General features: G+C 66.1%; 47 protein-coding genes and 1 pseudogene (2 of these 48 cut by a window edge). 23 read left to right on the forward strand and 25 right to left on the reverse strand.

Annotated elements, in window-relative coordinates:
• Both EDF74_RS11105 and EDF74_RS11110 read right to left on the reverse strand, forming a co-directional pair.
• Positions 1-506 carry the start of a TonB-dependent receptor gene (locus EDF74_RS11105; RefSeq protein ID WP_123730181.1) on the reverse strand. The gene continues 2,125 nt to the left of window position 1, outside the view, so the window shows 506 of its 2,631 coding nt (coding positions 1-506); it begins with the start codon at positions 504-506; the stop codon falls past the left edge of the window.
• Between the two features lie 134 nt (positions 507-640).
• Positions 641-1,669 carry a glucokinase family protein gene (locus EDF74_RS11110; RefSeq protein ID WP_260232245.1) on the reverse strand — a complete coding sequence of 343 codons (1,029 nt, stop codon included), beginning with the start codon at positions 1,667-1,669 and terminating at the stop codon, positions 641-643.
• Positions 1,670-2,036: 367 nt separating this feature from the next.
• On the opposite strand from EDF74_RS11110, the gene EDF74_RS11115 reads away from it, so the two are divergent.
• The 6 genes from EDF74_RS11115 to EDF74_RS11140 all read left to right on the forward strand — a co-directional run bounded on the left by EDF74_RS11115 (position 2,037) and on the right by EDF74_RS11140 (position 10,793).
• Positions 2,037-3,329: a sugar MFS transporter gene (locus EDF74_RS11115; protein WP_123730182.1), complete on the forward strand. Its 1,293-nt coding sequence runs from the start codon at positions 2,037-2,039 to the stop codon at positions 3,327-3,329.
• A gap of 42 nt (positions 3,330-3,371) precedes the next feature.
• Positions 3,372-4,439, forward strand: coding sequence for a LacI family DNA-binding transcriptional regulator (locus EDF74_RS11120; protein ID WP_123730183.1), 1,068 nt, complete (start codon positions 3,372-3,374; stop codon positions 4,437-4,439).
• Between the two features lie 6 nt (positions 4,440-4,445).
• On the forward strand, positions 4,446-5,474 hold the full coding sequence (locus EDF74_RS11125) for an SIS domain-containing protein (protein WP_123730184.1): 1,029 nt from the start codon (positions 4,446-4,448) through the stop codon (positions 5,472-5,474).
• Positions 5,474-6,622 (forward strand): N-acetylglucosamine-6-phosphate deacetylase, encoded by a 1,149-nt coding sequence (nagA, locus tag EDF74_RS11130; RefSeq protein ID WP_123730185.1) that lies wholly within the window; start codon positions 5,474-5,476, stop codon positions 6,620-6,622. The genes EDF74_RS11125 and nagA overlap by 1 nt, the downstream gene beginning before the upstream one ends.
• Positions 6,619-7,686, forward strand: a complete 1,068-nt coding sequence (locus tag EDF74_RS11135) for an acyltransferase family protein (protein WP_123730186.1) — start codon at positions 6,619-6,621, stop codon at positions 7,684-7,686. Before nagA ends, EDF74_RS11135 begins: the two co-directional genes overlap by 4 nt.
• Before the next feature lie 113 nt (positions 7,687-7,799).
• Positions 7,800-10,793 carry an autotransporter domain-containing protein gene (locus EDF74_RS11140; RefSeq protein ID WP_123730187.1) on the forward strand — a complete coding sequence of 998 codons (2,994 nt, stop codon included), beginning with the start codon at positions 7,800-7,802 and terminating at the stop codon, positions 10,791-10,793.
• 22 nt (positions 10,794-10,815) lie between these two features.
• Here the strand turns inward: EDF74_RS11140 and EDF74_RS11145 are convergent, their stop codons facing one another.
• Together EDF74_RS11145 and EDF74_RS11150 are read right to left on the reverse strand one after the other, a co-directional pair.
• Positions 10,816-12,042 (reverse strand): multifunctional CCA addition/repair protein, encoded by a 1,227-nt coding sequence (locus EDF74_RS11145; RefSeq protein ID WP_123730188.1) that lies wholly within the window; start codon positions 12,040-12,042, stop codon positions 10,816-10,818.
• Between the two features lie 82 nt (positions 12,043-12,124).
• Entirely contained in the window at positions 12,125-14,113 is a 1,989-nt protein-coding gene (locus EDF74_RS11150) for a transglycosylase SLT domain-containing protein (RefSeq protein WP_428999153.1), read from the reverse strand.
• A gap of 565 nt (positions 14,114-14,678) precedes the next feature.
• On the opposite strand from EDF74_RS11150, the gene EDF74_RS11155 reads away from it, so the two are divergent.
• Both EDF74_RS11155 and EDF74_RS11160 read left to right on the forward strand, forming a co-directional pair.
• The gene (locus EDF74_RS11155) at positions 14,679-17,552 is read left to right on the forward strand and encodes a TonB-dependent receptor (protein ID WP_123730189.1); all 2,874 of its coding nucleotides are present in this window, start codon (positions 14,679-14,681) and stop codon (positions 17,550-17,552) included.
• 184 nt (positions 17,553-17,736) lie between these two features.
• Positions 17,737-18,363 carry a LysE family translocator gene (locus tag EDF74_RS11160; RefSeq protein ID WP_123730190.1) on the forward strand — a complete coding sequence of 209 codons (627 nt, stop codon included), beginning with the start codon at positions 17,737-17,739 and terminating at the stop codon, positions 18,361-18,363.
• A gap of 219 nt (positions 18,364-18,582) precedes the next feature.
• On the opposite strand, the gene fhuE is transcribed toward EDF74_RS11160, so the two are convergent.
• Positions 18,583-20,781 carry a ferric-rhodotorulic acid/ferric-coprogen receptor FhuE gene (gene fhuE, locus EDF74_RS11165; RefSeq protein WP_123730859.1) on the reverse strand — a complete coding sequence of 733 codons (2,199 nt, stop codon included), beginning with the start codon at positions 20,779-20,781 and terminating at the stop codon, positions 18,583-18,585.
• Between the two features lie 331 nt (positions 20,782-21,112).
• Between fhuE and EDF74_RS11170 the strand changes: the two genes are divergently transcribed.
• The 4 genes from EDF74_RS11170 to EDF74_RS11185 all read left to right on the forward strand — a co-directional run bounded on the left by EDF74_RS11170 (position 21,113) and on the right by EDF74_RS11185 (position 24,622).
• Positions 21,113-21,592 carry a VOC family protein gene (locus EDF74_RS11170; protein ID WP_123730191.1) on the forward strand — a complete coding sequence of 160 codons (480 nt, stop codon included), beginning with the start codon at positions 21,113-21,115 and terminating at the stop codon, positions 21,590-21,592.
• A gap of 106 nt (positions 21,593-21,698) precedes the next feature.
• Positions 21,699-22,550 carry an AraC family transcriptional regulator gene (locus EDF74_RS11175; RefSeq protein WP_123730192.1) on the forward strand — a complete coding sequence of 284 codons (852 nt, stop codon included), beginning with the start codon at positions 21,699-21,701 and terminating at the stop codon, positions 22,548-22,550.
• Complete coding sequence (locus EDF74_RS11180; protein ID WP_260232247.1) at positions 22,541-23,629, forward strand: alpha/beta hydrolase family protein; 1,089 nt, start codon at positions 22,541-22,543, stop codon at positions 23,627-23,629. Before EDF74_RS11175 ends, EDF74_RS11180 begins: the two co-directional genes overlap by 10 nt.
• A gap of 114 nt (positions 23,630-23,743) precedes the next feature.
• Positions 23,744-24,622 (forward strand): EamA family transporter, encoded by an 879-nt coding sequence (locus tag EDF74_RS11185; RefSeq protein ID WP_123730193.1) that lies wholly within the window; start codon positions 23,744-23,746, stop codon positions 24,620-24,622.
• 210 nt (positions 24,623-24,832) lie between these two features.
• Here the strand turns inward: EDF74_RS11185 and betA are convergent, their stop codons facing one another.
• The 7 genes from betA to EDF74_RS11220 all read right to left on the reverse strand — a co-directional run bounded on the left by betA (position 24,833) and on the right by EDF74_RS11220 (position 33,443).
• A complete protein-coding gene (betA, locus tag EDF74_RS11190) occupies positions 24,833-26,503 on the reverse strand; it encodes a choline dehydrogenase (protein ID WP_123730194.1) in 1,671 nt (556 codons plus the stop codon).
• Positions 26,504-26,527: 24 nt separating this feature from the next.
• Positions 26,528-28,000, reverse strand: a complete 1,473-nt coding sequence (betB, locus tag EDF74_RS11195) for a betaine-aldehyde dehydrogenase (RefSeq protein WP_123730195.1) — start codon at positions 27,998-28,000, stop codon at positions 26,528-26,530.
• A 34-nt stretch (positions 28,001-28,034) separates the two neighbouring features.
• Positions 28,035-30,014, reverse strand: a complete 1,980-nt coding sequence (betT, locus tag EDF74_RS11200; protein ID WP_123730196.1) for a choline BCCT transporter BetT — start codon at positions 30,012-30,014, stop codon at positions 28,035-28,037.
• A 119-nt stretch (positions 30,015-30,133) separates the two neighbouring features.
• A complete protein-coding gene (locus tag EDF74_RS11205) occupies positions 30,134-30,871 on the reverse strand; it encodes an endonuclease/exonuclease/phosphatase family protein (protein ID WP_172407473.1) in 738 nt (245 codons plus the stop codon).
• A 50-nt stretch (positions 30,872-30,921) separates the two neighbouring features.
• The gene (locus tag EDF74_RS11210; RefSeq protein ID WP_123730198.1) at positions 30,922-31,749 is read right to left on the reverse strand and encodes a thiol:disulfide interchange protein DsbA/DsbL; all 828 of its coding nucleotides are present in this window, start codon (positions 31,747-31,749) and stop codon (positions 30,922-30,924) included.
• A gap of 122 nt (positions 31,750-31,871) precedes the next feature.
• Positions 31,872-32,516, reverse strand: coding sequence for a thiol:disulfide interchange protein DsbA/DsbL (locus tag EDF74_RS11215; RefSeq protein WP_123730199.1), 645 nt, complete (start codon positions 32,514-32,516; stop codon positions 31,872-31,874).
• A gap of 129 nt (positions 32,517-32,645) precedes the next feature.
• Positions 32,646-33,443, reverse strand: a complete 798-nt coding sequence (locus EDF74_RS11220; protein WP_123730200.1) for a c-type cytochrome — start codon at positions 33,441-33,443, stop codon at positions 32,646-32,648.
• 155 nt (positions 33,444-33,598) lie between these two features.
• Between EDF74_RS11220 and yihA the strand changes: the two genes are divergently transcribed.
• Positions 33,599-34,222, forward strand: coding sequence for a ribosome biogenesis GTP-binding protein YihA/YsxC (yihA, locus tag EDF74_RS11225; RefSeq protein WP_123730201.1), 624 nt, complete (start codon positions 33,599-33,601; stop codon positions 34,220-34,222).
• A 67-nt stretch (positions 34,223-34,289) separates the two neighbouring features.
• Here the strand turns inward: yihA and EDF74_RS11230 are convergent, their stop codons facing one another.
• From EDF74_RS11230 to EDF74_RS11240, 3 genes are all read right to left on the reverse strand, one after another.
• The gene (locus EDF74_RS11230) at positions 34,290-35,267 is read right to left on the reverse strand and encodes an MBL fold metallo-hydrolase (protein ID WP_123730202.1); all 978 of its coding nucleotides are present in this window, start codon (positions 35,265-35,267) and stop codon (positions 34,290-34,292) included.
• 96 nt (positions 35,268-35,363) lie between these two features.
• Complete coding sequence (locus tag EDF74_RS11235; RefSeq protein WP_123730203.1) at positions 35,364-36,197, reverse strand: helix-turn-helix transcriptional regulator; 834 nt, start codon at positions 36,195-36,197, stop codon at positions 35,364-35,366.
• 3 nt (positions 36,198-36,200) lie between these two features.
• On the reverse strand, positions 36,201-36,899 hold the full coding sequence (locus tag EDF74_RS11240) for a VIT1/CCC1 transporter family protein (RefSeq protein WP_123730204.1): 699 nt from the start codon (positions 36,897-36,899) through the stop codon (positions 36,201-36,203).
• A gap of 163 nt (positions 36,900-37,062) precedes the next feature.
• Here EDF74_RS11240 and EDF74_RS11245 point away from each other — a divergent pair, with 163 nt between their 5' ends.
• On the forward strand, positions 37,063-38,427 hold the full coding sequence (locus EDF74_RS11245; protein ID WP_123730205.1) for a glutamate--cysteine ligase: 1,365 nt from the start codon (positions 37,063-37,065) through the stop codon (positions 38,425-38,427).
• Positions 38,428-38,490: 63 nt separating this feature from the next.
• Here EDF74_RS11245 and EDF74_RS11250 read toward each other — a convergent pair whose 3' ends face one another.
• Positions 38,491-39,549 (reverse strand): NAD(P)-dependent alcohol dehydrogenase, encoded by a 1,059-nt coding sequence (locus EDF74_RS11250; protein ID WP_123730206.1) that lies wholly within the window; start codon positions 39,547-39,549, stop codon positions 38,491-38,493.
• Positions 39,550-39,656: 107 nt separating this feature from the next.
• On the opposite strand from EDF74_RS11250, the gene EDF74_RS11255 reads away from it, so the two are divergent.
• Both EDF74_RS11255 and EDF74_RS11260 read left to right on the forward strand, forming a co-directional pair.
• Positions 39,657-40,541 (forward strand): LysR family transcriptional regulator, encoded by an 885-nt coding sequence (locus tag EDF74_RS11255; protein ID WP_123730207.1) that lies wholly within the window; start codon positions 39,657-39,659, stop codon positions 40,539-40,541.
• 123 nt (positions 40,542-40,664) lie between these two features.
• A complete protein-coding gene (locus tag EDF74_RS11260; protein ID WP_123730208.1) occupies positions 40,665-41,051 on the forward strand; it encodes a hypothetical protein in 387 nt (128 codons plus the stop codon).
• A gap of 259 nt (positions 41,052-41,310) precedes the next feature.
• Here EDF74_RS11260 and EDF74_RS11265 read toward each other — a convergent pair whose 3' ends face one another.
• Positions 41,311-42,129 carry a DUF6216 family protein gene (locus EDF74_RS11265; RefSeq protein WP_148045946.1) on the reverse strand — a complete coding sequence of 273 codons (819 nt, stop codon included), beginning with the start codon at positions 42,127-42,129 and terminating at the stop codon, positions 41,311-41,313.
• Between the two features lie 221 nt (positions 42,130-42,350).
• On the opposite strand from EDF74_RS11265, the gene EDF74_RS11270 reads away from it, so the two are divergent.
• Genes EDF74_RS11270 through fghA form a run of 3 tightly spaced genes read left to right on the forward strand, consistent with a single transcriptional unit; the run spans position 42,351 to position 44,670 of the window.
• The gene (locus tag EDF74_RS11270; protein ID WP_019183747.1) at positions 42,351-42,626 is read left to right on the forward strand and encodes a metal/formaldehyde-sensitive transcriptional repressor; all 276 of its coding nucleotides are present in this window, start codon (positions 42,351-42,353) and stop codon (positions 42,624-42,626) included.
• A 55-nt stretch (positions 42,627-42,681) separates the two neighbouring features.
• The gene (locus EDF74_RS11275) at positions 42,682-43,791 is read left to right on the forward strand and encodes an S-(hydroxymethyl)glutathione dehydrogenase/class III alcohol dehydrogenase (protein WP_123730210.1); all 1,110 of its coding nucleotides are present in this window, start codon (positions 42,682-42,684) and stop codon (positions 43,789-43,791) included.
• A gap of 48 nt (positions 43,792-43,839) precedes the next feature.
• Positions 43,840-44,670, forward strand: coding sequence for an S-formylglutathione hydrolase (gene fghA, locus EDF74_RS11280; RefSeq protein ID WP_123730211.1), 831 nt, complete (start codon positions 43,840-43,842; stop codon positions 44,668-44,670).
• Positions 44,671-44,724: 54 nt separating this feature from the next.
• Here the strand turns inward: fghA and EDF74_RS11285 are convergent, their stop codons facing one another.
• From EDF74_RS11285 to EDF74_RS11310, 6 genes are all read right to left on the reverse strand, one after another.
• Positions 44,725-45,123, reverse strand: a complete 399-nt coding sequence (locus EDF74_RS11285) for a hypothetical protein (protein WP_123730212.1) — start codon at positions 45,121-45,123, stop codon at positions 44,725-44,727.
• Between the two features lie 104 nt (positions 45,124-45,227).
• Positions 45,228-45,563: a hypothetical protein gene (locus EDF74_RS11290; protein WP_123730213.1), complete on the reverse strand. Its 336-nt coding sequence runs from the start codon at positions 45,561-45,563 to the stop codon at positions 45,228-45,230.
• 65 nt (positions 45,564-45,628) lie between these two features.
• Positions 45,629-46,573, reverse strand: coding sequence for a DegV family protein (locus EDF74_RS11295; RefSeq protein WP_123730214.1), 945 nt, complete (start codon positions 46,571-46,573; stop codon positions 45,629-45,631).
• 89 nt (positions 46,574-46,662) lie between these two features.
• Positions 46,663-47,295: a 2-hydroxychromene-2-carboxylate isomerase gene (locus EDF74_RS11300; protein WP_123730861.1), complete on the reverse strand. Its 633-nt coding sequence runs from the start codon at positions 47,293-47,295 to the stop codon at positions 46,663-46,665.
• A 73-nt stretch (positions 47,296-47,368) separates the two neighbouring features.
• A complete protein-coding gene (locus tag EDF74_RS11305) occupies positions 47,369-48,649 on the reverse strand; it encodes an amidohydrolase family protein (RefSeq protein WP_123730215.1) in 1,281 nt (426 codons plus the stop codon).
• Positions 48,646-50,052, reverse strand: coding sequence for an amidohydrolase (locus tag EDF74_RS11310; protein WP_123730216.1), 1,407 nt, complete (start codon positions 50,050-50,052; stop codon positions 48,646-48,648). The genes EDF74_RS11305 and EDF74_RS11310 overlap by 4 nt, the downstream gene beginning before the upstream one ends.
• A gap of 254 nt (positions 50,053-50,306) precedes the next feature.
• Here EDF74_RS11310 and EDF74_RS11315 point away from each other — a divergent pair, with 254 nt between their 5' ends.
• The 3 genes and pseudogenes from EDF74_RS11315 to EDF74_RS11325 all read left to right on the forward strand — a co-directional run bounded on the left by EDF74_RS11315 (position 50,307) and on the right by EDF74_RS11325 (position 54,802).
• Positions 50,307-53,903 (forward strand): autotransporter domain-containing protein, encoded by a 3,597-nt coding sequence (locus EDF74_RS11315; protein WP_123730217.1) that lies wholly within the window; start codon positions 50,307-50,309, stop codon positions 53,901-53,903.
• Between the two features lie 81 nt (positions 53,904-53,984).
• A pseudogene (locus EDF74_RS11320) lies at positions 53,985-54,212 on the forward strand (AMP nucleosidase); the annotation flags it as partial.
• A 50-nt stretch (positions 54,213-54,262) separates the two neighbouring features.
• Positions 54,263-54,802, forward strand: coding sequence for a DUF924 family protein (locus tag EDF74_RS11325; RefSeq protein WP_123730218.1), 540 nt, complete (start codon positions 54,263-54,265; stop codon positions 54,800-54,802).
• A gap of 393 nt (positions 54,803-55,195) precedes the next feature.
• Here EDF74_RS11325 and EDF74_RS18125 read toward each other — a convergent pair whose 3' ends face one another.
• Positions 55,196-56,161, reverse strand: coding sequence for a hypothetical protein (locus EDF74_RS18125; RefSeq protein ID WP_148045947.1), 966 nt, complete (start codon positions 56,159-56,161; stop codon positions 55,196-55,198).
• Between the two features lie 282 nt (positions 56,162-56,443).
• Entirely contained in the window at positions 56,444-57,370 is a 927-nt protein-coding gene (gene grxD / locus EDF74_RS11330) for a Grx4 family monothiol glutaredoxin (RefSeq protein ID WP_121039705.1), read from the reverse strand.
• A gap of 58 nt (positions 57,371-57,428) precedes the next feature.
• Between grxD and EDF74_RS11335 the strand changes: the two genes are divergently transcribed.
• Positions 57,429-57,453, forward strand: the 5' end (the start) of a protein-coding gene (locus EDF74_RS11335; protein WP_123730219.1) for a polysaccharide deacetylase family protein. 752 nt of this gene lie beyond the right edge of the window; only the first 25 of its 777 coding nucleotides appear in the window; the start codon lies at positions 57,429-57,431; the stop codon falls past the right edge of the window.

Below are 57,453 nucleotides of genomic sequence, written 5' to 3' on the forward strand. Positions count from 1 at the left end.
GGCTGGCGGGTGTGCATCAGGATGGTGCCGCCCAGGCTGCCTTCGGTCAGGCGCGCTTCGGAGGACTTGATCACTTCCATGCGGCCCAGGATCAGCGGCGAGAGCAGGGTGTAGTCGAAGCCGCGGTTGGGCTGTTCGCCATACAGCCAGATCGCCTGCGCGACCGGGTGGCCGTCCAGGAAGGACAGGTTGAGGCTGGGGTCGGTGCCATCGATGCTGACCCGCTCACCCTGGCCGAAGCGACGGTCCAGCGAGATGCCGGGCAGCTGCGAGAGCGCTTCGGCCACATTGGTGCTGGGGAACTTGCCGATGTCCTCGGCGGTGATCGCCTCGGAGATGGTGACATTGTTGCGCTTGGTATCCAGCGACTTTTCCAGGCTGGCGCGGATGCCGACGACGCTGACCGTATCCAGGTCGGTGGGGGTGGTCGAGGTTTCCTGCGCCTGCGCGCCGAACACCAGACAGCTGAAAATGGCTGCCGAAAGCAGACTCTTGCGGTGGTTCATGATGTCTCTCCTCATCAATCCGATGGTTCGCCGGCGACGGCGTGTCTTCTTGCGTCTGGTACGACTTTGCCGCGCGCCCTGAACGGGTGCGCCATGGGTGCCACGTACTGCGTATTGCCTTGCCCTGCGCGCCGTCAGGCGTTCGGGTGGTCCCTATGTCCCAGGTACCAGCTGGCGGCGCCGATGACGCCCAGCTGCCCGTGCTCGACCACCTTCACGGGAATGCGTTCCAGCGCCTCGCGCATCGGCCCCTTGTTGAGGTACCGCTCGACGAAGGTGCTGTTCAAGAGGAAATCGCGGATCTGCGGCAGGATGCCGCCGGCCAGATAGACCCCACCGGTGACGCCGTACTGCAGCGCCATGTCGCCGATCGTGCTGCCGAGCAGGCCGCAGAACACATCCAGGCTCTGCCGCGCGAGCGGGTCCTGGTCGGACATGGCGGCGGCGGTGATCGCATCGGGGGTGGTCAGCGTCGGCGATTGGCCGCTCAACGCGCACAGGGCGCGATACAGATTCATCAGGCCGGGGCCGGACAGCGCCTGCTCGACCGAGACATGCGAGCGCTCGCGCAGCATGTGCCGCACGATCGCCATCTCCAGTTCGGTGGTGGTGGCCAGGGTCGGCTGGCCGGCTTCGGTCGCCAGCACGACGGCGCCGTGCGGGGTCGGGATCCACACCGCCGCGCCCAGCCCGGTGCCGGGGCCGACTACCAGGGTCGGGCCGCGCGGGGCGGTGGCCGGGCCGGTCAGCTGCAGCACGCCACTGGCATCGACCTGGGCGGCGGCATAGGCCACCGCCTCGAAGTCATTGACGATGTAGACCTGGTCCAGACCGACCTCGCGCTCAATCTGCCGCGCCGACAGCGGCCAGGGCAGGTTGGCGGTGATCACGGTGCCGTCTTCACGTGCATACCCCGCGGTGGCGACCACGCAGTGTGCCGGGCGCGGGCCATCGGCCAGGAATTCGGACAGGATCGCGCTGAGGCCGGCGTAATCGGCATTGCGGAACTTGCGGTAGTCCAGCAGCTGCACCGGATGGTCCGGATCCGCGCTGGCCTGGACCCGGCCCACCCGGACATGCGTGCCACCCACGTCGGCGGCCAGGAACGGCGGCATCGCAGCGGACGGGGCATGGGCCGGTACAGCGTGGGCGGCGTTGGTCACACGGACTCCATCGGTTGGGCACGGCCAGGGCTGGCCCGGCGATTGAGGCGGAGTCTGTAATCGTTCTGACAACGATGTCAACGATAACCTCACACTTTCGATGCTGCGCCGCAACGGGCCCTGTCGCAGGAAAACGTTTTCATCCAACGGCCGTCATGTTTTTGCAAACTGCTTGGAAACAGGGGTCCAGCTCCCGTCCGGCGAGCCATACCGGGTTTTTGCGCAGATGCAGCACGCCGTTTTCACGGGACGGCCGGTAATCCAGTTGTTGACAAACCCGGCAGCGGCGACGAATAAATGTGACAACGTTGTTCCCAGTCACTCTTCCGACGCCGCATCGCGCGCCGTCGATGCAGGAGCCTTCTTGATGTCTGCCGTGCCTGCTGCCTCCGCGCGTTCGAGCGTGCTCACCTCGATCCTGATCATCGGCGTACTGTTCTTCCTGATCGGCTTCTTCACCTGGCTCAACGGCCCGTTGATCACCTTCGTCAAGCTCGCCTTCGAGCTGGACGAGGTCGGCGCCTTCCTGGTGCTGATGGTCTTCTACCTGTCGTATTTCTTCCTCGCCCTGCCGGCCTCATGGATTCTCAAGCGCACCGGCATGAAGAAAGGCTTGAGCCTGAGCCTGCTGGTGATGGCGGCCGGCGCGGTGGTCTTCGCGCACTTTGCCCAGCAGCGCTGGTACCCGGGGGCGCTCAGTGGCCTGTTCGTGATCGGCAGCGGTTTGGCCCTGCTGCAGACAGCGGTCAACCCGTACATCAGCATCCTCGGCCCGATCGAGACCGCTGCCCGGCGCATCGCGCTGATGGGCATCTGCAACAAGATCGCCGGCATGCTGGCCCCGGTGCTGATCGGCACGCTGGTGCTGCATGGCATCGGCGATCTGGACGCCCAGGTGAAGGTCGCCGATGCGGCTGCCAAGACGGTGCTGCTCAATGACTTCGCTGCCAAGATCCAGCTGCCGTACATGGCCATGGCCGGGCTGCTGGTGGTGCTCGCGGTTGCGGTGCTGTTCTCGCCGCTGCCCGAGCTGAAGACCGCTGAAGCCAATGCCACGCCGGCCCGCGCGCCAGGGGTGGCCGAGCGCACCAGCATCTTCCAGTTCCCGCATCTGTGGCTGGGCGTGCTGTGCCTGTTCGTGTACGTCGGCGTGGAAGTGATGGCCGGCGATGCGATCGGCACTTACGGCCACAGCTTCGACCTGCCGCTGGACCAGACCAAGATGTTCACCTCGATCACCCTGGCATTCATGCTGTCGGGTTACGTGGCGGGCCTGGCGCTGATTCCGCACCTTGTGACGCAATCGCGCTACCTGAGCATTTCGGCCGTGCTGGGCGTGCTGTTCAGCATCGGCGCGCTGCTGACCCAGGGCTATGTCTCGGTGGGCTTCGTGGCCGCGCTGGGCTTTGCCAATGCGATGATGTGGCCGGCGATCTTTCCGCTGGCGATCCGCGGCCTGGGCCGCTTCACCGAGACCGGCTCGGCCCTGCTGGTGATGGCCATCGCCGGTGGCGCGATCATTCCCCAGCTGTTCGCGGTGCTCAAGCAGCACTTTGATTTCCAGTGGGTCTTCGCCGGCCTGATGGTGCCCTGCTACCTGTACATCCTGTTCTATTCGATGCGCGGCCACCGGGTCGGGCTGTCCCGCGACGGGCAGTGATCGGCGATCATGGAGGTTCAACCGGTCAGCCAGGGAAAAACGATGCGTAGAGCGACCATCAAGGATGTCGCCGAACGGGCCAAGGTATCGCTGAAGACGGTCTCGCGGGTGATCAACAACGAACCCTCGGTGATGCAGGCCACGCGCGCGCGCGTGCTGCGTGCGATCGCCGAGCTGGACTACGAGCCTGATCCGGCCGCGCGCAACCTGCGCACCGGCACCACGCTGGTGGTCGGGCTGGTCTACGACAACCCCAACCCGTACCACATCATCGGCGTGCAGAACGGCGTGCTTGCGGCGTGCCGCGAAACCGGGTTCGGGCTGCAGATCCACCCCTGCGACTCCAGTTCGCCGATGCTCGCCGAGGAGCTGGCCGACTGGGTGCAGCGTTCGCGCCTGGCCGGGCTGGTGCTGACCGCGCCGATGTCCGAGCGCAAGGATCTGGTGGCCGCGCTCACCGCCCGGGGTATCAAGCTGGTGCGCATCATCGCCGCCACCGCCGATCCCGAAGATGGTGCCTGCGTGTTCGTCGACGACCGCGAGGCCGCCTATGAAATCACCGAACACCTGATCCAGCTCGGGCACCAGCGCATCGGGTTCCTGTGGGGCGGTAGCTCGCACCGTTCCAGTGGCGAGCGCTACGCCGGCTATGAAGCGGCACTTCGCGATTACGGCATGTCCATCGACAAGCACCTGGTGGTGCAGGGCGACTACACCTTCGATGACGGCTTCCGCGGCGCGCGCCGCCTGCTGGCGCTGCGCGAACCGCCCACCGCGATCTTCGGTTCCAACGATGAAATCGCTGCCGGCGTGCTGGCGGCGGCCAAATCCACCGGCATGAACGTGCCCTACGACCTGTCCATCGCGGGTTTCGAGGACAGCCCGTTCTCGCGCCAGTCCTGGCCGCCGTTGACCACCGCCAAGCAGGCCACCGAAGACATCGCCCGGCATGCGGCGCGCCTGCTGATCGCGCAGCTGCGCAGCGATGCCTACGACGATGCGCCGCTGCAGCTGCAGAACCAGGGTTTCGTGCCGCAGCTGGTGGTGCGTGGCTCCACCGCGCCGATGCGCCCGCAGGGTGCACGGCTTCCTTCTCCTGAAACGACCTGAGTCCCCATGTCCCTGCCTGCTCCCCACGACACCCTGATGTACCGCGAAGCCGCCGAGGCTGCCGATGTGATCGCCGCGCAGTTCGCGCGCAACCAGGTGGCCGTGGAGACGCTGGCCGCCAGCCTGCGCGCGGCACCGCCGCCGTTCGTGGTGACCTGCGCGCGTGGCAGTTCCGACCACGCCGCCACCTATGCCAAGTACCTGCTGGAAACGCGCCTCGGGCTGGTCACCGCCTCGGCGTCGCCCTCGGTGGGCTCGGTCTACGAAGCACCCCTGAAGCTGCGCGGCGCGCTGTACATCGTGATCTCGCAGTCGGGCAAGAGCCCGGACCTGCTGCGCAACGCCGAGGCCGCGCGTGCGGCCGGCGCACGCGTGGTGGCGCTGGTGAATGTCGAGGATTCGCCGCTGGCGCAGCTGGCCGAGACGGTGATTCCACTGGGCGCTGGTGCCGAGCGCAGCGTGGCGGCGACCAAGAGCTACCTGGCCTCGCTGTCGGCGATCCTGCAGCTGGTGGCGTACTGGACCCAGGACGTGGGGCTGATCGCCTCGCTGCGCGCGCTGCCCGATGCGCTGCGCGAGGCCTGGAACAGCGACTGGTCGTCGCTGACCGACGGCCTGGTGCCGGCCCACAATCTGTTCGTGCTTGGCCGCGGTCTTGGCCTGGCCGCGGCGCAGGAAGCGGCGCTGAAGTTCAAGGAAACCTGTGGCCTGCACGCCGAGGCCTACAGCTCGGCCGAGGTCAAGCACGGCCCGATGGCGCTGGTCGGCCCGGGCTTCCCGGTGCTGGCCTTTGCCCAGCCGGATGAAACCGGCGCCGGTACCCGCGCGGTGCTGGGGGAGTTCGCCGCGCGCGATGCGCAGGTGTGGCTGGCCGATGTCGGCGGGGACCTGCCGCTGCCGGTCGCGCCGCACCCGGCCTGCGCCCCGCTGCTGACCATCCAGAGTTTCTACCGCGCGATCAATGCGCTGGCGCTGCGCCGTGGTCACAACCCGGACCTGCCGCCGCATCTGAACAAGGTGACGGAAACCGTCTGATGAAAACTGTCCTGCGCAATGCCCGCATCCTGGCCGGCGACGACTTCCGCGACGACCTGGCGATCGTGATCGAAAGTGGGCGGATCACCGCGCTCATTTCCGATGCCGCGCCGATGCTGGGTCAGGCCGATGAGCAGGTGGACCTGGGGGGTGGCTGGCTGCTGCCCGGCTTCATCGATGCGCAGGTCAATGGCGGTGGCGGCGTGCTGTTCAACAACAGCCCGGATGTGGCCACGCTGCGCACGCTGGCGCAGGCGCACCGCCGCTTCGGCACCACCGGTCTGCTGCCGACCCTGATCAGCGACGACGTGCAGGTGATGCGCGCGGCCATCGCCGCGACCCGCCAGGCGATCAGCGAGGGCGTGCCGGGCGTGCTCGGCATCCATCTGGAAGGCCCTTACATCGCCCCGGCGCGCAAGGGCACGCATGATGCGAACAAGTTCCGTGTGCCGGACGCCGCCGAGATCGCCTTGGCCGCCTCGCTGGACAACGGCGTCACGCTGCTCACGCTGGCGCCCGAGCGGGTGCCGCTGGAAAGCATCCGCGCGCTGGTGGAACGCGGCGTGGTGGTGGCTGCAGGTCATACCGCCGCCAGCTACGAAGAGGCGCGTGCAGGCCTGGAGGCCGGTATCCGCGGCTTCACCCATCTGTACAACGCGATGTCGCCGCTGACCGGGCGCGAACCGGGCGCGGTCGGCGCGGCGCTGGAAGATCGCGACAGCTGGGTCGGCATCATTGCCGACGGTGTGCATGTGCACCCGGCCAGCCTGCGTGTGGCGCTGGCGACCAAGCCGCGCGGCAAGGTCATGCTGGTCACCGATGCGATGCCGCCGGTGGGTGCGGAAGACCCCAGCTACGAACTGTATGGCGAGGTCATCACCGCCGTGGACGGGGTGGTGCGCAATGCCGCCGGCTCGCTGGCCGGCTCGGCATTGGACATGGCCACGGCGGTGCGCAACAGCGTGCAGCTGCTGGGCGTCTCGCTGGCCGAAGCGGCGCGGATGGCGTCGACCTATCCTGCGCAGTTCCTGAATCTGGATGACCGCTACGGGCACATCGCCGAGGGCCATCATGCCGATCTGGTGCTGCTCGATGACGCGCTGCAGGTACGCAGCACCTGGATCGCCGGGCAGCGCGAAGACGTATGAGTGACGCGCCGTCGGGGCGGATGGGATCGATCGACGCACTGCGCGGCCTGACCGTCGCGGCGATGCTGCTGGTCAACAATCCCGGCGACTGGAGCCATGTCTACGCGCCGCTGCTGCACGCGGATTGGCATGGCTTCACCCCGACCGACCTGATCTTCCCGCTGTTCCTGTTCATCGCAGGCGTCTCGATGGCCTTCAGCCTGGCCCCGCGCGCCACCGACCCTGCCATGCGTCCGGCGCTGGTGCGTGGGGTACTGCAACGCGCGCTGCGCATCCTGATCGCCGGCGCGCTGCTGCACCTGATGGCGTGGTGGCTGTTCGAGCTGCCCGCGTATCGCCTGTGGGGCGTGCTGCAGCGGATCGCCCTGTGCGTGGCGGCGGTTGGCGTGACGGCGGTCTACACGCGGGCGCGGACGCAGTGGGTGGCGATCGTGGGATTGCTGGTGGCCTATGCGGCCATCCTTCTTTCTGCCGACTCGCTGGCGCCTTGGGTGAACCCGGCCAGCCGCCTGGATACCGCACTGTTCGCCCCGTTCCTCTACACGTATTCCGCGCTCACCGGCCTGGGTCATGACCCGGAAGGCCTGCTGAGCAGCCTCGGGGCGATTGCCACCACGCTGTTGGGCCTGCGTACCGGTGCGTGGCTGCGTGCGGGCCAGTCGGCCCGCCTGGTCACCCTGGCGCTGGCCTGTCTGGCCGTCGGTGGTCTGGCCACGCTGTGGCTGCCGCTCAACAAGCAACTGTGGACGCCCAGCTTCGTGCTCTGGGCCGGTGGCCTGTCGGTGGCCGCGCTGCTGCTGGCGCACCTGTTGATCGACCGCTGTGGCCTGCCTGCGCTGGGTCGCCGCTTCGGGGTGAATGCGATCGCTGCTTACCTTGGGTCGTCGGCAATGGCGCTGGTGCTGGGCGCGACAGGTGTGTGGGCGTGGGCGTTCCATGCCGTGGCGCGTGTTATGCCGCAGGCGCCGATGCTGGCCTCGCTCGCCTGCGCCGCGGGATTCGTGGCGATCTGGTGGGGCGTGGTGTGGGCGCTGGACCACCGGCGGGTCTACCTGAAGATATGAAGGCACCGGTTTTTTACCTCCGCATCACGGTTGCACAGTAAAAGTACCTACGCCGGTCATCCGTAAAAGCACTGGGCCGTTGCCGTCTCCCTTCTGCTGAACAGGAAAGGTACATGCGCCAGACGCTCGTTTGGCCGGCACGACCGTTGCTGGCTGTCCAGATCTCGCACCTTCTGCAGGCCGGCCGCCGTGGCGCGCTCGGCACCGTATTGATCGCCGGCGCCTTCCCGGTCTGGGCGGGATGCGATAACGCTGCGCCGACCAGCGGGCAGACCGTGACCTGCTCCAGCCAGCCGCCCAATCCAGACAACGTGCCGGTTATCGGCGTGGCCGGCAGCAGCAACATCACGCTCAACGTCCTTGGCACCGCGCAGCTCGCGCCGGCGACCGGCAATGCGGTCACGCTGCAGGCCGGTGGCGGTGGTCATCTGATCACCAACGACGGCAGCATCATCGCCGTGGCCGGGCGTGGTCTGCAGCTGGATGCCGCCACCACCGTGATCAATCGTGGAGCGATCAGCGGCAGCACCGGCGGCATTGTGTTCGGTGCCGGCAATGACCGCCTGGAGATGTTGGCCGGCAGCATCCGCCGTGGCGTGGTGCAGGGAGCCGGCAACGACACCCTGGTGGTGCGTGGCGGGGTCATCGACAGCGTCGACCAGGGCGATGGACTGGATGCGCTGGAAATCAGCGGCGGCACCATCACCGGTGCAGTACAGCAAGGCAGTGGCGTGGATACGTTCTTGATGACCGGCGGCACCATCGGCGCCCTGCTGCAGGGCGACGGCACCGACCGTTTCCGCATGACCGGCGGCCAGATCATCGGTGGCTTCGACGACGGCGACTATGCCGAGATGACCGGCGGGCGCATCGGACGGGTCAACATGAAGCTGGAGAACAACACCTTCGACATGTCCGGCGGGACCATCGACGGCAACCTCGTCACCGGCTTCGGCAACGACACCATCATCCTCTCCGAAGGCTACATCGGCGGGAACATCAGCGTCAGCGGTGGCGATGATTCCATCACCATCACCGGTGGCACCGTACGCGGCGAGATCCGCGCCAGCACCGGCAACGATCGTCTGGACTGGTCCGGTGGCGGGGTGGTGTACGGCACGGTGGACATGGGGGAGGGCAACGACGTCACCACGTTGTCCAATCTCAACAACAGCCACCTCGGTGCGATTCCGCTGTTCACCGGTGGGCTTGGCACTGATCTGCTCACGATGAACAACGTCAAGACCAGCGGTGTCTCGCGCTTCACCGGCTGGGAGCAGATCAACCTCCGCCAGGACAGCCAACTGACCTTCGATGGCGATCTGGTGCTGTCCGATTTCACCACCAGCGGCGGTACGCTGGACATCGACAGCACCAGCACGGTGTTCGCCGGTGGCCTCAATGCGAACGTGCGCACCTTCACCGCCGGGCAGCAGGCCAATGTGATCAACGCCGGGCGCATTGACTTGAGCAACGGCAGCAACGGTCCAGGCGATGCGTTTACCATTGCAGGCAACTATGTCGGCAATAACGGCGGCGTGTATCTGCAGTCGGTGCTGGCCGGTGACGGTGCGCCTTCCGACCGCCTGGTGATCTTCAACGGCGTAGCCAGTGGCAGCACCGGACTGGGAATTCTCAACGCCGGAGGAGCCGGCGCGGCGACGGTTGCTGACGGCATCCTGGTGGTGCAGTCGATCAACGGCGCCAGTACGGCACCGAACGCCTTCGCGCTCTACAACCCGATCGCGGCGGGCGCGTTCGAGTATTTCCTGTTCAAGGGCGGCGTCAGTGCTGACAGCAGCGAGAACTGGTACCTGCGCTCGACGCTGGTGGCCAGCGCGACGCCGGCGCCCGCACCGGCGCCACCGGGCGTATCCACGGTGACCCCGCTGCCGCCTCCGCCGGAGAACGCCGGTACGCCACCGCCCCCGCTGACGCCGCCACCGTCACCGGATCTGCCGGAGAACCCGGATCCGCTGGCACCGGAACCGGCCCCGCCGCCGCCGCCGCCCGAGCCGGCGCCGGTTGCGCCCCCTGAAACGGATACGCCACCGCCGGTACCGACCACGCCGGCCGCCGTGCCCGGACCGCTGGCCGTTCCGCCGACGCCCGGTGCAATGCCGGCCGAAGGCGACATCGTTCCGTTGTACCGCGTGGAGGCGGCCACCTACGCGGTGGTGCCGCCGCTGCTGCGTGAGACCAGTCTGCTCAGTCTCGGTACCTTCCACGAACGCCAGGGCGAACAGCGCCTGTTGGCCGGACAGGGTGGTGTTCGTTCGGCATGGGCGCGGATGATCGGGCAGAGCCATGAGCAGCATTGGGAAGGCGATGCCAAGCCCAGCTTCGACGGTGACATCCAGGGCATCCAGGCCGGTGTGGATCTGTACGCAACGGCCGATGATCAGGCGCGCAATCAGTTCGGTGTGTTCGTCGGGCGTACCCGCGCGCAGGGCAACGTCAACGGCTTCGCGATCGGCTGGGATAACGTGGCAGTGGGCCGCACGCGCCTGGACGACAAACATGTCGGTCTGTACTGGACCCGCGTGGGCAGTGCGGGCGGTTACCTCGACGCGGTGGTCATGCAGAGTCGTTACGACGGCAATGCATGGTCGGCGCGCGGCCTTGGGATCGATCTGCGTGGCGATGGCACCACGGCGTCACTGGAGGTCGGCAAGCCGTTGCTGCAGCTCGGGCAATCGGCCTGGTGGCTGGAGCCGCAGGCGCAGGTGATCTGGCAGCGCAGCGCGTTGGATGACAGTGCCGACCGCATCTCCACGATCGGATACGACAACGAAGATGCCTGGACCGGCCGCGTCGGCCTGCGTCTGGCAGCCGACTACAACCTGGCCGGCAATGGCTGGCAGCCGTACCTCAAAGTGAACTACTGGCAGACCTTCGACGGCGAGGATCGCATCACGTTCGGCACCAATGAGCTGATCAATCAGCAGGGGGCCCGCGCGCTGGAAGTCGGTGTCGGTGTGGTCGCGCGCTTCAACGGTAATGTCAGCGCGTTTGCGGTGGCCGATTACACGCGCGATCTGGAAAGCAGTGCGCAGAAGGAGCGCAAGAGCATCGAGGGGAATATCGGCGTGCGCTTCGATTGGTGATGTTGCGACGGGCTGGCATCGATCAGCGCGTACGCACCGCGCTGATCGCCTTCACCCGCGCCTTGGCCAGCGCCTCACCCACCGCCGGCCCCTTCAGCCCAGTCAGATCCAGGTCGCGCGCCTGCACCGCCAGCGCCGCCTGGTGCAGGCGTTTGAGCGTTTCACCCTGCGGATAGTCGCTGTCCTCAAAGCCGAGCCGGCCGCGCTTGTCGGCTTCGCAGCACAGCGCGATCTGCGCGATGCGCTCGGGACGGCGGAACCCGTCGCAGCGGCCGAGCAGTTCCAGCACGGTGGCATCGCGCAGTTCGTCGATGCGGTGCACGTTGAGATGATCTCGGCAGACCGCTTCGGCCAGTTGGCGGTGATCGACCGGCACCTTCAGGCGTTCGGCCAACCCACGCAGCGGGGCGACGCCGCGCTGCTCATGCATGATGTGGCGCGGCCATTCGGCCGGCGGGGTCAGGCCCTTGCCGAGGTCGTGGGTCAGCGCGGCGAAGCCGATCAGGTCATCGCCCGGGGCCAGCTGCGCGGCCATGTCGCTCACCATTTCCTGGTGCACGCCGGTATCGACTTCCGGATGGAACTCCGCGCGCTGGGGTACACCGTACAGGGCCTCCAGCTCGGGCAGTATCGCGCCCAGTGCATGTGCGTCATGCAGCGTGCGCAGGAAGGCAGACGGCCGCGCCGAGGCGAGCGCACGGCGCAGCTCCTGCCACACACGCTCGGGCACCAAAGCACTGAGCTCGCCGCTGGCGGCAACCTCCCGCATCAGGGCCATCGTCTCGTCGGCGACGGTGAAGCCGAGCGGCGCAAAGCGCGCCATGAAGCGGGCCGCGCGCAGCACGCGCAGCGGATCTTCGACGAAGGCCGGGCCGACGTGGCGCAGCACGCGCTGCTCGATATCGCGCACGCCGCCATATGGGTCCACCAGGGCGCCGGTGGCTTCATCACAGGCGATCGCGTTGATGGTGAAATCGCGACGCTGCAGGTCCTCCTCCAGCGTCACGGCCGGATCGGCATCGACCACGAAGCCCCGGTAGCCGCGACCGGACTTGCGCTCGGTGCGGGCCAGCGCATATTCCTCACCGGTGTCGGGATGCAGGAACACCGGGAAATCACGGCCCACGGCCTTGTACCCCTGCGCTTCCATCTGCGCCTGGGTGGCCCCGACCACGACCCAGTCGCGGTCGCCCGGGGCGCGCTGCAAGAGGCGGTCGCGCACGGCGCCGCCAACCAGATAGATTTTCATATGCCCATGATGCCGCAGTGGACCAAGGCCACGCCAACCGGGAGTGCCGGATTTGCGGAGCCGCCCGGCAGCCCGGAGCCGCTCAGTCCCCGCCCTTGTCGGCGTTGGCGGCGCAGGCAAAGGTCTTGCGCTTGACCTGCAGGCGGCCGTTCATGCGGTCGGTCACCGGCAGCGCGTCACCGTTCAAGCGCCAGTCGTAGATCACGCTGAAGGCCAGGATGCGCGCGACGTACTCGCGGGTTTCCTTGTAGCTGATCGTCTCGATCCAGATGTCCGGATCGAAGCCCGGGCGCTGCGACTGCCAGCGGGCGGTCGGGGTCGGGCCGGCGTTGTAGGCGGCGATGGTGACGTAGGGCAGGCCGTCGTACTTGTTCATCAGCTGGCGCAGGTAGGCCGTGCCGATGGCGATGTTGGTGTCCGCATCGTAGAGGCTGGCGGCGCCGCCGTAGTTGGTCAGCCCGATCGATTTGGCCACCGCCGCGCCGGTGGCGGGCAGCACCTGCATCAGGCCCATCGCGTTGGCCGGCGAGCGGGCCTTCGGGTTGAAGATGCTCTCGGCGCGGATCTCCGCGGCCACCCAGGCCGGGTCGATGGCATTGCGGGCGGACTCGCGGCGGATGCTGTCGTCGTGGTGCAGCGGGAAGCGCAACGAGTACAGGCGCTGCTCGTCCGGGGTCTTGCCGAGCGAGAACACCGCACGGTCGAACCAGCCGTTGTCGCGGGCGACTTCCACGGCGAGACGACGCTGTGTGTTGTCGTAACGGCTCAGCGCATCGTTCCACTCGGCCACGGCCCAGCCCGCACGTTCGATCTTGAACAGTTCCATCGCGCGCACGATCGCCGGGTCGCGCGCGACCGCCGCCTGCGCCTGGGCGCTGTCGTTGGGTTCCCACGGGCACAGCGTGTAGTTCTGGCCGAGCTGGTCGGCGGCCAGGAAGCCATGGAAGGTGGCCGCACGGGCCGCCTCACGGAAGGCCGCCTGCGCTTCGCTGCGTTTGCCGGTCTTGTCCAGCATGCGCGCTTCGAAATAGCGCCAGCGCGAATCGGCGCGCTGGGTCGGGCCCATCTTGCGGATCGCGGTCAGTGCGGCCGGCCAGTCGCCGCGCGACAGCGCTTCGCGCGCACGCCATTCGTGCAGGCGCTCGTCGTACGCCGATTCGGGCACCGCATTGAGGCGACGGGCCGACTCGGGACCGTACGAGGCCACCGTCCACAGCGCGATCTGGTACAGCACCTGCGCGCGCTGCGCGGCGCTCAGCTGCAGGGCATCGGCGTACTGCGGCAACTGCTGTTCGGTGGCCCCGGGATCGGCCTTGGCCAGCTTGGCCAGGCCATCGGTGGCGATGCGCCGGCTGCGCTCATTGCGCGGCCAGTTCAGCGCGCTGGCGTTGGGCTTGTCGACGAAGGCGGCATACGTGTTGGCCAGGGCCAGATCGGCCGCGGGTAGCCCGCGCGCCGCACTGCGCATCACCGCAGGCTGCTGCTCATCGGCCGCCGCGTCGATACGTGCCCAGCGCAGCTCCGCGCTCAGGCCGCCCTTGGCATCCAGTACAGCGAACACCGGGTCGCAGGCATCGGGCAGCGACTTGCCGGTGCTGCGCCAGATCGCCTGCGCCTCGCTGACCCACTGCGCATCGGCTTTGCCGGTGGCCTGGCGCGCGTTGAGCTGTGCACACCGCAGGCCGGCGTTGGAGGTGTCGGTCCAGTTGGCCAGCAGCGTCGGCCAATCCTGGCGCCGCGCCACCGCCGGCAGCCATACGTTGCGGAAGCTGGTGGCCACGGCCTGGCCGTTGTAACGCTTCAGGAAGTCCTGGGCCTGCGCATTGCTGACGGTGTCGATGTTGCGCCGCAGGTTCGCGAATTCGACCCAGCCATACAGCGGGTGCCGGCTCAATGCGGCCGCCTGGGCAGGATCGAACTGGCCGCGCTCGGCGTTGTCGATGACGGCTTTGAGCTGCGCGCGCTGCGCATCCAGGTTCTGGGCATCGGCGACCGGGCTGACGCCGGTGCAGGCCAGCAGGACGGTTGCGCTGAAGAAATACAGGGGAAGTCGAGTCATGCGGGAAAGCATAACGGCGCGGGGTGAAAGGGAGTGAGGGCAAGCCGACTCGAGGATGAACAGCGCCCGCGCCCAGCAGCGTCCGGAAATGCAGACCAGATGACAAACCACTCGCCGCGCGGCGGGCGGGTTGGCGATGCGGATTATTTCGCTCGATCGAATCCGCGTTCCTGCGGAACATGGCCGCCGTGATGGATGCCGAGCGGGCAGAGCGGGAGGCTATCGGGTCGTCGCGATAACGCATTTCAGCCGATCGCGACGCGCAGGGAGCCATGGAGACGGTGGTTTCTTCGACATCTCAGGGATAAACGTCGCGCGGCATTCCTTCTGCCCAGTCATGCCTCGTTGGCGATGCTGTGGACCATAAGCGCCTTTGAAAACAAGGCTTCTGGCCGAGCTCCCTGCAGATCCTGCGAGCACATCTGTCTTCGATTCCCACAGTCGGCTTTGTCGATTCCGCGTGAAAAGGTGTCGGCCGTCACGTCGGCCTGTTTACCGTTTGTTTACAAAGGAGACGCTGCCGCCATGCAGGGGGGGCGCGGCAGCCCAGCCCGACATTCCTTTGGAGAGAGAGCGAATGAACAACCTGCATCACCGCCCGCTGGCGGTTGCCGTATCCGTGTGCCTGCTGCTGGCTGCGCCGGTCTTGGCCAGCGCGCAGGACGCGCCCCGCAGTACGACCGATCTGGACCGGGTGGAAGTGACCGGCAGCCGCATCAAGCGGGCCGAGGTGGAAGGGCAGGTGCCGATCCAGACCCTGACCCGTACCGAGATCGAACGTACCGGCCTGACCTCCATCGGCGATGTGCTGCAACAGCTGACCGGCTCCGGTTCGGCGCTCAATGCGAAGTTCAATTCCTCCGGCAACTTTGGCTTCCCGCCAGATGGCAGCGGTGTGGGCGCGGGCTCGGCCCAGGTCGATCTGCGGCACCTGGGCGCCAAGCGCGTGCTGGTGCTGGTCGATGGCATCCGCTGGGTCAACGAATCCTCCGCCTCCGGCGTGGGCGCGGCGACAGACTTGAACACCATCCCGCTGGCCATCGTCGAGCGCATCGAAGTGCTCGAAGACGGCGCTTCATCGCTGTACGGCTCCGACGCCATCGCCGGCGTGGTCAACATCATCACCCGCCGCGAATTCGATGGCGCGCAGGTGACGATGAATTATGGCGAGTACACCAAGGGCGACGGCACCCAGAAGGGCGTCGACCTGGCCTGGGGCACCAGTGGCGACCGCTACAGCCTGTTCCTGGGTGCGAGCTGGACCAAGCAGGACCCGGTATATGCACGGGACCGCGAACAGTCGCGCTTCCCGATTCCGGGTACCGGGCTGGCCTTCGGCAGTGGTGGCATTCCGCAGGGCCGGTTCGCCTTCGTGGACCCCAACACCGGCGCCAGCCAGAACATCGTGCCCAACACCGGCGTGAGCAATCCACGCTATGACGGCACTGCCGGTTGCAACCGCAGCGACGATTACCACTGCTTCACCTCGGCCGACCGTTTCAACTTCGCCGAGTACAACCTGGTGCTCACCCCGTCCGAGCGGAAGGGTATCTTCGGTCAGTTCCGTTTCGACCTCACCGATGACATCCAGTGGTACATCAAGGCACTGGGCAACCGCCGCGAGTCCACCAACCAGGCTGGCCCCGAGCCGCTGTTCTTCGGCCCGGACGGCGCCACCGGCAACCCCCTGGCGGACAACATCGTTGTTTCCGCCCTCAACCCGTACAACCCGTTCGGCTTCGATCTGGATGCGTCGAGCAACATGAGCCTGATCGGTCGCCGCCCGGTGGAAGGCGGCCCGCGCGTGTTCGAGCAGGAGGTCAACACCCAGTACTTCGCCACCGGGCTGGTGGGCCAGTTCCAGGCCGCGGACCGCAGCTGGTTCTGGGACCTCAACGGCATGTACAGCAAGAACAAGGCCGAACAGACCAACTACGGCAGCTACGACATCTACAAGGTCAACATGGCGCTGGGCGATCCGGCGGTGTGTGCGGCCACCCCCGGCTGCGTACCGCTGAACATCTTCGGTGGGGTCGGCTCGATCACCCCGGACATGCTGCGCTGGATCCAGCCGGTGGTCCGTGACCGCAGCCAGAACGAGCTGAGCCTGTTCACCGCCAACCTCAGCAGCGAACTGTTCACCCTGCCGGCCGGCCCGGTCTCGTTCGCCACCGGCTATGAGTACCGCAAGTACGAGGGCCGCTACGATCCGGATCCGCTGACCGTGATCGGTCACTACAACGGCGTGCCGTCGCTGCCCACCTCCGGGTCCTACGATGTCAACGAGGCCTACCTGGAGCTGAGCGTACCGATCTTCGCCAAGAGCGCGCTCGGCGAAAAGCTCGACCTGAGCCTGGCGGGGCGCTACTCGGATTACTCCACCTTCGGCGGCGAGTTCACCCCGAAGTACGGCCTGCGCTGGCAGGTGACCAATGACTTCGTGCTGCGCACCAGCTATGCCGAAGGCTTCCGCGCGCCGTCGATCGGCGAGCTGTACGGCTCGGCCGCGCGTGCCGATCTGCAGTTGTTCGATCCCTGCTCGGTCGGGCTGGGTGGCACCCCGCCGCGCGGCAGTGCCGCCAACTGTACCGCGCTCGGCGTGCCGGGCGGCTTCCAGCAGGCCAACTCGCAGATCTCGGTCACCACCGGCGGCAACGCGGAACTGGATCCGGAGCGTTCGCGCAGCTTCAGTGCCGGCTTCGTGTGGAGTCCGTGGTTTGGCAGCAATGCATCGTGGTCGGAGCGCTTCGATGTCGAGGTGACGTTCTACCGCCACCACATCGAAGGCGCGATCCAGGCGATCAACGCGCAGACCCAGCTCGACCTGTGCGTGGACACGCTGGACCCGCTGTACTGCAGTGGCATCACGCGCGCCTCGACCGGTGCGGTCAGCAGCTTCAACAACCGGTTGACCAACCTGGGTTCGATCAAGACCGATGGCTGGGATGTGGATCTGTTCTGGACCCTGCCGCAGACGGAGATCGGGCAGTTCAAGCTGGGCTGGCAGAACACCTTCGTCGGCCGCTATGAGGCACTGGGCGCGGCCGGCCAGCGGCAGCCACAGGAGCCGGGGGTGGAAGTGGCCGACAGCTCGATCCCGGAATGGACCAGCAATGCCACGTTGAGCTGGAATCTGGCCAACTGGAACGCGTCCTGGACGGTGCGCCACATCTCCAAGCTCACCGAGGAGTGTGGCGACGTGGCGGCGTTCCCGATCTGCGGCAACCAGGCCGAGGGGACGAACGAACTGGCCGCAACCACCTTCCACGACATGCAGGTGGGCTACAAGGTCGACTGGATGAAGGGCCTGCAGCTCAGCGCCGGCCTGAACAACGTGTTCGACAAGGATCCGCCGATCTGCCTGTCGTGCTCGCTCAATGGCTATGACGCCTCCACCTACGACATCCCGCGCGGGCGCTACTGGTACGTGCGCGCGGACCTGCGGTTCTGATCGCGGGCTGATGCGGGCGTGACATACCGGGGCGCCATGAGGGCGCCCCGGTGCGTTTCGGGCGGACAACGCTGTTGCGAGGACCGGCCATCTCGCGAGTCCGGCCTGCCGATGCTGTTTCCGTCAGGCATCATTGCGCTGCCGGCCAGCGGCCGGCACTACCTCTCTCTAGAACGGCATTGCCATGAACCTGCATACCTGGTGGATCTTCGCCGTCACCGTGTTCGTCCTGTGCGGCACGCCCGGCCCGAACATGCTGCACGTGATGACCCGCAGCGTGCGCGTCGGCTTCCGCCGCAGTATCGCCGCCATGGCCGGCTGCCTGACCGCGCTGGTACTGGCCCTGGCGATCTCCGCCGCCGGGCTGGGCGCGGTGCTCAAGGCCTCGCCGATGGTGTTCGACTTGCTGCGCTACGCGGGCGTGGCGTACCTGGTGTACCTGGGGATCAAGGCCTGGCGCGGCGGTGATGCGCCGATCGACGTCGGCAGCACCTCGGCGCTGGTGCCCAGTTCACGCACCGTGCTGTTCCGCGATGGATTCATCATCGGCATCAGCAACCCGAAGCTGCTGCTGTTCGCCTCGGCGTTCCTGCCGCAGTTCGTCGATCTCACCCAGCCGCAGCTGCCGCAGTTCGTGATCCTGGTGGGCACCTTCGCGGTGATGGAAATGTTCTGGTACGGGGTGTACGCAGCCGGCGGCCGCGGGCTGGCCGGTTATCTGGCCAAGCCGGGGCTGCGCAAGGTGTTCGACCGCGTGGTCGGCACGATCTTCATCGGGTTCGGGTTGGCGCTGCTGCGCGCACGGCCGTGATGGTCTGGCGCTGGTGCTGCGCGCACGACGTTGATGGTAGTGCCGGCCGCTGGCCGGCAACCAGGCAGGACTTTCATCGTTCATGAGGCTGCCGGCCAGCGGCCGGCACTACCGAGGTCTGGCCGTGCGGCGCCGCGCGTCCGTTGCGCATCGTGCAAAACGCAGAGAGCCGGGCAATGCCCGGCTCTCCTTTGTTGAAGCGTTACGGTCAATGACCGATCAGAACGACCAGGTAAACGTCAGGCCGCCATTGCGACCATCACCGTACGCACCGTACCCGTTGATCTGCGAGAAGTACGTCTTGTCCAGCAGATTGTTGAGGTTGGCCTGCACGCTGAACTCCGGGGAGATGCGGTAGCGCACGAAGGCACTGACCAGCGCGTAGCCGCCCTGCTCGATGCGGCCGTAGGCCGGCACCGGATAGTAGATCCCGTTCTGCCAGTTGGCACCGCCGCCGACCGTCAGCGCGCTCAGCGACTGCGGGGTGTAGCTGGTGAACAGCTTGATGGTGGTCTGCGGCAGGTTGGTGTTGATGTCCGCGTCGTTGATGTCCTTGGCCACATAGCGCGAGGCACCGAAGGTCGCGTTCCAGCCGGGGGCCAGTTCACCGTTGAGCTCGAACTCGAAACCGCGGCTCACCGTGCCGCGCGCGGCGATGTAGGCGAACTCATTGGGGCTGCCCTGGACGGGCTCGGTGGTGGCCTGGCCGACGTTGTCCTGCTCCATGCGGAACACTGCCAGCGACGCGTTCAGGCGGTTGTCGAACCACGCGCCCTTGACGCCCACCTCGTAGCTCTTGCCGTCCACCGGATCCAGGTAGCTGCCTGCGCGGTTCTTCAGCGTCTGAGGCTGGAAGATCTCGGTGTAGCTGGCGTAGGTGGAATAGGTGTCGTTGAGGTCGAACACCAGGCCTGCGTACGGCGTGGTGACCTTGTGGCTAAAGCGACTGACGACTGTGCCCTCCAGACCGTCCAAGCTCCAGTCGGTATAGCGCGCACCAATGATCAGCTTCAGCGGGTCGGCCAATGATAGGCGGGTAGCCGCGTAACCCGCTTTCTGAGTGATCGTGCCACGGCTCTGCAGCTTCATTGCGCGCCACTCTGGTTCTGGGAAATTGCCGTTCCAGCCGAGATAGTTGGGCAACGCTAGGTACGGCGCAATCGGATCACTGTAAAAATCCGGCTGGTAATCGCCTTTGTTGGCGTACTCCCGCTTGTTGTAGCTCAGGCCGGCCATGAACTGATGCTCGCGACCAAACAGCTGAAACGGGCCGTCGATGAAGCCATCGACCGCGCTGACCTTGCGCTCGGTGTTGTAGAAGCCTGCAGAAGGCGTGATACCAGCGCCGGTTTCTTTGTCAAAGTAGGACGCGCCAGTCATCCAGTCGTTGTAGGCGGTGTAGAACAATTTATCATCGGCCTTGGTTTCGTCATGCGTCGCGCCGACTTTGAACTTCCAGCCACTGGCAAACCCGTGTTCGAGAGTGGCAAAGGCGCGCTTGCTGGTGGTGTCCCAATACGTCCAACCCGGATTGGCATTGAACGATTCGTCGTAACCGGTGGAGCTGCCATCGGAGAACAGCATCGGGAAGCCACCCCAGGTCGCGCCGTTGGCGCGCTTCTGCTGGTAGTCATAGCCCACGCTCAGCTGGGTATCCGGGGTCAGGTCGGCATCGATCACCGCATAGCCCAGCGTCTTGTGCTGGTCGTAGCGGTCCATCTGCGATTCGGTATCCAGGTAGCTGCCGATCACGCGCGCACGCACCGAGCCGCTGGCGTTCAGCGGGGTGGTCACATCCACCGTGCTGCGGGTGCGGCCCCAGCTGCCGACGTTCACCGACACGCTGCCGGTCAGCTCGGCGCTGTCGGCATGCTTGCGGATCAGGTTCACCGAGGCGGACGGGTTGCCGGCGCCGCTCAGCAGGCCGGTGGCGCCACGCACCACTTCCACGCGGTCATACAGGGCCAGGTCCAGGCCGGAATCGCCGTAGCTCCAGTTCTGCACCATCTGGGTCGGCAGGCCGTCGAACTGGTAGCTGTCGATGTAGAAGCCGCGCGCGTAGAACTCGGTGCGCTCGGTATCGGACTGGGTGCTGCTCACGCCGGTGGTGTTGGCCAGCACGTCGATGATGTCATCGAGGTTCTGATCCTCGATGCGCTGGTGGCTGATGATGCTGACCGACTGCGGGATCTCGCGTGGGGCCAGATCGAAGCGGGTGCCGGCCGAGGTCCTGCGGACCGAATAACCTTCGGCGCGCTCGCCCTTGACCACAATCTTGTCCAGGGTGGTGGCATCAGCGGCAGCATCCTGCGCGAACGCAGGCGCAATGGTGAGGGTGCACAGGGCCACCATCAAGGCCTGAGGCAGCGGGCGACGGTGCATCGACGGGCGGGACAGCACGTGGGCGGAGCGGGTCATCGGCGTTTCCAGAAAGGCGGCAACGGGCATGGCCGGCGTCCTGGGTGGCCTGCGGCGGAGCGGGGTGGGGGCAGGCAGCGGCTGGCGGGGGCGGTGACCCGACGCGGGCTCGATAACTGTTCACGGGTGCGCATCCCTTGCGCGACCTGGATCACACCATGGTAATGGCAATGATTCGCATCATCAACCGCATCCGATCTCTGTATTGATCCTGACGATGGTGGACCAAGGCATGTGCGTATTCATCCAGGCGGGGCACCCGCGCGCAGGCTTAACACCGGCGCGCCTAACGTGAGCGGGCGCAATCCATCCTCTGCTGCAGGAGACGCCCATGGTCAGCAAGAACACGATCTGCCTCTGGTTCGACGGTACCGCGCTGGACGCCGCCACCTTCTACGCCGCCACCTTCCCGGACAGCGCGGTGCACGCGGTGCACCACGCGCCGAGCGATTTTCCCTCCGGCAAACAGGGCGACGTACTGACCGTCGATTTCACCGTCGCCGGCATCCCCTGCATCGGACTCAATGGCGGGCCGGCGTTCAAACACAGCGAAGCGTTCTCCTTCCAGATCGCCACCGATGACCAGGCCGAGACGGACCGGCTATGGAGCGCGATTGTCGGCAATGGGGGTGAGGAAAGCGCCTGCGGCTGGTGCCGTGACAAGTGGGGCCTGTCCTGGCAGATCACGCCGCGCGTGCTGACCGACGCGGTGACCAGCAAGGATCCGGCCGTGGCTCGGCGTGCGTTCGAGGCGATGATGACCATGCGCAGGATTGACGTGGCGGCCATCGAGGCGGCGGTAAGGGGCTGAGATCGCGTGCCCGTCGTGTGTTGCAACAGACAGCAAGAACGATCAAATGCCGCGGTGCGCGCTGGGTTACGCTGCGGTCCCGTTCAACAGCGATGGATCTGGCGGTATGGGTGCGGCACGCAGGGCCTTGTGGTACATCGAAAGCCACTTCGCTGAAAACCCGTCGTTGGCCGATATCGCCGGCGTGGTGGGGCTGTCGCCGTTCCATCTCTCGCGGCTGTTCCAACTCAGCACCGGCACCTCGGTGGTGCGCTATCTGCGTGGCCGCCGGCTGACCGACGCCGCACACCAGTTGGCCGCCGGGGCTGATGGCATCCTCGAGGTGGCCATCGCTGCCGGCTACGCCTCACATGCGGCCTTTACCCGCGCATTTTCCGAGCAGTTCGGACGCTCGCCCGAGCAGGTGCGCGAGCAGGGGCTGGCCGGCGTGGCGCTGGTCGAGGCATTGAAACTGATCGACCCCTCGACACCCTGCACGATCGAACCCCATCGCGCGCACTGCGGTGCCCTGCGCGTGGCCGGCATCGGTGCACGCCACACTTCCGCGACCGTCGCATCGATTCCCTCGCAATGGCAGCGCCTGGACGAAGCGCATGGCCTGGGTGCGGAGATCGCCTACGGCGTGTGCGGCAACAACGATGCCGACGGCGGCTTCGACTACATCGCCGGCGTGGAGATCAGTGCATCCGCGCCCGTGCCCGCTGGCTGGCAGGCGATCTCGATTGCGCCCCGCGAGTATCTGGTGGCCTGGCATGCCGGGCACATTTCCGCGATCCGCTCCACCTGGTTCTGGTTGTTGAATGACTATCTGCCGGCGTCCGGCCTGACCCTGGCCGACGCACCGGACCTGGAGCGCTACGACGCGCGCTTCGATGACCGCAGTGGCCACGGCGGGGTGGAGATATGGCTGCCGCTGGCCGACACGTTGCACCTCAAGGAGATTGACCCATGCGAATGACCGCCCGTTGTTGTACCGCGCTGCTGGCGCTCTGCCTGCCCCTGTTTGCCGCTGGGGCCGTGCCGCCCGTTGGCGAGCGGCACGGCGTTGCACATACGCCCAGTGCGGCCGTGCGCGATGCCGACCACCGCGACAGCGTGCGCTACACCGTGTGGTATCCGGCCCAGCCCGATGCGCAGGAAACCGCGCTGACGATCGGCCCGCCGGGGGCGCCCTTGTTCGAGGTCGGTACGGCGGCCGCCGATGCCGCCATTGCCAAAGGCCGCTGGCCGGTCCTGCTGCTCTCGCACGGCAACGGTGGCAGTGCCCGGATGATGGGCTGGTTCGGTACCGCGATGGCGCGGGCCGGGTACGTGGTGATCGCGGTGGACCATCCCGGCAACAACGGGGTGGACCCGATGACCGAGGCCGGCAGCATATTGATGTGGAACCGGGTGGATGACCTGGCCGCCGCGCTGGCTGCCGTGCAGGCCGATAAGGTGCTGGCAGCGGAGATCGATACCATCCGGTTGGGCATCGCGGGCTATTCGGCCGGCGGGTTCACTGCCTTGGTCGCCGCGGGCGCACGCCCGGATCTGCAGCGGCTGCTGGCGTTCTGCCGCGCGCAGCCTGACGACGGCGTCTGCGCCCCGCAGGCCGAGACTCCCTCATTGACCCTGGCGCGCCGGATGACCGCCGCAGCGACGCCGGAACTGGCCCCGTGGGTGGCCAAGGCCGGTGACGATCGCGCCATTGCCGGGGTACGTGCGGTAGTGCTGATCGCGCCGGCCATGGTGCAGGCGTTCGCGCCGGAGGAACTGGAGAAAGTAACGCAGCCGGTATCGATCATCGTCGGTGCAGCCGACACCGTAGCCTCACCGGCCACCAACAGCGACGTGGCTGCCTCGTCGCTTCCGAAGGCGACGCTGACCACCTTGCCGGCGGTGGGGCACTACGACTTCCTGTCCAGCTGCACGGCTTTGGGCCAGACGCGCGTCGGCGCACTCTGCCAGGTTGCGGCCGACAAGCAAGCCACACACGGGGCGGCGATCACGGAAGCAACGGCATTGTTCGATGCTGCGCTGTCGGCCACGCGCTGACGCAGGTGCCTCCGCCCGGGGAACGTTCAGCGCCTTCAGAGCGCGGCACATCGAGGCCGCCTCAGGACCTGCAGCAAGGCGGCGTCGGCAGGCGATCCGCAATATCCTGTGCGCATGTCGACCTCCCGCCTTTCTACGTTCTTTCCCGCCCTGGCCGTCCTGGGCTCGGTCACCTCGCTGGCCGTCGGCACCTCGTATGCCAAACAGCTGTTCCCGCTGATCGGTGCGCAGGGCACGAGCGCGCTGCGCGTGGGTTTCTCAGCGCTGGTGCTGCTGATGGTGTTCCGGCCGTGGCGATGGACCACCTCGCGCGCCGACGCCGGGACGATCATCCGCTACGGCATCACGCTCGGCGTGATGAACCTGCTGTTCTACATGGCGCTGCGGACGATCCCGTTTGGCATCGCGGTGGCCATCGAATTCTGCGGGCCTCTGGCGGTGGCGATGTGGTCCTCGCGGCGGCCGGTCGATTTCATCTGGGTCGGCTGCGCGCTGGTCGGGCTGTTGCTGCTGCTGCCGCTGGGCCATGGTGAGCCACTGGATCCGGCCGGGGTGATGTTCGCCCTCGGTGCGGCGGTGTGCTGGGCGATGTACATCATCTTCGGCAAGCGTGCCGGGCATCTGCCGGCCGGGCACACGGTCTCGCTGGGGCTGTGCGCGGCGGCGCTGGTGGTGGTGCCGGTCGGCGTGGCGCACGCCGGCATGGCACTGCTGGATCCGAAGATCCTGCTGTTCGGGCTGGGCGTGGCGATCGTCTCCAGCGCGATCCCGATGTCGCTGGAGATGATGGCGCTCAAGCGGCTGCCGAAGGAGACCTTCGGCATTCTGATCAGCATGGAGCCGGCCGTCGCCGCGCTGCTGGCGATGGGGCTGCTCGCCGAGCACCTGACCCCGCTGCAGTGGGCGGCGATCGGCTGCACCGTGGTGGCGTCGGTGGGCAGTACGTTGACCGCGAAGCGAGCGATGCCCTTGGTGCCGGGCGCGCCAGCATGAACACGATGCCGTGACCGGTAGTGCCGGCCGCTGGCCGGCTTTCCGGTTCTGGTGGATCGTGAGGAGCCGGCCAGCGGCCGGCACTACCAGGACGTGAGGAGCCGGCCAGCGGCCGGCACTACCAGGACGTGAGGAGCCGGCCAGCGGCCGGCACTACCGGGATTCGTGCGCCGAGCAACGTTCGACGCCTACCCATTGATCGCGGCGCCCTCAGCGCCGTGCAGGCGCGTCCCCGGCCACGTAATACGCCGCCGTGCTGCGCGGCAGCGGTGCACGCCCCCGGATCCGGTCGGCGATCTTCTCGGCGATCATGATCGTGGTGGCGTTGAGGTTGCCGGTGATGATGCGCGGCATGATCGAGGCATCGACCACGCGCAGGCTCTCCATCCCGTGCACGCGGCCCTGGCCGTCGACCACGCTCATCGCGTCGGTGCCCATCGCGCAGGAGCATGACGGGTGGTACGCGGTTTCGGCATGCGCGCGCACGAAGGCGTCGAGTTCCGCATCGGTCTGGCACTCGGCGCTCGGGCTGATCTCGCGGCCGCGGTACTCGTCCAGCGCGGGCTGGGCGATGATCTCCCGCGTGATCCGCAGCGCATCGCGGAATTCCTGCCAGTCCTGATCGGTGGACTGGTAGTTGAACAGGATCGAGGGATGCTCACGCGGGTCCAGCGACTTGGCATGCACGTGGCCGCGGCTGGGCGTGCGCATCGAGCCCACATGTGCCTGGAAGCCGTGTTCCTTGACCGCATTGGTGCCGTTGTAATTGATCGCCACCGGCAGGAAGTGGTACTGGATGTTGGGCCAGTCGAACTCCTCGCGGGTGCGGATGAAGCCACCGGCTTCGAACTGGTTGCTGGCGCCGATGCCGGTGCCGGCGAACAGCCATTCCGCACCGATCGCCGGCTGGTTCCACCACTGCAGGGCGGGGTACAGCGAGACCGGCTTCTTGCAGGCGTACTGCATGTACACCTCCAGGTGGTCCTGCAGGTTCTCGCCGACGCCGGGCAGGTCGTGCACCAGCGGTACGCCAAGTGCGGCCAGCAACGCCGGCGCGCCCACGCCGGAGCGCTGCAGGATCTGCGGCGAGGCGATCGCACCGGCACACAGCAGCACCTCGCGGCGCGCATGGGCATCGATCGGCTCGGCGCTGTTGCCGGCCAGGTAGCGCACGCCCACCGCGCGCTTGCCGGCGAACAGGATGCGGTCGGTGGTGGCGTGCACCACGATCTCCAGCCCCTCGCGGTCCTTGGCCATGTCCAGGTAACCGCGCGCGGTACTGGAACGGCGCCCGCGCGGAGTCACTGTGCGGTCCATCGGGCCGAAGCCTTCCTGCTGGTAGCCGTTGAGGTCATCGGTCCGTGGGTAGCCGGCCTGCACACCGGCCTCGACCATCGCGTGGAACAGCACGTTGTTGCCGTTCTTCGGGGTGGCCACGCTGACCGGGCCGTCGCCACCGTGGTAATCGTTGGCCCCGATGTCGCGGGTCTCTGCCTTGCGGAAGTACGGCAGCACGTCGTGGTAGCTCCAGTCCTCCAGACCATCGAAGCTGGCCCACTGATCGAAGTCCATCGCGTTGCCGCGGATGTAGCACATGCCGTTGATCAGCGAGGAGCCGCCCAGGCCCTTGCCGCGGCCGCATTCCATGCGCCGGTTGTTCATGTAGGGCTCCGGCTCGGTTTCATACGCCCAGTTGTAGCGGCGGCCCTGCAGCGGATAGGCCAGTGCGGCCGGCATCTGGGTGCGGAAATCCAACCGGTAATCCGGGCCGCCGGCTTCCAGCAGCAGCACGCTGACGCCGGCGTCTTCGGTCAGGCGTGCGGCCAGCGTGTTGCCGGCCGACCCGGCGCCGATGATGATGTAGTCGTACTCGCGCTTCATCGCGGTGTCTCCTGGTAAGGCCGGTTAGAACACCGACGCGTAGCGGTCCAGTTCAATCTGGATGGATTTGGTGCGGGTGTAGGCACGCAGCGTGGCCAGTCCGTTTTCGCGGCCGACACCGGACTGCTTGTAGCCGCCCACCGGCATCTGCGCCGGCGATTCGCCCCAGCTGTTGACCCAGCAGATGCCGGCCTCGAGCTGGTGGATCAGCCGATGCGCGCGCGCCAGGTCCGGCGTCACCACACCGGCGGCGAGACCGTAATCGGTGTCGTTGGCGCGGCGCACGGCGTCGTCTTCGTCGTCGTAGGCCAGCAGGCTCATCACCGGCCCGAAGATTTCCTCGCGCACGATGCGCATGTCATCGCGGCAATCGCTGAAGATGGTCGGTGCCACATAGCAGCCCTTGCCCAGCGCGCCGTCGGTCAGCCGTTCGCCGCCGCAGACCAGCCGTGCACCCTCGGCTTTGCCGCTGCCGATGTGCTCAAGCACGCGCTGCATGTGCGCGGCGCTGACCAGCGGGCCGAAGTTGGTGTCCTTGGCCAGCGGGTCACCAATGCGGATGCGCTTGACCCGTTCCAGCAGCTTGGCTTCGAACGCGGCCAGCGTGCTGCGCGGAACGAACACGCGGGTACCGTTGGTGCACACCTGGCCGGAGCTGTAGAAGTTGGCCATCATCGCCACGTCGGCGGCCAGGTCCAGGTCGGCGTCCGCGCAGATGATCAGCGGCGACTTGCCGCCCAGCTCCATGGTGACGTCCTTGAGTGTGGAGCTGGAGGCACTGGCCATCACCTTGCGGCCGGTCTCGGTGCCGCCGGTGAAAGAGATTTTCTCGATCAGCGGGTGCTCGGTCAGGGCCGAACCGACGCCGGCACCATCGCCGGGCAACACGTTGAACACACCATCGGGCAGGCCGGCCTCGGTGAAGATCTCTGCCAGCTTCAGCGCGGTCAACGGCGTCACTTCGCTGGGCTTAAAGATCATCGCGTTGCCGGCGGCCAGCGCCGGGGCAGCCTTCCACAGCGCGATCTGGATCGGGTAGTTCCACGCGCCGATCGCCCCGACCACGCCCAGCGGTTCCTGGCGCGTGTAGAAGAAGCTGCTCTCGCGCAGCGGCACCTGGCTGCCTTCCAGCCCGTGCATGACGCCGGCGTAGTACTCCAGCACGTCCGCGCCGGTGACCACGTCCACGCTGAGCGTTTCGCTCAGGGCCTTGCCGGTGTTGCGCGATTCCAGCTCGGCCAGCGCATCGTTGCGCTCGCGCAGCAGCGCCACCGCCCGCAGCAGGATGCGCGAGCGCTCCACGGTGGTCAGCGCGGCCCACACTTTCTGGCCGGCCTGGGCGCTCTCCACGGCAGCGTCGAGATCGTCGCTGTTGGCGCTGTGGACGTTGGCGAGCAGCTCGCCGTTGGCCGGATTGATGACCTCGAAGGTCTTTCCGCCCTGGGAAGGAACGTAGCGGCCGCCGATGTACAGCAGCTGGTCGGGGAGGGTAGGCATGTCGATGACTCCTTTGCAGCGGGAGATCAGTGCGTCAACGCGTGAGATGCAGGAACTGCAGGTGACGCTCGTACTGATCGATGATGTCGTTGATGATCTGCTGGCGGCTGTAGCCGAACAGCTCGTAGTCCTGTCCACCTTCATAGAGGTGCACTTCGGCGCGGTAGTAACGCTGGTTGCGGAAGCGCTGCGCGGCGAAGGAGGGGGTGAGATAGCCGCGCATGACCACCTGGTAGGTGAACACCTGCTGCTCGCCGTGATCCACGGTGAGTTCCATCTCGCCCGGCTCGAACTTCGTCTGCACATCCAGGCCCTGTTCGAGCAGCTGCGCCGCGACGGCTTCGATCGCCGGCTTCACATCGGTATCCATGAACCGGTACACCTCGTCGCGTACCGGGAAATGCACCGCCTGGGTGATGCGCTGGCGCCAGCCGCGCTGATGCCGCGATTGCCCGATCAACGGGATTGGCGAGTACTGCGAGGCCTTCTTGCGCTGCGATTCTTCGCCCAGCGCACGGGTCAGGCCCCACAGCATCAGCAGCAGGACCACCGAGAACGGTAGTGAGGCCAATACCACGGCGGATTTGAGCGCATCCATGCTGCCCGCCAGCAGCAGCCCGGCGGTGACCAGACCGGTCATCACGCCCCAGAACACGCGCAGCCAGCGCGGGCCGTCGTCTTCCGGATTGCCGCCCTGCGAGGACAGCGTGGACAGCACCACGGTGCCGGAATCGGCCGAGGTGACGAAGAAGATGAAGCTGACGATCACCGTGACCGCGATGACGGTGCGGCTCCACGGATAGCTTTCCAGCAGTGCGTACAGCACGGTCGGTGGATTCTCCACCGCCATCTGTGCCAGGTGCACCTGGTCGTGGTGCAGGATCTGATCCAGCGCGCTGTTGCCGAAGATCGACAGCCAGGCCAGGGTGAAACCGAGCGGAATCAGCAGCACGCCGAGCACGAACTCGCGGATGGTGCGGCCGCGCGAGATGCGCGCGATGAACAAACCTACGAACGGCGCCCAGCCGATCCACCAGGCCCAGTAGAACACCGTCCAGTTGCCCAGCCAGTCCGGGCGCCCGCCGTAGGCGTACACATCGAAACTCTTGCCGACCACGTTGCCCAGGTAGTCGCCCATGTTCTGCATGAAGGCATTGAGCAGGTACTGGGTGGGGCCGGCGAACAGCATGAACAGCAGCAGCGAGATCGCCAGCAGCATGTTGATGTTGGACATCCAGCGCACGCCTTTCTCCACGCCGGATACGGCCACGGTGATCGCCGCGCCCATCATCAGTACGATCAGCCCGACCTGCACCCAGGCCGCGTGCGGCACCGGGAACAAAGTGTTCAGGCCGGCGTTGAGATGCAGCACGCCAAAGCCCATGTCCGCGCCGAGGCCGAACACGGTGGCCACGATGCCCAGGGCATCCACGGTGTAGCCGATCGGCCCGTTGATGCGCTTGCCGATCAGCGGATACAGCGCCGAGCGCAGCGCCAAGGGCAGGTTGTGGCGGTAGGCGAAGTACGCCAGCGCCATCGCGGCCAGCGCGAACACGCCCCAGCCATGCAGGCCCCAGTGCAGGAACAGCAGCTGCATCGCCTGGCGCGCGCTGGCCTCGCCACTGCCGGTGCCGCCCTGCGGTGGCAGCAGGTAATGGGTCAGCGGCTCGGAGACGCAGAAGAAGAACAGGGTGATGCTGATGCCGGCGGCGAACAGCATGCCGGCCCAGGAGAGATAGCTGAACTCCGGTTCGTCATGGTCCGCGCCCAGCTTGACGTTGCCATAGCCGGACAGCGCCACGCCGACCACGAACACCAGATACACGGTCATCGCCAGCAGGTAATACCAGCCGACATTGCGCGAGGCCCAGGTCTGGGCATCGAGCAGCATCACGCCGGCATCGATCGGAAACGCGGTGACCAGAATGGCGAATGCCGCCACGATGGTGGCGGCAAGCAGGAACACGGGTCGAAGCGTGCGCACCTCGGGCAGAGGCGGCTCCACGGTACTCATGGGGGGAGGGATACTCTGGTGCCGGTCCGGCGGACGGCGGATTTATCGCACAGGCGCTGTGGACAGCCTGTTTAGACGCTCACGATGCCCGCCGCACAAGGGCGGCGGGTGGGCATGGCTCAGCGCAGCGCGCTGGTAGGAACGTCGATCGACATCGCCAGCGCGAGATGATCTGAGAACGCGGCGGGCACAGCTTCGGCGCTGCGTTGCTGCAGGCCATTGCTGAGCAGGATGTGGTCAATGGCCCGGTCCGGGCGCCAGCTGGGGAAGGTCGGCACTACGCAGCCAGGCGGCTGCAGCGTCGTCTTCTGGTACAGCACCTGCATTTCCGGCCGTTCGGCCAGGCAGTTGAAATCGCCCATCAGCACGGCGTTGGGGTGGTCGGAGAGCAGATCGGCAATGAAGGCCAATTGCGACATGCGCGAATTGGTCCCCAACGACAGATGCGCCACCGCCACCGCCAGGCCCTGGCTGCCTTCACCGAACTTGGCCAGCAGCACGCCGCGCCCGCCGATCCGGCCGGGCAGGGCGTGGTCCTGGACCTCGACCGGCTCGAGCTTGCTGAGCAGGCCGTTGGCGCTGGAGGCCACCCCGCCCATCCGGCGGTTGGGCTGGTGGCTCCAGTAATTGAAGCCGGCGCGCTCGGCCAGATAGTGGGTCTGGTTGGTGAAACCCGAGCGCAGGCTGCCGGGGTCGGCCTCCTGCAGACCGACGATGTCGTGTTCGCGGGCCATCTGCGCGATGGCATCCAGGCTGGTTCGCTTGCGCCCGGCCGGCAGTGCGTGCGACCAGCTGCGGGTCACGTAGTCACTGTAACGGCGGGTGCTCGAACCGGCCTGGATATTGGCCGTCAGCAGGCGCAGGGTCCGCGTGTGGGGGGAATTCACGACGGTTCGCTATCGCAGGATCAGTTGGCCTTGCCGGCGCGTTCGCGTGCGATCAGGTGATCGGCGATGCGCAGCATGTCCGGGAAGCTCTTGCCCTTGACCAGGTACTTGCCGTTGACGATCACCGACGGGGTGCCCGAGATCTTGCTGCGCTGGGCGAACTGCTTGGCCGAGTTGGTCTTGGCGTTGATCGCGAAGCTGCCCATGGTGGCGGCGAACTGCTTCGGGTCGGCACCGTGCTTGGCGTAGAACTTGGCGATGTCCTCGACCGAATCGCGGCCGCGCTCACCCTTCAGGCTCTGCTCGGCGTGGATGGCGGCGTACAGCGCTTCGTGGGTCTTTTCCTGCAGGCCCATGCTCTGTGCCGCGTAGAACGCGCGGCCGTAGTCATCCCAGGTGCCGCCGAACATGGCCGGCACATAGACGAAGTTCACATCGCTCGGCAGGCCCGCCTTCCACGGCCCGATCAGCGGCTGGAACGCGGCGCAGGCCGGGCAGACGTAACCGAAGATCTCAGCGACTTCGATCTTGCCCGCTGCCGGCTGGAACGGCTGGCCGTTCTCGATCACCACATAGTCGGTGCCGGCAACCGGCTCCGGGCCGGTCGGGCGCGAAGAGGCCGGGGCCGGCGCCGGGGTGGTGGCTTCGGCGGCAGCGGTCTCGGCAGCGGCGGTTTCACCGCTGGCGGCCGGGGCCTGCTCGGTCGGCGTCGCCGTTTCGGTGGCCGGGGCGCTGGCCGGGGTGGCCGGTTCGGCCGGAGCGGTGGTGTTGGCGGTACCGTCCTGGGCCTTGCAGGCGGCCAGGATCGGCAGCAGGGCCATGAGCGTAATGGCGAAACGGGTCTTCATCGAGGGATCTCCAGCGGATGAGCATGGTGGGGCCGATGCTGGGAGCATCGGCCAGGGAAGCATGATGACACGCGGAAACGAGCGTCCCGCGTGCACGGTGCGTGATGGTTCAGCGAGCGCTGTTAGAGCGCCTTGCCGCTGCGCGCGCGGGCGATCAGGGCATCTGCATTGCGCAGCATCGACTCGAACGAGTCGCCCTTGACCAGGTACACGCCGTTGACGATCAACGTCGGCGTGCCCGGCACCTTGGTGCGCAGGGCGAAGGCACGGGCGGCCTTGACCTTGGCATCCACGGCGTCGCTCTTGAGCGCGGTGATGTACTGCGCCGGGGCTACGCCGAAGCCCTGGTAGAACGCGGCCAGTTCGTCCGGCGAGACGTTCTGCATCGGCAGCGAGCCCTTCTCATGCAGGGCATCGAACATGGCGCGGTGGCTGCGCTTGGCCACGCCCAGCTGATCGGCGGCGTAGTAGGCGCGGGCGAACGAATCCCATACGCCACCGAAAGCGGCCGGCACCGGGGTGAAGCGGACATCCTTGGGCAGTTTGGCGGCCCAGGCTTCCAGCTGCGGCTCGAAGTGCGCGCAGTGCGGGCAGGTGTAGCCGAACATCTCCACGACTTCGATCTTGCCGGCCAGCGGCGCGAACGGACCGGCATCGGCGATGCGGTCGTAATCCTTGCCCTCCACCAGCGGTGTCGGGGTGGCAGCGAGGGTGGTCAACGGGCTCAGGGCCAGCAGCAACAACATCAGGCGGGGCATCAACGTCATCTACATCCATCTCCATACAGAAAAAACGACGCCGGCCCAGTCGCCGGCGTGGCAGTGAACATACCCCGCCAGCCACGGCGGTCGCATCTGTCATCCGACCAAGGGGATGCGCTGCGGTGCGGGCGGTGGTTACGGAGCCGGCGTGCCCCCGGCAACGGTGGCCGCAGCGGCGACATCATCGGCCCGGTTGTGCAGGCCCTGCAGGTAGCTGGCCAGGGCCTGGATCTCCTGCTCGGTCAACGACTTGGCGATCGTGGCCATGATCTGGAAGTGCGCCTTGTCGGTTTCCTGGGTGGTCCCGGCCTGGTACTCCTGCAGCCGGCGGGCAACGTAGGCCGAGTGCTGGCCGCTGATGTGCGGGTAGGCCGGGCCCGGATTGCCGGCGCCGGTCGGGCCGTGACAGGCCATGCAGGCCGGGATGCCGCGCTCGGCATCGCCGCCGCGGTACAGCTGCTGGCCGATCTCGAAGAACTTCTTGCCGGCGTGCGGGCCCTCGGTCACCGCGCCATCGTCGGCGATGCCGGCCGTGGCCTTCTGGGTGGCGAAGTAGGCGCCGATGTCGCGCATGTCCTGCGGGGTGAGGTCCTGCACGAACGGCACCATCGCCGCCGAGGCCCCGGAGGTGCGCTGGCCATTGGCGATCAGGGCCATCTGCTGTGCGCTGTAGCGCTCGCTCTGGCCGGCGATGCTCGGGTACATCTCCACCGTGGAATTGCCATCGGCCGAGTGACAGGCCGCGCAGGCGGCCGCCTTGGTCTGCCCGGCCTTGGGGTCGCCCCAGGTGGTTTTGCTGAAATCGACCTCCAGCGAGGCGGTCTTGATCGGCCCGTTGTCCGGCAGGGGCGTGATCGAGGTCTGGGCAACGGCAACGGCGGCGAGCAGCGAGACAGCAAGTGCGGAAACGGCAAGAACGCGAGCATGGCGCATGCGGAAGCTCCGTGTGGACCGGCCTGGCGGTTGCGGGACCGCAACCACGGGGATCGCCCGATTATCAACGCCGTTTCACGCCACGGTCAACGCAGGGTGCAGCAAAACCGAGCGCGGGCAGCGCGGATCGGGCCCGGACATGCGATCCTATACCCATGTCATTGCTCCTCGAACGCGCCCAATACCTGCTTTCGGCCCACAACACCCGGCAATTGCCGGACGACGTGGGCGCGGAAGTCGCCTTTGCCGGTCGCTCAAATGCTGGCAAGTCCAGCGCCCTCAACGCCCTGACCCGCCAGAACAGCCTGGCCCGGGTCTCCAAGACCCCCGGCCGCACCCAGCAGCTGGTGTTCTTCGAGGTCACCCCGGAGGCCAAGCTGGTCGATCTGCCCGGCTATGGCTACGCCAAGGTCCCGCTGGATCTGCAGGCGCACTGGCAGGCTTTCATCGACCAGTACTTCCGTACCCGCGAGGCCCTGCGTGGCCTGGTGGTGGTGATGGACATCCGTCACCCGCTGAAGGACTACGACCGCCAGATGCTTGCCTATGCAGTGCAGCGTGGCCTGCCGGCGCACGCGCTGCTGACCAAGGCCGACAAGCTCGGCCGCGGTCAGCAGGGCATCGCCCTGCAGAAGGTGCGCAAGGAACTGCAGTCCTCCTTCGGCGATACCGTCAGCGTGCAGACCTTCTCCGGTCCCGCCCGCCAGGGCGTGGATGAAGCCCGCGGCATCATCGGCGGCTGGCTGGGCCTGAACAAGCCGGCGCCGGAAGCGGTCTGATCCCAGACGTCGCGGCGGTCCAACGGACCGCGCGACGCGGGTAGTGCCGGCCGCTGGCCGGCTCCCATCATTTCGCCGGCAACGGCGCGAATTCGCCCGGTACCCAGGCGAATGCCTCCCCTTCGCGACGCACATGCCCCAGCCCCGGGAAGGGCAGGTGCGCGCCGGCTACCCACCAGCCCTGATCCGCCGCCTGCGCCATCATCCGGCGCCGGCTGGCGATCGCGGCGACGCGGTCGCTGTCCGCTTCAAACGACGCTTGAGGCTGCGCGAACTGCACCGCGTGGAAATGCACGATGTCGCCCCACACCAGCAGCTGGTGGCCGGTGCCGCCATCGATCTTGTACGACACATGGCCGACCGTATGACCATGGCTGTCCAATGCGGTGATGCCCGCCGGCAATGTGTCGCCAGATGCAAAGCGCTTCAGTTTCCCGCTCGCTTCATACGGCGCCACCGCCTTGCGCGCCAAGGCGAAGGCAAAGCGCACGCCCTGCGGCGCGGTTGCCTCGCTGGCCGGATCCAGCCAGAACGCGGCATCAGCCGCCGACAGCCACACCGTGGCATTCGGGTAGGCAATCCTGTTCTGCGCATCGAGCAGGCCGCACAGGTGATCCGGGTGCGCGTGGGTCAGTACCACCTCATCCACCTCGGCCGGGTCGTAGCCGGCCTTGCGCAGGTTGCCCAGCACCTGGCCCAGGCCCGGGCCGAAGCACTGCGCGGTGCCGGTGTCGACCAGGGTCAGGTGATCGCCCTGCTGCACCAGGTACGCATTGACCGCCGTCTGCAGGCCCTTGCCATCTTCGGGCACATAGCGGTGATCGAGCAGGCGGGTGACCGCGCCGGGGGCGATTCCGACCAGTTCCTGGCGGCCCAGTGCGACGGTGCCATCGAACAGCGCGGTGACCTGCAGCGTGCCGATGGTCTGGTGATACACGCCGGGGACCTGCTCGTGCGGGGTGTGCGTGGTGGTGGCAAACGCAGGGCTGGCGACAACGGCCAGCAACACGGCGGCGGCGAGCGTGCGAACGCGGGGAATGGGCATGACAGATTCCGTACAGGGCGGCTGCGCCGCGGTGCCTCCATGCTGCGCGTCCTGTCTGCTGCGTTCCGCTCAGAATGCCGCGCGATCCGCTCGCGCTCAGCTGTTGCCGATCGCCGCTGGTTCCAGCCCATAGCGTTCGGCGAAGCGCTTGTTGAAGCTGCCCAGCGAACGGTAGCCCACGCGCGCGGCCACGGTCTTCAACGGCAGCCGGGTGGTGTAGAGCAGGCCCATCGCATGCGCGAGCCGCGCATCGGTGATCAGTTCGCGCACGCTGGAGTGTTCGCTGGCCAAGCGCCGGCGCAGCGTGGCACCGCTGAGGCCCAGCTGCGCTTCGAAATCGCGTGACTGCCAATCGCGCTCGGGCTGGGCTGCGATCAGATCGCGGATGCGATCACCCAGGCTCGGCTCGGGGGGAACCAGCAGGCTGCCGTGCCCGCGCCGGCAGAAGGCCACGGCAAGCGAGGCCAGGGCCAACCGTGCTTCGGTGTAGTGACCGTGTTCCAGCGCCTGCCGCCACTGCAGCAGGGTCGCGCCATGCTCGGCCAGTGGCAGCCTGGCCAGTGCTTCACCGGCCTCGGGCAGCGGCTCGTTCCACAGCGCGCGGGCAGCCGTGAGCGCTTCGGCGCACATCGGCACGATCGCACTGAGATAGAGGCCGCTGTGCGGATCGGGGATGTTGACCACATCAATGCGGCAGCGGCGGGTGATCAGGAACAGATCGCCCGGCGCGAATTCCAGCGACTGCTGCGCGGTGCGCACTTGCTTGCGACCCTGCAGCAGGATCGCGAACTGCGGCTGCGGAATCTCCACCGACGAGGCGCCATGCTCGCGGCGCGCAGTGATGCAGGCGTAACCATCCGCGCGCTGGCAGTCGGCCAGGCTGGCCAGGGTCGCCAGCAGCGAGGTGGTGGTATCAACGGGGGCGGACATGACTCAGCCTGCCACGTTGAACAGCTGGCCGACCAGTGCGGCGGCGGCCATCGCGATCGCGCCCCAGAAGGTCACGCGCAGCGCGCCACGCACGCGCGAGGCGCCGCCGGCGTGCGCGGCCAGGGTGCCAGTCAGGCACAGCCCCAGCAGCGTCACCACGGTGGTGGCCTGGCCGACGACAGCATGCGGCGCGAGCAGGGCAGTCAGCACCGGCAACGCGGCGCCACTGATGAAGGCGCCGGCCGAGGCCATGGCGGCCTGCATCGGGCGCGCGCGCAGTTCCTCGGTGATGCCCAGCTCATCGCGGGCATGCGCCCCCAGTGCGTCGTGCGCGGTGAGCTGGGTGGCCACTTCATGCGCCAGCTCGGGACTCAGCCCACGATGGCGGTAAATCGCGGCCAGCTCTTCCAGCTCGCTGTGCGGGTCTTCGTGCAGTTCGCGCTTCTCCACTGCCAGGTCGGCACGCTCGGTATCGGCCTGGGACTGCACCGAAACATACTCGCCGGCCGCCATCGACATCGCGCCGGCCACGGTCCCGGCGATGCCGGTGGCCAGGATCGTGGAAGCCGAGGCGCCGCTGGCAGCGATGCCGACGACCAGGCCGGCCACCGAAACAATGCCGTCATTGGCGCCGAGCACGGCGGCACGCAGCCAGCCGACACGGTCGGAGCGATGGACTTCCGGATGTCGGGATCGGCTCATGGGGTCAGTTTAGGGCCAGGGCATCGTCAAGCCCATGCCAGTAGGATGCTGAAAACCGTCACGGTGACACGACGGCAGGGGACGCCACGATATAGTGCGCCCTTGCGATGCGGGGGCGTGAACCCCACATCCCCGCCCTGACCAGAATTCTGCGAGCCTCCCCTTGTCGAGCCCCAGCCACGTCGCCGAGACGCCGATCACCGACCGTAATGAACTGGTCGCCACGTTGGCCTCCGGCGAAAAGCCCCAGGCGCAGTGGCGCATCGGCACCGAGCACGAGAAGTTCGGCTTCCGCCTCGATGACCTGCGCCCGCCTACCTTCGAAGGTGACCGCGGCATCGAAGCACTGCTCAAGGGCCTGACCCGCTTCGGCTGGGATCCAGTGGAAGAGGGCGGCCATACCATCGCGCTGCTGCGCGACAACGCCTCGGTGACGCTGGAGCCGGCCGGCCAGCTGGAGCTGTCCGGCGCGGCGGTGGAGACCATCCACCAGACCTGCGTGGAAACCGGCACCCACCTCAACGAAGTGGCGCAGGTGGCCGGCGAACTGCAGCTGGGCTTCCTCGGCATGGGCTTCCAGCCGAAGTGGGCCCGCGATGAAATGCCGTGGATGCCCAAGGGCCGCTACAAGATCATGCGCGAGTACATGCCCAAGGTCGGCACGCTCGGCCTGGACATGATGACCCGCACCTGCACGGTGCAGGTCAACCTGGACTACGCCACCGAAGCGGACATGGTGAAGAAATTCCGCGTGTCGCTGGCGCTGCAGCCGATCGCCACCGCGCTGTTCGCCGATTCACCGTTCACCGAAGGCGCGCCGAACGGCTACCAGAGCTACCGTTCGCACATCTGGACGGACACCGACAACGACCGCACCGGCATGCTCGACTTCGTCTTCGAAGACGGCTTCGGTTATGAGCGTTATGTGGATTACCTGCTCGATGTGCCGATGTACTTCTCCTACCGCGATGGCAAGTACCACGATGCCAGCGGCCAGAGCTTCCGCGATTTCATGGTCGGCAAGCTGCCTGTGCTGCCGGGCCAGCTGCCCACGCTGCGCGACTGGTCCGACCACATGACCACCGCCTTCCCGGAAGTGCGGCTGAAGAAGTACCTGGAAATGCGCGGCGCCGATGCCGGCCCGTGGAGTCGCCTGTGCGCGCTGCCCGCGTTCTGGGTGGGCCTGCTGTATGACGATGCCGCGCTGGATGCGGCCTGGGATCTGGTCCGTGATTTCAGCCTGGTCGAGCGCAATGTCCTGCGTGATGGCGTGCCGAAGCATGGGTTGAAGCTGCCGTTCCGCAACGGCACCGTGCTGGATCTGTCACGCGAAGCGTTGAAGATCGCCGTGGCCGGCCTCAAGCGCCGCGCCGCGCGCAATGCCGATGGTCAGGACGAAAGCAAGTTCCTGGAGGTGCTGCAGGAGATCGTCGATTCGGGCCTGACCCCGGCCGATCGCAAGCTGGCGCTGTTCCACGGCGAGTGGGGCGGCAACATCGACCCGGTGTTCAAGGAATTCGCGTACTGAGTGCGCATTGATCAACAAAAAACCCCGGCATTGCCGGGGTTTTTTCATGCCTGTGCGGAAGGATCAGGCCGCCTTTTCCAGCGTGCCCATGTCGATCACGAAGCGGTAGCGCACATCGTTCTTCGCCATGCGCTCCCAGGCCTTGTTGACGGTCTTGATGTCGATCACTTCCACGTCGCTGACGATGTTGTGCTCGGCACAGAAGTCCATCATTTCCTGCGTCTCAGCCATGCCGCCGATCGCCGAGCCGGTGATGTGCTTGCGGCCGAACATCACCGAAGCGCCCATCAGCGGCGGATCCAGCTCGGTCAGCACGCCGACCAGGCACATGGTGGCATCGCGCTTGAGCAGGGACATGTACGGGTTGGTGTCGTGGCTGACCGGGATGGTGTTGAGCAGGAAGTCGAAGCTGCCCGCATGGGCCTTCATCTGCGCCGGATCACGCGAGACCAGCACTTCATCGGCGCCCAGGCGCTTGGCGTCGGCACCCTTTTCCGGGGTGGTGGTGATCATCACCACGGTGGCGCCCATCGCCTTGGCGAACTTCACGCCCATGTGGCCCAGGCCACCGAGGCCGATCACGCCGACCTTCTGGCCGGGGCCGACCTTCCAGTGGCGCAGCGGCGAATAGGTGGTGATGCCAGCGCACAGCAGCGGCGCGGCGGCCTTGAGGTCGAGCGTTTCGGACACCTTCACCACGAAGCGCTGCTCGACCACGATGTGGTCGGAGTAACCGCCGAAGGTCGGCTGGCCGCTGTCGCGCTCGGTGCTGTTGTAGGTGAAGGTCGCGCCCTTCTCGCAGTACTGCTCCAGGTCTTCATCGCAGGCCGCGCAGTGGCGGCAGGAATCGACCATGCAGCCGACGCCGGCGAAATCGCCGACCTTGAAGCCGGTGACGTTGGCACCGACCTCGATCACGCGGCCGATGATCTCGTGGCCGGGGACCATCGGGAACTTGGCGCCACCCCAATCGTCGCGGGCCTGATGCAGATCGGAGTGGCAGATGCCACTGAAGAGAATCTCGATGCGCACGTCATCGGGACCGGCCGGGCGGCGTTCGAAGGAGAAAGGCACCAGCGGCGCGGTCTGGTCGTGCACCGCATAACCATGGGCGAGGGACATGGGGGAATCCTTGGCAGGTTTGTAGAAAGGCGCTTTACAATACGCCCCGATCCCGTGCACAAAAAGTCAGGATATCGGCATGATTCATCAAGTGAAACGGGATAATCATGGCCACTGACAACCTGACCCATCTGGCCGCCTTCGCCGCCGTGGCCCGCCACCGCAGCTTCCGCAAGGCCGGGGCTGAGCTGGCGCTGTCCACCTCGGCGGTCAGTTATGCGATCCGCGCGCTGGAAGAGCGCCTGGGCGTGGGCCTGTTCCACCGCACCACCCGCAGCGTGGCCCTCACCGAAGCCGGTCAGCGCCTGCTGGAGCGCCTGCAACCCGCGCTTGGGCAGGTGCACGACGCACTGGAAGAAATGAATCACTTCCGTGCGGCACCGGCTGGCCTGTTGCGCATCAACGCCACCCGCGCCGCCGTGCAGACCCAGTTGGGTCCGCGGCTGGCGAAGTTCCTGCTCGCCCATCCGGATGTGCGCCTGGAGCTCGCTCAGGATGATGGTCTGGTGGATATCGTCGCGGGCGGTTATGACGCCGGTGTACGCCTGCACGAATCGGTGCCGGAAGACATGGTGGCCGTGCCGCTGGGGCCGGCGCTGCGCGGCTTGATCGTGGGCGCGCCGGCGTATCTGTCAGGGCGCGAGATACCGCAGCACCCCCGCGATCTGCATCACCATGAGTGCGTGCGCTTCCGCTTCGCCAGCGGCCATCTCTACAAGTGGCAGTTCGAACGCGATGGCCAGGCGCTGGAGATCGACGTGCCCGGGCGCCTCACGCTTGGCGATCAGAACACGATCCTGCAGGCGGTGGTCGATGGGCTGGGATTGGCCTATGTGCTTGAGGATTCCGCGCGGCCGTATCTGGATGACGGCCGGCTGGTCGCGGTGCTGGAAGACTGGAGCGAGCCGTTCGCAGGCTTTGCGGTGTACTACCCGCGGCAGCGGCAGATGTCGTCGGCGCTGCGGGCGTTCATTGATCTGCTTCGGGCCTGACACCGTTGGAACGGGCCTGCACTGGCACCGTGGGCTCCGGTTGAGTAGGCTGGTTTCCGCGAGCGGATGCCTCGCTGGCCCCCGCAGTGCTGACATCGCGGTCTGACCAAAAGGAGACAGCACGTGGAAGGGATGCACTATCGGAAGCTGTTCAGCCTGCTCATTTCCTGGGTGACGGCCTACTTCGTCGTCATCGGCGCCATGGTGCTGGTCTGCGTGGCGGTGACCATCGCCCTGATGATCGGCGCTGGTTGGACGGTCATCGTGGCGGCCGGGTTGCTGGCGGCTGCGCCCGCCGTGGCCTTGCCATTCTCCAAACGTCTCGCCAAGTGGCTCCTGCTGCTGGCCTATACCGGCCTTGCCGCCGCCTTCATGTGGCTTGCGTTCGGGCCTCGGGCGGGAGAGACAACGGTGCCCTTGATCAAAGGTGTCGTGGTGGCATTCGTCGCCCTGCTGGCGGTCCGGTTGTTCCTGGTGTGGCGGAACGAGCGAAGGGCTCAGCAGCGCTGAGCCTTACGGCGTGCTGTTGAGTAAGACTCGACAGGCGAGTGGCGCAAGCTCCAGTGGACGTGCGTTGCAGTGGTTTACTTGATGCGAGTTGATGCTTTCCTTTCACTGGCACCATTCCCGCGAGGACATCATGGCTCAGCTACCGCCACGCACACCGGGCGTGGCTATATCTTTGGCATTTTGCTGCATCGGATAGAACCATCGCCCCCCCCCCGATGGGTGGCAACCCTCTACGCATGCTTGGGTGGAGGAGCCCATTTCATGTGGTGGCGGAAGTGACAAGTCGATCAAGGTGCTTGAGCATGCGTTTCGCTGCGTAGGCCTGGCGGATGTCTCCCATCAACACCCAAGCAAAAACGCCGCCCCCGAAAGCAATGACGGCAAACATCCATCGTTGCGGACGCAATGTTTCTGACACGTATTTTGGCAAGGTGGGATCTGCCAGAATCTCGCAGAGCACTTCTCTTTCGGATTCAATGAAGCTGTTTTTCTCCGCCCCTTCGGAGGAACAGGTTTTCAATGTGAGCAGACCCTCGCGGTTGCTGATGAAGCTGTTGCGCAATGTTTGCGCTGAGGTGGGTGAAAGATTGATCCACGTGCCGGTATCTTTGAGGCTCACCACCACTCCCTTAGATGCGATTGAGATCGCGGAAGAAAGCGTGATGATCAGGGCGGCCATCAGGCACAGGACGACTAAAAACTCTCTCACCCGTCCAGGTAGTTTGTCCTTCTTGATCTCCAGTGAGTTGTGGTCGAAATAAACGCCTGATGCCCTGATTTCCTCGGTAGGGACATTGTGCTCTGTGCAGAACCTGATGAGCGATTTTGCGTCCGCAAGAGTGCGGCATTGAATGTTCTCGAAGTATCGATACGACATCAGATTTGATCGTTCATTCAAGTAAGCATCGATTTCGGGATCGGATGCCAGCTTCTTGCTGTGGAAAAGATGCCAAAGCCGCACCCTTATCAGGTGAGCCGAGCGAGTGCGGGAGCTAATCGTGATGCAGGCTAGGACAATCGCCAGCCCGCCCACGACCATCGGAACTGCCGGCAATGCAGATACCACCTGATTCAACATGGAGGGCGCTCGTTAGTGATGAGATGAATCGATGTTGAACTAACGATGTCGCATCAATTGAGACTTAACGCCCACATTTCATACGAGCAATGTCGGGTTCGGCTCCATCTTGTGGAGCAGCTGTCGGTGGACGACCCGGAGTCCATGAATCCCCGTGCAGCTCCAGCATCTCCAGTGATCCTGTATACTCACCCCCAGTATAGTTAACCGGCCATTGCCCCATGCCCCATTCACCGCAGGAAAAAAAGCGCGTTCTCGCCCGGGTCCGTCGGATCCGTGGTCAGTGCGATGCGCTGGACCGCGCGCTGGAAGCCGGGGCCGAGTGCGGGCCGGTGCTGCAGCAGATCGCCGCGATCCGCGGTGCCGTCAACGGGCTGATGTCCGAAGTGATGGAAGCGCATCTGCGCGAAGAGTTCGGGCAGCCGGCCCAATCCGATGCTCAGCGCGACGAGCGCGTGCGCGAGATGAGCATGCTGATCCGGTCCTACCTCAAATGAGTGCGCGGACGACTGCGTGCTGCCACATTCTGTTCCCTGCCTTGGAGTGCTCCCCATGAAATCCCGTGCTGCTGTTGCCTTCGCCGCTGGCGAACCGCTGAAGATCGTCGAGATCGACGTCGCCCCGCCGCAGAAGGGCGAAGTGCTGGTCAAGATCACCCACACCGGTGTCTGCCACACCGATGCGTTCACGCTGTCCGGTGATGATCCGGAAGGTCTGTTCCCGGCCGTGCTCGGTCATGAAGGCGCGGGCATCGTGGTCGAAGTGGGCGAGGGCGTCACCAGCGTCAAGCCGGGCGACCACGTGATCCCGCTGTACACCGCCGAATGTGGTGAGTGTCTGTTCTGTACCTCGGGCAAGACCAACCTGTGCGTGGCCGTGCGTGCCACCCAGGGCAAGGGCGTGATGCCCGATGGCACCACCCGCTTCAGCTACAACGGCGAGCCGATCTACCACTACATGGGCTGCTCGACCTTCAGCGAGTACACCGTGGTGGCCGAAGTCTCGCTGGCCAAGATCCATCCGGACGCCAATCCGGAACACGTGTGCCTGCTCGGCTGCGGCGTCACCACCGGCATCGGCGCGGTGCACAACACGGCCAAGGTGCAGGAAGGCGATTCGGTGGCGGTGTTCGGGCTGGGCGGTATCGGCCTGGCGGTCATCCAGGGTGCGCGCCAGGCCAAGGCCGGCCGTATCTTCGCGATCGATACCAACCCCTCCAAGTTTGAGTTGGCCAAGCAGTTCGGTGCCACCGACTGCGTCAACCCGAAGGACCATGACAAGCCGATCCAGCAGGTCATCGTGGAGATGACCACCTGGGGCGTGGACCATACCTTCGAGTGCATCGGCAACGTCAACGTGATGCGTGCGGCGCTGGAATGCGCGCACCGTGGCTGGGGCCAGTCGGTGGTGATCGGTGTGGCTGGTTCGGGTCAGGAAATCTCGACCCGTCCGTTCCAGCTGGTCACGGGTCGCTCGTGGAAGGGCACCGCCTTCGGTGGCGTCAAGGGCCGCAGCCAGCTGCCGGGCATGGTCGAAGATGCGATGAAGGGTGACATCGAGCTGGCCCCGTTCGTGACCCACACGATGGGCCTGGACGAGATCAACGACGCGTTCGATCTGATGCATGAAGGCAAGTCGATCCGCTCGGTCGTACATTTCTGAGCCACTGCGGGCGGCGCGTGGTCCGCGCCGCCCCTACGGAGAACCATCATGGAACGCATCGAACATCGCGCCGCCTCCGGCGGCTGGCAGGACGTGTACCGCCATACCTCGCAGGTACTGGGGTGCGACATGAACGTCGCCGTGTATCTGCCGCCGCAGGCCGCCACGCAGAAGCTGCCGGTGCTGTATTGGCTCAGCGGGCTGACCTGCAACGAACAGAACTTCATCACCAAGGCCGGCGCGCAGCGTTATGCCGCCGAACATGGCGTGATCCTGGTCGTACCGGACACCAGCCCGCGCGGCGATGATGTCGCCGATGCCGAGGGCTACGACCTGGGCAAGGGGGCGGGTTTCTATTTGAACGCCAGCGAGCAGCCGTGGGCGGCGCATTACCGCATGTACGACTATGTGGTGGAGGAGCTGCCTGCCTTGATCGAGGCGCATTTCCAGACGACGGGTGCACGCAGCATCAGTGGCCACTCGATGGGGGGGCATGGTGCGCTGGTGATCGCGTTGAAGAATCCGGGGCGCTACAAAAGCGTCTCGGCGTTTTCGCCGATCGTCGCGCCGACCCGCGTGCCGTGGGGCCAGAAGGCGTTCACCGCGTATCTGGGCGAAGATCGCGCCCGCTGGGCGGCGTGGGATGCCAGCGAGCTGGTGGCCACGGCTACCGAGCGCCTGCCGTTGCTGGTCGACCAGGGCGGTGGTGATGAGTTCCTCGACAACCAGTTGCAGCCGCAGTGGCTGCAGGCGGCGTGCACTGCGGCCGGTCATCCGCTGACGCTGCGCCTGCAGCCCGGTTACGACCACAGCTACTACTTCATCAGCAGCTTCATCGGCGAGCACATCGCGCACCACGCCAAGGCCTTGTACGCCTGAGGCAGACCGTTTGGCCACCCGCTGGGCAACTGCCTGGCGGGGCGGTTGGAGGCTTCAGGTCGACGGCTTTTCGCGCTTGCGGAACAGCAGGTAGGGCCAGATACCGATCAGCCCCAGTGAAATGACCGTGCCGCAGACCAGCGCGACCGCCGAATTGCCTGGCGCGGTCCATACCGTGGCCAGGAGGATGAGAGCGAAGACGATTGTCGGTCCGCCGAACATGACCATCGCGAACGTCTTCACCCGCCCGCTGGTGGGCGCATTGGCCAGCTTTCCCACCATGTCGGTACCACCGAACGTCACCTGCAGCGCATCGTGCGTGGAGCGTGCCGGTTGCGGCCTGGCCGGCTCTGGCGGTGCCACCGGCTGGCGAAGGTCCATTTCCTGCGGGGCAGACGGCAGCAGGTCTGCCAGGTTGGTCTGTTCGACCAGGGCTTTGAGTTTCGGGTCCATAAGCATCCATGCAGCCAGCGTTGGCGGGCGGCACGATAACACCAGGCGTGGCGCCCAGGTAGTGCTGGCGGTCGGCCGCCACTACCTGGGCAACTTCAACCCACTCAACGTACGTTGCGCAGTTCCCAGTGACTGCCGGCCAGCATGCGCAGCCGCTGCTTGAACACGTCGCTGTCGATGCTGGTGGTGGCCACCAGATTGATCCGCAGATCGTCCTGCGCGCCGGTGACGGTGGCGGACGGATCGGTCGCGCCCCACTGCGGGTCAACGGCGTCGGGATCGTCCTGCTTGGCGCGCCAGCGGTCGAACAGCACCGTGGTGCGCAGGGCGTTCTGAAGTTCTTCGGCCAGGCCCGCCGCGCCCTGGGCGTGGAAGGACAGGTCCGGATCGTTGCCGCGTGCCTTGGCCGGGTCCGGCAGGCTGATGTCATAACTTGGCATGGTTACCTCCTTTGAATGCGGCAAGGCTGGCAGAGACCCGGTGCAATCCGCGTGCAGAACGCAGGTCAGGCGCTGAAGGTATGCGGCTCGTCGGCAAACCCGATCGTCACCGCGCCCTTGCCCACGTTGACCATGCCGGTCAGGCTCATCACCGCCTCGAACACATCCACGCCATGCGCCTGGCAGGTCTCACGCAAGGTGGCGTAGCCGGGCAGGGCCTGCAGGTCGGCCAGCTCGCCGCCGTAGCTGATGCACACGGTTGGCGTCATCAGGCCGCCCTTGACCCGCTGGCCGACGAAATCGAACAGTTTCTGCACCGCATTGTCGAAGCCCTTGATCTTGGCCACCGGCCCGGTCTCGCCGCGGTAGCCATGCAGCACCGGCTTGATGTCCAGCGCACTGCCCAGCGCGGCGCTGATCAGGCCCACGCTGCGGTCGCCCTTGTGCCGCGCACGGGCGCGCATGTAGTACAGATCGCGGGTGATCATGTAGCCGTGCACGTTGTGCGCCAGCAGCTCCAGCCGCTCGCGGATCTGCTGCACGCTCGCACCACTCTCGCGCAGGCGCACCGCTTCCACTGCGGTCACCCCCTGGGCGGCGAACAGGTTCTGCGTATCGAGCACGCGCAGCGCGAACGGCGAATTGAAGCCCGCTGCCTGCCGCACCGGCTTGTAATCGTTGAGGATCGCGAAGCTGGCCTGCATCGCGTTGTCGTGGATCGGGCTGCGGGTCTTGGTGATCGTCATGCAGAAGACATGGTCGTAATCGATCACCAGCTTGCCCAGGAACAGATCCCGGATCTGATTGACGCTGAACGGAATGGTCTCCGCCTCGGCGCCGTGCTCGGCAACGTGGGCGTGCAGAAAGCTCAGTGTCGCCTGTTCGTCGCGATGGTCGGCCAGCACGGCCTCGCCAATGCGGACGGTGATCGGCAGCAGCACGATGTTGTGTTGTTCAATGAAATCCTGCGGCAGATCGCACGCAGAGTCGACCACGATTCCGATGCGCATCCTGTGCCCCTCCGGCAGGTTGTAGGTTCGGAAACGTGAACGCTATCTCAAAATGAGATGTTTTGCCTGACCGGGGAGCCGGCCAGGGCTCAGCGGCTGCGTTCCACCGCCACCGGCAGGTCCTTGATCCGGGCCCATTCGCCCGTCTCGAGCAGGCTGGGATCGGCCAGCACCGCCTGCATCAGCGGGTGGGCGTCATTGCCCCAGAACAGTTCGCTGCCGATCGCCAGCGTCGGGACGCCGAACACGCCGGCGGCGAGGGCGGCATCCGTATTGCGGCGCAGCGCTTCCTTGACCGACGGCTCGCTGATCGCCGCGGCAACATCGGCGATGTCCAGCATTGCGCCGGGCAGGGCGAGGGCGGCCGCACTGTCACCGGCGTGGCCGTCGCGCCAGATCCAGTTGAACAGGAGGTCGACCGTCTCGTGACTGGCCCCGGCGGCCAGGCACAGGCGCAGGGCGGCCAGCGGATTGAACGGGTGGCCCGGTGGAAAACGCAATGTCACCCCGGCGCTGCGGGCCTGCCACAGCGCCTGGCGATAGGTGAACACCCGTTTGGCGGGGATTTCGGCAGGGCCCAGATTGCCCAGGTGATGCAGCACCGCGCCGAAGGCGATCGGTACCGGGATGATGCTCTTGTACTGCGGCAGGGCCTTGAGCTGCTGCCAGTGCAGGTAAGCAAACGGTGAGACGAAATCGAAATACCAGCGCAGGGCCATGATCGGGGGCTCACGTTGCAGGGCGGCAGTGGTGCAGATGACAGGGCCGCCGCAGGCAGCGGCCCTGTGCAGGGACTCAGCGCGAGTATGCGCGCGGTTCGGTCGACGCCGGCGCCTGGTAGCGGTCGCGCAGCTCGGTCTGGCGCGACCGCATCGGCATCGCGCGGCCGCCCAGCCAGACCTGCTCGGCGTAGTGCCCGACATCCAGCGGATCGCCTTCCCACAGCACCAGATCGGCCAGCTTGCCCGGCTCGATGGTGCCAAGCCGGTCGCCGACGCCCAGCGCCTGCGCCGGCACCCGGGTCAGGCCCGCCAGGCCATCATCCCAGGGCAATCCGTTGGCGACCGCATTGCCGGCGAGCTGGCGCATTTTGCGTGCGTTGTGCGAGGCATCGTCGCGCTGGGCGAAGCTGACCTGCACGCCGGCCGCCTTCAAGCGCGCGGCGTTCTGCAGGGTCGCGCCGAGCTGGTCGAAGCTGCTCGGCAGATTGCCCAGCCCATCGACGAACACCGGCACGCCGGCCTGGGCCAGCTGCGGGGCCAGACGCCACGCCTCGGCACCGCCGGCGATGGCGATCTTGACCTTCTCGCGGGTGGCCCAGCGCAGCAGTTGGCGGATGTCGGCGGCACGGTCGACCTGCACCACGATCCGACCCTGGCCGGCCAGGTAACGCGCCAGCGTGGCGCGCCCGGCGGGTGTGAGCAGGGCATGCGGCGAGTCGGCCGGGACGCGGCCCCGTGCTTCGCTGACCATCTGTTCCAGCAGCATCCACTGCGCGGCCCGAGAGCTGCCGGTCAGCTCGGCGCCGGAAGCGCCAAGACGGATGAACAATGCCAGCGGGCCGACCGGGTCGGCGCTGCCATCCAGCCGCATCACCCCGCCCTGGCCGGCGATGAAGCCGCCGCCGGTGTTGGCGCCCAGTACGGTGAAGCCGATGCCATCCAGCCGCGCGACCGGGATCAGCACCGAGTCCGGATTGAAGGCCAGGGTGACGTCGAATTCCGGGCGCAGCGGCTGGTCCTCCAGCTTGAGCGTGCTGTCCACCGTGGCCGATTCACCGGAGACTTCCTCAATGCCGATATCGGTGATGCCGCCGAACAGCGCCGGGGTGAGCGGCTTGCCCGCGGCCTCGACCACCGCTACACCGGCCGGTGCGGACAGGCCGGGACCGACGGCCCGGATCACGCCGCCCTGGATCAGCACATCGCTGTGGGCCAGGCTGCCGCGTGTGGCGGCGGTGTGCACCGTGGCGTTGCGGATCAGTAGATCCTGGGCGAACAACGACGGTGCCACGCAGGCTCCGGCAATCAACAGCAAGGCCTGCGGAAGCAGACGCACCGAGGCGCGGCGGCTCATGGGCGTGCCTCCTGGCCGAGCATGAAGTCCGACAGCGGCTGCCGCCTCACGTCCTGCCGGTCATAAACCTGATGGCCATCGACGTAGACCTTTTCGGCCAGCGCGTAGGAACTGAAGGGGCTGCCGTTCCAGACCACCACGTCACCCATCTTGCCGGCCTCCAGGCTGCCGGTCTGCTTCTCCACACCCAGCGAGCGCGCCGCGTTGGAGGTCAGCCACATCATGGCGCGCTCCGGGGCGATCTCGATGCCGGCACGGCGTGCGTTGGCGATCACCTTGGCCGCTTCCTGGTTCAAGCGCTGGATGCCCTCCGGGGAATCGGAATGCACGATCGCGCAGCTGTTGGCCGGCCGGTCGACCAGGGCGATGTTGTCCTGGATGCCATCGAAGGCCTCCATCTTGAAGCCCCACCAGTCGGCCCACAGCGCACCGCACACGCCTTCCTCGGCGAGCCGGTCGGCCAGCTTGTAGGCCTCCACCGCGTGATGGAAGGCGGCGATCTTGAAGCCGAACTCCTTGGAGAGATCCAGCATCGTGGCCATCTCGTCGGCGCGGTAGCAGTGGATGTGCACGCGGATGTCGCCCTGGATCGCGCCGGCCAGCGTATCCAGCTTGAGATCGCGCTTGCCGCCACTGTCACCGGCGCTGTCGCCCTTGTCATCGCCACTGAACCAGCGCTTCTTCTTCGGCTGCTTCGGGGTGTTCTTGGCGATGTATTCGCTGGCATCGATGAAGGCCGCGCGGTAGCCGGCGACGTTGCCCATGCGCGTGCCCGGCGCGGTGCCCTTGCCGCCGTACACGCGCTTGGGGTTCTCGCCGCAGGCCATCTTCAGACCCCAGGGCGCGCCGGGGAACTTCATGGCTTGGTAGGTCGTCGCGGGCACGTTCTTCAACGTCACCCCGCGGCCGCCGACCAGGTTGGCCGAGCCGGGCAGCACCTGCATCGAGGTCACGCCGCCGGCCAGTGCCGCGGCAAAGCCGGGATCCTGCGGCCACACCGAGTGCTCGGCCCAGACATTGGCGGTGACCGGGGCGGTCATCTCGTTGCCGTCGCTGTGCGCGCTCACGCCCGGGCTGGGATACACGCCCAGGTGCGAGTGCACATCGATGATGCCGGGGGTGACCCATTTGCCCTGGCCGTCGACGCGGACCGCGTCGGCCGGCGCGCTCAGGCCGGTGCCGACCGCCGCGATGCGGCCGCCCTGCAACAGCACATCGGCGTTGTCCAGGCGCACGCCGGTGCCGGTGAGCACCGTCGCGTTGCTGATCAACACCGGGGCAGAAGCGATCGGCGCATAGGTGCTGGGGTAGGGATCCTGGAGGAAGCGCGACGCGGCGGGCGCCGGCGCGGACACGATCGACATCAACGCCAGGCCAACGCCGACGCTCAACAACTTCTGCATGGTTCTCCCCGAGCCGCATGGACACAATCCATCGACGCTAGCCGGGAGAGGGGCGGCTTGCCAAGTGACCTTTTGCATAGCTTTATCAAATGAGACTTAACGCTTTTACAAGAAACAATTGTGAACTTTTCATGAATTTTTTCGGTTAGGCTCAAGTGGTGCGTTGGAGCGGCCGATAGTCCAGCGGGCATGTTTCATGTCCGCACCTCGCCCCCATGCCAAAACACGAAACAGACCAAGGAAGTTCTCCGTACATGATCCTGCATTCGAAGTCCCGCGCGGCCTCCCGCCGCCTCTCGCCGTCCCTGTTGGCCTCGGCCATCACCGGCACCCTGCTGGCCGCCATTGCCGTCCCGGCCCTGGCCAGCCCAACCAGCGATGTGCTGCAGCGTTACCAGCAGCAGCGTGCCGAACAGTCCGCCGCCTTTGGCCGTGAACTGCAGACCGCCTCGCTCGCCGCCACCTTTGCCATTCCGGCAGCGTCGGCTGGCCCGAACGCAGCCCTCACCACCCCGCGTCCCAGTTCCGTTTCCAACGGCCCGGTCATGGGTGAGCTTGGTGATCTGGAAAGCTGGCGCAGTGCTGAGTTCAACGCCGATTGGGGCCTGGAAGCAATCAATGCCGACGCTGCGTACGCGCGCGGGCTGACGGGCAAGGGCATCCGCCTGGGCGTGTTCGACAGCGGTACCGGCCTTGACCACGATGAGTTCGCCGGCAAGGACCACCGCAGCATCCATCTGGCGGATGTGCTGCCCGACGGCAGCCTGTGCGGCAATACGACCGTTGTGGATGGCCCGGACGCATGCTTCAGCAGCGATGGCGACCAGGTGGCGGTTGACTACCAGATCATTGATCCAGCGTATGCGGCGCTGCTCAACAGGAACGGCTACTACGAAGGCGCCAGCTATCAGATTCACGGTACCCATGTCTCAGGTACCATCGCCGCCAACCGTGACGGCAGCGGGACCCATGGTGTGGCATTCGGTGCCGATCTGAGCGTAGCGCGCTTGTTCTCCAACAGTGTGAGCTACCTCTCGGTGGTCAACATCGGTGGCAACCTTTACCTGGATTCGCAGAACGTCGCCGGGATCGGTGCATCCGATTCGATCTACCCGCAGTTGTACGCTCAGCTCAACGATCAGGGCACGCGCGCGGTGAACCACAGCTGGGGCCTGGCCAACGAGCCGGACAGCGCTGACATGCTGGACATGTACCAGTCGCATCCGCTGTTCGCCGATGCATTGGCTGCCATGGCCGAAGGCTCTCGCAGCCGCGGTTTGATCCAGGTATGGGCCGCAGGCAATACCGACGCGCCCAATCCCTCTCCGGAGCAGGCGCCCATCGCCGGCATGTATGCCTCGCTGCCGCGTGCCATCGCCGATATCGAGCAGTACTGGCTGGCCGTGGTCAACGTCAACCAGGACAGTGAGCTGAGCAACAGCTCGATGCGCTGCGGACTGGCGGCCAACTGGTGCCTGGCGGCACCGGGGTCTGTCATCACGTCCACGGTCTATGGCGCCGACTCGCAGATCGACGCCGATCTGTACGACGAAGGCGGTAATCTGGTCCTGGAAATCAACGGCCAAGTCCCGACGTATTCCTACCGGGACCTGAGCGGCACCTCGATGGCGGCCCCGCACGTCACCGGTGCCCTCGGCCTGCTGTTCGAACGCTTCCCGTACCTGAGCAACGCGCAGGTCCGCGACGTGCTGCTGACCACCGCCACCGATCTTGGTGCCGCCGGCGTGGACGACGTCTACGGCTGGGGCCTGATGAACCTGGCCAGCGCGATCGAAGGCTACGGCATGCTGCGCGTCGACACCGACGTGGTCATGAACCAGAAGGCCGGCGGCCTGAAGGTGTGGGAAGGCGATGCGTGGGACGACTGGACCAACGACATCGGCGGCCCGGGCAAGCTGACCAAGTCCGGTATCGGCTGGCTGCGTCTGAGCGGCGACAACACCTTCAACGGCGCGATCGTGCGCGAGGGTGTGCTGGAGCTGGACGGTGCCAATGCACTGACCGCCTCGGTCGATGTGCAGGGTGGCCAGTTCCTGCTCAACGGCAGCCTGGTGTCCACCACGCTCAACAGCCTGGGCGGCAGCAGCGTGATCTCCACCACCGGCGTGCTCGATGGCTCGGCACTCAATGTGACCGGCGGTTCGGTCACGTTCAATGGCCTGCAGCGCGACGGTGACACCACCGTCGGCAGCGGCGGCAGCTTCGTGCTCAACGGCCGTCTGGTCGACAGCACGCTGACCTCGGCCGGCACCACCCGCGTCAATGCCGGTGCGCTGCTGGACGGCTCGGACCTGTTCGTCACCGCTGGCACCGTGTCCTTCAACGGCGTGCAGCAGGACGGTTCGACCGTCGTCGGCGCCAAGGGCACCCTGAAGGGTGTCGGCACGCTGGGCAGCACCCGCGTTGAAGGCATCATCGCGCCGGGCAACTCGATCGGCACGCTGACCATCAACGGCGATTACGTGCAGACCGCCACCGGCGTCTACCAGGCCGAACTGGCCCCGGGCAGCCGCAGCGACGTGCTGCGCGTCACCGGCCGCGCCACGCTGGACGGCACCTTGAAGGCGCTGCCGGAAGTGGGCGTCTACTACCTCGGTGAGCAGTTCAACTTCCTGCAGGCCGCTGGCGGTGTGAACGGTCAGTTCGCCACCACCGACTTCTCCGCGTTCTCGCCGTTCCTGCAGTTCAGCCTGGCCTACACGGCCAATGGCATGAGCATCGGCGTCACGCGTGGCAACTCGCTGGTCAGCGCGGCGGTCACTGCCAACCAGATCGCTGTGGCCACCAGCGCCGACGGCCTGGGCGTCAACCAGGGTCTGCCGAAGCCGCTGACCCAGCTGTTCCCGGCCCAGGTCGGTGCGGCGCTGGACGCGCTGAGTGGTGAAATCCACGCCGCCACGCCGATGGCGCTGGTGGAAAGCAGCCGTTACCTGCGGGATGCGGCCCTGAGCCGTGCCGTGGGCGTGCGTTCGCCGGCTGCCGGCGATGATGCTGCCGCCGGCGGTGCATGGGTGCAGGCGATCGGTGGCAGCGGCAAGCTTGATGGCGATGCCAATGCCGCGCGTACCGATTCCAACAGCAATGGTCTGCTGGTCGGTGCCGACCATGTGTTCGGTGGCGGCTGGCAGGTCGGCGCGCTGGTCGGTACCGGTCGCACCGACATCAAGCAGGCGGCGGGCCGTGGTGCCCGTTCGGAAATCGACAACACCCATTTCGGTGCGTATGTCGGTAATCAGTGGGGTGCGTTCGGTCTTCGTGCCGGTCTGGGCTATTCCCGCCATGACGTGGACAGCAAGCGTCAGCTGACCTTCGCCGGCTATCAGGATGCGCTGTCGGCCAAGTACGACGCCACCACCCGCCAGGCCTTCATCGAAGGCGCGTACCGCTTCGGCGGTCGCGAGGCGGGTCTGGAGCCGTACGTGCAGTTCGCCCGCGTTGAGGTGGACGTGGACGGCTTCGCCGAACAGGGCGGCGCCGCAGCACTGAACGGTCAGGTCGCCGACACGAGCACCAACGTGGCGACCGCCGGCGTGCGCTTTGACAAGGGCCTGAAGACGTCCTGGCAGCAGGAAAGCTGGCTGCACGTCCGCGGTGGCGTCGGCTACCGTCGTGCCTCCGGTGACCGCAGCCAGGTCGCCGATCTGGCCTGGACCGGCGGCAGCAGCTTTGCTGTCAGCGGTGCGGCGATCGCCGACAACGCGGTGGTTGCCGAGCTGGGCCTGTCGGCCTGGTTGAGCCCGCGCAACCAGCTGGAGCTGGGCTACAACGGCACCTTCGGTGATGACGCCCGCGACCGAAGCGTCACCGCGCGCTGGTCCGTGCAGTTCTGATCCAGCGGTACCGGTAAACGGAAAAAGGCGGCCATTGGCCGCCTTTTTCTTTGCATTGGCCTTGCGGCCATGACCACATGGATGCGGTGGGCGACCCCGTTCGCGGCCGGTTTCGACGCCCGTGATCCGATCGGGGCCTTGCTGTTGGTCGCCGACCAGCCGATGATCCTCGATGGAGTGAACACCAAGGCCTCCGATGCCGGGGTCAGCGCCCAGTTCGTCGAGAACCATATCCAGATCGGTATCGAGGCGCTTAAGCTTATGCGGCGCAACGGCGAGTCGGTCCGCCACCTGCGCTTTGACGAGTAACGGCAATGGAACGGGTGGGCGTCTTGGGGCGCCCCCTACAGGGGTAGTGAATGGACGTGGCGGCACAAGTAGTGGAATTCTGGCGCGACGCTGGACCGCAGAAGTGGTTCGCGCGCGATGACGCGTTCGATGCGCGCTTGCGCCAGCAGTTCCAGGAAGAACATTTCGCTGCCGCCCGCCGCGCCCGCGAGCATTGGCTGAGCAGCGCCGAGGGCGCGCTGGCGCTGATGATCCTGCTCGACCAGTTCCCGCGCAATTGCTTCCGCGATACCGCGCACTCCTACGCCACTGATGGACTGGCGCGTCACTACGCGATGCGCGCGGTGGAGGAGGGCCTGGATCTGCAACTGGTTCCCAAGCTGCGTGCCTTCATCTACCTGCCGTTCGAGCACTCCGAGGATCCGCAGGACCAGGAGCGTTCGGTGGCGATGTTCGATGTGCTGGGCGACAAGGAATACCTGCAGTACGCCGAACTGCACCGCGACGTCATCCGTCGGTTCGGGCGCTTCCCGCACCGTAATGCGGTGCTGGGTCGGATGCCGACGCCGGAAGAGCTGGATTATCTGGCCGAGGGCGGATTTGCGGGGTGAGATATGAACATTAGGCCGAAGCAGCGGTGGCGAGAGCACGCGTGGGTTTCCTTGGGCGCCTGAGGAGGCGCTTGCGGGGCGCGCCATAAATCAGTCTTGGAGCAACCGGGTTGAACAGGATTTCCATCTCCGTTCTTCCAATCGCTTTCCTTCGGCGTGGGTGTCAGTCGTTGGCTGCGACCCTTTCATGTTTGTCCGCCGAGTTCCCATCTGACAGGGCGCATGCCCGCTCTTTCATTTCGCAAGCGCGGATTGAGGATGACCTAAGGCCGAACGATGATCCGCGCCGGCTCTCCACACCTGTGCCACCGGATTCCGAACCGATGCAGGGATTGGTCCTTTCGAAAATGAGGGGCATTAGAACGACGGTTCGCGATGATTACGTAGGGAATTTCATGCTCCAGCTGGTGCTGGCAGAAAAGTGTAGGTTTCTGAGGCAGCTCCTGTCTTTCCATACGTTCTGCAGTTAGCTTTTGCTGCCGAATTTTGTCCGAAGTCAACCCAAAACTCTTCCTCCAACTCAGAGGCTTGGCCGCGGAACTCTGTGGAGCCTTGAGGCCCATATATACGCATCTCCCGTGCAAGGAATAATCGGGAGGGGGAGCGAGCGTCGAGTAGAGCCTTGCACAACCAGCGAGCTACGAGCACTTGTCTTGCGATACGTGTGGCCTCAAGCATTCCTCTATCCGCAATCTCATGGAAACTAGTTTCATTTCCATGCCCAAAGTACTTGTGGCGTACTGAGAACACCTGATGACAGGCTATCTGAAGGTCGCGAGAGTTCGGTAGGTCCGCCGCCGAAATCGCTTTCTTTGCTTTTTCTAATTCATGAGTTTCTGTAAGCGCCTCAATACCCTGATAGAACTGCATGTATGCGGCATCGATGAGACCGGGCAATGAATCTTCCATGGCCAGCATTCCCATCCCGCACAAATAGTGGCGAGTTGCCACCAAAATGACTCCAGGCTTGGAGGCCGCCTCGACCAGCCAAGTGAAGTCGTGCTGAGTTTTATCATGGGCTATGCCACGTTCGTCAAGTTCAAAGGCTACTCCACGGGCGAACGGGCGTCTCGCCGCTTCCAATACGATGCCTTCATGGTCGTCTTCGAACCTTATTATGCGCGCTGCCAGCGGGTGATCGACGCAAATTGATAGTGCGGTCAAATAGTCTAAAACCGCATTAATTTGAATTTGAATAGGGAGGTGTGGCGAGAATGTCCCCCTGATTTTTAGCTTTGGCTCAGGGCTGCGCCATTGTCTGATGACTCCGCTGAGTGATGCTGAGTTGTCGATTCTTACTGGATGAGGTAGTTGAAGCGAAAAATGCTGCTCAATAAATTCGATCGTCTGGTCGGTCATCATGAACGCTACGAGGTCGATCTCGTAGTGGCCATGGCATTCAACCTTGGCCTCAGCTAGGCGCTGATTGACAAAGGTGTCCCAAGAGCGGTAATTAAGTGCTGACATAATTAAATTTGAGAAGTCATTGATTGCACACCTTAGCTTGGTTGCCGGGGGTTTTGCGCCTCATCTATGGAAATCGATAGGGCATTTCTCTCAAATAGATTCCGTTTCGAAATATTTCGTCAAAAAAAACGCCGGCAATGCCGGCGTTTTTCTTGTCCCGCAACGCGCTGAAGATCAGTACTTCGGCACGCCGTTGTCCACCTCGTTCGACCACGCGTCGATGCCGCCGGTGATGTTGGACACCTTGGTAAAGCCCAGGGCGCGGAACTGCTCGGCGGCCTGCGCGCTGCGGCCGCCGTGGTGGCACAGGAAGGCCAGCGCGGTGTCCTTGGGCAAGGCTTCCAGGCGGGCGCGGTTGTCACCGTCGAAGGTTTCGAACGGGGCGTTGATCGCCGCGATCGCACGCTCGTCGGCGGGGCGCACGTCGACCACGGTGATGCTGCCGGCGCGGAGCTGGTCGTCGGCGTCGCGCACGCTCAGTTCCTGCACGGCCTTGGGCGCGTTCGGGTTGTCGATCGCCAGGCCCTTGCCACGGATGTCGTCGACCCAGTCGATGGTGATGCCTTCGGCGCGTCGCGCGCTGGCCAGATCGAACTGCACGCGCAGGCCGTTGGATTCGGCGGCGATCGCGTTGTCGTCGTGCGGGGCCAGCTGGAAGTTCGGCTGGAAGCGCGCGTCGATGCCCAGCTGCAGTGAGGCACCCGGGGAGTCGGCGAGCGCGCCACGCAGCATTTCCACGGCGGCCGGGGTCACGGTGATACGCGGCGGAGTGCGGTCAGGGGCGGCCAGGCCGAGCACGCTGCTCAGCTCACCGTTGCCGGCCATCTGCAGGATGATGTCGCTGCCACCGATCAGCTCGCCGTCGATGTACAGCTGCGGGATGGTCGGCCACTCGCCATAGGCTTTGATGCCTTCGCGGATGTCCGCGTCGGCCAGCACGTTGACGTGGTCGAACTCCACGCCCAGGTCCTGCAGGGCGCCGACGGCCTTGGCCGAGAAACCGCACTGCGGCATGCTCGGCTGACCCTTCATGAACAGCACGACGCGGTTGGCGTTGAGAATGGATTCGATGCGCGAGCGCAGGGCGGGATCAAGGGACATGACGGTCGGGGTCCGGATATGCGAACCGCCTATTCTACGCGGCATGGCATCATGGGGCATGACCGTACCGGAAACGTTGCATC

The sequence above is a fragment of the Stenotrophomonas rhizophila genome (assembly GCF_003751305.1).
GTDB classification, from domain to species: Bacteria; Pseudomonadota; Gammaproteobacteria; order Xanthomonadales; family Xanthomonadaceae; genus Stenotrophomonas; species Stenotrophomonas rhizophila_B.

What these genes read in the sequence shown, in the direction of transcription:
- EDF74_RS11115 (WP_123730182.1), top strand. Translation starts at nt 2,037, where the DNA reads ATGTCTGCCGTGCCTGCTGCCTCCGCGCGTTCGAGCGTGCTCACCTCG.
- EDF74_RS11120 (WP_123730183.1), top strand. Translation starts at nt 3,372, where the DNA reads ATGCGTAGAGCGACCATCAAGGATGTCGCCGAACGGGCCAAGGTATCG.
- EDF74_RS11125 (WP_123730184.1), top strand. Translation starts at nt 4,446, where the DNA reads ATGTCCCTGCCTGCTCCCCACGACACCCTGATGTACCGCGAAGCCGCC.
- nagA (WP_123730185.1), top strand. Translation starts at nt 5,474, where the DNA reads ATGAAAACTGTCCTGCGCAATGCCCGCATCCTGGCCGGCGACGACTTC.
- EDF74_RS11135 (WP_123730186.1), top strand. Translation starts at nt 6,619, where the DNA reads ATGAGTGACGCGCCGTCGGGGCGGATGGGATCGATCGACGCACTGCGC.
- EDF74_RS11140 (WP_123730187.1), top strand. Translation starts at nt 7,800, where the DNA reads ATGCGCCAGACGCTCGTTTGGCCGGCACGACCGTTGCTGGCTGTCCAG.
- EDF74_RS11145 (WP_123730188.1), bottom strand. Translation starts at nt 12,042, where the DNA reads ATGAAAATCTATCTGGTTGGCGGCGCCGTGCGCGACCGCCTCTTGCAG.
- EDF74_RS11150 (WP_428999153.1), bottom strand. Translation starts at nt 14,113, where the DNA reads ATGCTTTCCCGCATGACTCGACTTCCCCTGTATTTCTTCAGCGCAACC.
- EDF74_RS11155 (WP_123730189.1), top strand. Translation starts at nt 14,679, where the DNA reads ATGAACAACCTGCATCACCGCCCGCTGGCGGTTGCCGTATCCGTGTGC.
- EDF74_RS11160 (WP_123730190.1), top strand. Translation starts at nt 17,737, where the DNA reads ATGAACCTGCATACCTGGTGGATCTTCGCCGTCACCGTGTTCGTCCTG.
- fhuE (WP_123730859.1), bottom strand. Translation starts at nt 20,781, where the DNA reads ATGACCCGCTCCGCCCACGTGCTGTCCCGCCCGTCGATGCACCGTCGC.
- EDF74_RS11170 (WP_123730191.1), top strand. Translation starts at nt 21,113, where the DNA reads ATGGTCAGCAAGAACACGATCTGCCTCTGGTTCGACGGTACCGCGCTG.
- EDF74_RS11175 (WP_123730192.1), top strand. Translation starts at nt 21,699, where the DNA reads ATGGGTGCGGCACGCAGGGCCTTGTGGTACATCGAAAGCCACTTCGCT.
- EDF74_RS11180 (WP_260232247.1), top strand. Translation starts at nt 22,541, where the DNA reads ATGCGAATGACCGCCCGTTGTTGTACCGCGCTGCTGGCGCTCTGCCTG.
- EDF74_RS11185 (WP_123730193.1), top strand. Translation starts at nt 23,744, where the DNA reads ATGTCGACCTCCCGCCTTTCTACGTTCTTTCCCGCCCTGGCCGTCCTG.
- betA (WP_123730194.1), bottom strand. Translation starts at nt 26,503, where the DNA reads ATGAAGCGCGAGTACGACTACATCATCATCGGCGCCGGGTCGGCCGGC.
- betB (WP_123730195.1), bottom strand. Translation starts at nt 28,000, where the DNA reads ATGCCTACCCTCCCCGACCAGCTGCTGTACATCGGCGGCCGCTACGTT.
- betT (WP_123730196.1), bottom strand. Translation starts at nt 30,014, where the DNA reads ATGAGTACCGTGGAGCCGCCTCTGCCCGAGGTGCGCACGCTTCGACCC.
- EDF74_RS11210 (WP_123730198.1), bottom strand. Translation starts at nt 31,749, where the DNA reads ATGAAGACCCGTTTCGCCATTACGCTCATGGCCCTGCTGCCGATCCTG.
- EDF74_RS11215 (WP_123730199.1), bottom strand. Translation starts at nt 32,516, where the DNA reads ATGACGTTGATGCCCCGCCTGATGTTGTTGCTGCTGGCCCTGAGCCCG.
- EDF74_RS11220 (WP_123730200.1), bottom strand. Translation starts at nt 33,443, where the DNA reads ATGCGCCATGCTCGCGTTCTTGCCGTTTCCGCACTTGCTGTCTCGCTG.
- yihA (WP_123730201.1), top strand. Translation starts at nt 33,599, where the DNA reads ATGTCATTGCTCCTCGAACGCGCCCAATACCTGCTTTCGGCCCACAAC.
- EDF74_RS11230 (WP_123730202.1), bottom strand. Translation starts at nt 35,267, where the DNA reads ATGCCCATTCCCCGCGTTCGCACGCTCGCCGCCGCCGTGTTGCTGGCC.
- EDF74_RS11235 (WP_123730203.1), bottom strand. Translation starts at nt 36,197, where the DNA reads ATGTCCGCCCCCGTTGATACCACCACCTCGCTGCTGGCGACCCTGGCC.
- EDF74_RS11240 (WP_123730204.1), bottom strand. Translation starts at nt 36,899, where the DNA reads ATGAGCCGATCCCGACATCCGGAAGTCCATCGCTCCGACCGTGTCGGC.
- EDF74_RS11250 (WP_123730206.1), bottom strand. Translation starts at nt 39,549, where the DNA reads ATGTCCCTCGCCCATGGTTATGCGGTGCACGACCAGACCGCGCCGCTG.
- EDF74_RS11255 (WP_123730207.1), top strand. Translation starts at nt 39,657, where the DNA reads ATGGCCACTGACAACCTGACCCATCTGGCCGCCTTCGCCGCCGTGGCC.
- EDF74_RS11265 (WP_148045946.1), bottom strand. Translation starts at nt 42,129, where the DNA reads ATGTTGAATCAGGTGGTATCTGCATTGCCGGCAGTTCCGATGGTCGTG.
- EDF74_RS11270 (WP_019183747.1), top strand. Translation starts at nt 42,351, where the DNA reads ATGCCCCATTCACCGCAGGAAAAAAAGCGCGTTCTCGCCCGGGTCCGT.
- EDF74_RS11275 (WP_123730210.1), top strand. Translation starts at nt 42,682, where the DNA reads ATGAAATCCCGTGCTGCTGTTGCCTTCGCCGCTGGCGAACCGCTGAAG.
- fghA (WP_123730211.1), top strand. Translation starts at nt 43,840, where the DNA reads ATGGAACGCATCGAACATCGCGCCGCCTCCGGCGGCTGGCAGGACGTG.
- EDF74_RS11285 (WP_123730212.1), bottom strand. Translation starts at nt 45,123, where the DNA reads ATGGACCCGAAACTCAAAGCCCTGGTCGAACAGACCAACCTGGCAGAC.
- EDF74_RS11290 (WP_123730213.1), bottom strand. Translation starts at nt 45,563, where the DNA reads ATGCCAAGTTATGACATCAGCCTGCCGGACCCGGCCAAGGCACGCGGC.
- EDF74_RS11295 (WP_123730214.1), bottom strand. Translation starts at nt 46,573, where the DNA reads ATGCGCATCGGAATCGTGGTCGACTCTGCGTGCGATCTGCCGCAGGAT.
- EDF74_RS11305 (WP_123730215.1), bottom strand. Translation starts at nt 48,649, where the DNA reads ATGAGCCGCCGCGCCTCGGTGCGTCTGCTTCCGCAGGCCTTGCTGTTG.
- EDF74_RS11310 (WP_123730216.1), bottom strand. Translation starts at nt 50,052, where the DNA reads ATGCAGAAGTTGTTGAGCGTCGGCGTTGGCCTGGCGTTGATGTCGATC.
- EDF74_RS11315 (WP_123730217.1), top strand. Translation starts at nt 50,307, where the DNA reads ATGATCCTGCATTCGAAGTCCCGCGCGGCCTCCCGCCGCCTCTCGCCG.
- EDF74_RS11325 (WP_123730218.1), top strand. Translation starts at nt 54,263, where the DNA reads ATGGACGTGGCGGCACAAGTAGTGGAATTCTGGCGCGACGCTGGACCG.
- EDF74_RS18125 (WP_148045947.1), bottom strand. Translation starts at nt 56,161, where the DNA reads ATGACCGACCAGACGATCGAATTTATTGAGCAGCATTTTTCGCTTCAA.
- grxD (WP_121039705.1), bottom strand. Translation starts at nt 57,370, where the DNA reads ATGTCCCTTGATCCCGCCCTGCGCTCGCGCATCGAATCCATTCTCAAC.